Source organism: Bradyrhizobium sp. cf659 (genome assembly GCF_900113725.1).
Taxonomy (GTDB): domain Bacteria; phylum Pseudomonadota; class Alphaproteobacteria; order Rhizobiales; family Xanthobacteraceae; genus Bradyrhizobium.
In genome coordinates this window covers 563,540-619,704 of the sequence record NZ_FOQJ01000002.1, presented here as the reverse complement: position 1 = coordinate 619,704, position 56,165 = coordinate 563,540, and the positions used below count along the sequence as shown (strand labels likewise).

55 protein-coding genes, 1 other RNA gene and 1 pseudogene (2 of these 57 running past the window's edge) are annotated in these 56,165 nt (G+C 64.8%); 16 read left to right on the top strand and 41 right to left on the bottom strand.

From position 1 onward, the window contains the following. Nucleotides 1–1,941, bottom strand: the 5' portion of a protein-coding gene (locus BM118_RS12055; protein WP_092186148.1) for a mechanosensitive ion channel domain-containing protein. The gene continues 399 nt to the left of window position 1, outside the view; only the first 1,941 of its 2,340 coding nucleotides appear in the window; the start codon lies at nt 1,939–1,941; its stop codon lies off the left edge, out of view. A gap of 739 nt (nt 1,942–2,680) precedes the next feature. On the opposite strand from BM118_RS12055, the gene BM118_RS42270 reads away from it, so the two are divergent. Beyond that, nucleotides 2,681–2,872, top strand: coding sequence for a hypothetical protein (locus BM118_RS42270; RefSeq protein WP_244550132.1), 192 nt, complete (start codon nt 2,681–2,683; stop codon nt 2,870–2,872). Continuing rightward, nucleotides 2,873–3,565 carry an MBL fold metallo-hydrolase gene (locus tag BM118_RS12050; RefSeq protein ID WP_244550131.1) on the top strand — a complete coding sequence of 231 codons (693 nt, stop codon included), beginning with the start codon at nt 2,873–2,875 and terminating at the stop codon, nt 3,563–3,565. Between the two features lie 257 nt (nt 3,566–3,822). Here the strand turns inward: BM118_RS12050 and BM118_RS12045 are convergent, their stop codons facing one another. The 9 genes from BM118_RS12045 to BM118_RS12005 form a co-directional block, all read right to left on the bottom strand. Continuing rightward, nucleotides 3,823–4,860 (bottom strand): patatin-like phospholipase family protein, encoded by a 1,038-nt coding sequence (locus BM118_RS12045; RefSeq protein ID WP_092185455.1) that lies wholly within the window; start codon nt 4,858–4,860, stop codon nt 3,823–3,825. Beyond that, a complete protein-coding gene (locus tag BM118_RS12040) occupies nt 4,857–5,786 on the bottom strand; it encodes a polyphosphate kinase 2 family protein (protein ID WP_092185453.1) in 930 nt (309 codons plus the stop codon). Before BM118_RS12040 ends, BM118_RS12045 begins: the two co-directional genes overlap by 4 nt. Then, nucleotides 5,746–6,765, bottom strand: coding sequence for a branched-chain amino acid ABC transporter permease (locus tag BM118_RS12035; protein WP_092185451.1), 1,020 nt, complete (start codon nt 6,763–6,765; stop codon nt 5,746–5,748). Before BM118_RS12035 ends, BM118_RS12040 begins: the two co-directional genes overlap by 41 nt. After that, a complete protein-coding gene (locus tag BM118_RS12030; protein ID WP_092185449.1) occupies nt 6,762–7,643 on the bottom strand; it encodes a branched-chain amino acid ABC transporter permease in 882 nt (293 codons plus the stop codon). Before BM118_RS12030 ends, BM118_RS12035 begins: the two co-directional genes overlap by 4 nt. 14 nt (nt 7,644–7,657) lie before the next feature. Continuing rightward, nucleotides 7,658–8,362, bottom strand: coding sequence for an ABC transporter ATP-binding protein (locus BM118_RS12025; RefSeq protein WP_092185447.1), 705 nt, complete (start codon nt 8,360–8,362; stop codon nt 7,658–7,660). Nucleotides 8,363–8,365: 3 nt separating this feature from the next. Further along, nucleotides 8,366–9,133 (bottom strand): ABC transporter ATP-binding protein, encoded by a 768-nt coding sequence (locus BM118_RS12020; RefSeq protein ID WP_027547896.1) that lies wholly within the window; start codon nt 9,131–9,133, stop codon nt 8,366–8,368. A gap of 29 nt (nt 9,134–9,162) precedes the next feature. Next, complete coding sequence (locus BM118_RS12015) at nt 9,163–10,473, bottom strand: ABC transporter substrate-binding protein (RefSeq protein ID WP_092185442.1); 1,311 nt, start codon at nt 10,471–10,473, stop codon at nt 9,163–9,165. A 92-nt stretch (nt 10,474–10,565) separates the two neighbouring features. Beyond that, on the bottom strand, nt 10,566–11,270 hold the full coding sequence (locus BM118_RS12010) for a hypothetical protein (RefSeq protein WP_092185440.1): 705 nt from the start codon (nt 11,268–11,270) through the stop codon (nt 10,566–10,568). A gap of 30 nt (nt 11,271–11,300) precedes the next feature. After that, nucleotides 11,301–12,326, bottom strand: coding sequence for an ABC transporter substrate-binding protein (locus tag BM118_RS12005; RefSeq protein ID WP_177234222.1), 1,026 nt, complete (start codon nt 12,324–12,326; stop codon nt 11,301–11,303). A 139-nt stretch (nt 12,327–12,465) separates the two neighbouring features. Here BM118_RS12005 and BM118_RS12000 point away from each other — a divergent pair, with 139 nt between their 5' ends. Beyond that, on the top strand, nt 12,466–12,915 hold the full coding sequence (locus BM118_RS12000; RefSeq protein ID WP_092185436.1) for a cupin domain-containing protein: 450 nt from the start codon (nt 12,466–12,468) through the stop codon (nt 12,913–12,915). 56 nt (nt 12,916–12,971) lie between these two features. On the opposite strand, the gene BM118_RS11995 is transcribed toward BM118_RS12000, so the two are convergent. The 6 genes from BM118_RS11995 to BM118_RS11970 form a co-directional block, all read right to left on the bottom strand. Then, a complete protein-coding gene (locus BM118_RS11995) occupies nt 12,972–13,745 on the bottom strand; it encodes an anti-sigma factor family protein (RefSeq protein WP_092185434.1) in 774 nt (257 codons plus the stop codon). Continuing rightward, the gene (locus BM118_RS11990; RefSeq protein ID WP_011089224.1) at nt 13,742–14,260 is read right to left on the bottom strand and encodes a sigma-70 family RNA polymerase sigma factor; all 519 of its coding nucleotides are present in this window, start codon (nt 14,258–14,260) and stop codon (nt 13,742–13,744) included. The genes BM118_RS11995 and BM118_RS11990 overlap by 4 nt, the downstream gene beginning before the upstream one ends. A 40-nt stretch (nt 14,261–14,300) precedes the next feature. Next, nucleotides 14,301–15,770 carry a YncE family protein gene (locus BM118_RS11985; protein WP_092185432.1) on the bottom strand — a complete coding sequence of 490 codons (1,470 nt, stop codon included), beginning with the start codon at nt 15,768–15,770 and terminating at the stop codon, nt 14,301–14,303. Between the two features lie 9 nt (nt 15,771–15,779). Continuing rightward, a complete protein-coding gene (locus tag BM118_RS11980) occupies nt 15,780–16,316 on the bottom strand; it encodes a DUF305 domain-containing protein (RefSeq protein ID WP_038966481.1) in 537 nt (178 codons plus the stop codon). A 101-nt stretch (nt 16,317–16,417) separates the two neighbouring features. After that, entirely contained in the window at nt 16,418–17,206 is a 789-nt protein-coding gene (locus tag BM118_RS11975; RefSeq protein ID WP_092185430.1) for an ABC transporter permease, read from the bottom strand. Then, on the bottom strand, nt 17,206–18,024 hold the full coding sequence (locus BM118_RS11970; RefSeq protein ID WP_092185428.1) for an ABC transporter ATP-binding protein: 819 nt from the start codon (nt 18,022–18,024) through the stop codon (nt 17,206–17,208). Before BM118_RS11970 ends, BM118_RS11975 begins: the two co-directional genes overlap by 1 nt. 276 nt (nt 18,025–18,300) lie before the next feature. Between BM118_RS11970 and BM118_RS11965 the strand changes: the two genes are divergently transcribed. Beyond that, entirely contained in the window at nt 18,301–19,083 is a 783-nt protein-coding gene (locus BM118_RS11965) for an ATP-binding cassette domain-containing protein (RefSeq protein WP_092185426.1), read from the top strand. Further along, on the top strand, nt 19,080–20,639 hold the full coding sequence (locus BM118_RS11960) for a glycine betaine ABC transporter substrate-binding protein (protein WP_092185424.1): 1,560 nt from the start codon (nt 19,080–19,082) through the stop codon (nt 20,637–20,639). Before BM118_RS11965 ends, BM118_RS11960 begins: the two co-directional genes overlap by 4 nt. Nucleotides 20,640–20,829: 190 nt before the next feature. On the opposite strand, the gene BM118_RS11955 is transcribed toward BM118_RS11960, so the two are convergent. Continuing rightward, nucleotides 20,830–22,542 carry a sulfatase-like hydrolase/transferase gene (locus tag BM118_RS11955; RefSeq protein ID WP_092185422.1) on the bottom strand — a complete coding sequence of 571 codons (1,713 nt, stop codon included), beginning with the start codon at nt 22,540–22,542 and terminating at the stop codon, nt 20,830–20,832. A gap of 197 nt (nt 22,543–22,739) precedes the next feature. After that, a complete protein-coding gene (locus BM118_RS11950) occupies nt 22,740–23,393 on the bottom strand; it encodes a TetR/AcrR family transcriptional regulator (protein WP_244550130.1) in 654 nt (217 codons plus the stop codon). 106 nt (nt 23,394–23,499) lie between these two features. Here BM118_RS11950 and BM118_RS11945 point away from each other — a divergent pair. Continuing rightward, nucleotides 23,500–24,110: pseudogene (locus BM118_RS11945) on the top strand (hypothetical protein). Between the two features lie 39 nt (nt 24,111–24,149). On the opposite strand, the gene BM118_RS11940 reads toward BM118_RS11945, so the two are convergent. The 10 genes from BM118_RS11940 to miaA all read right to left on the bottom strand — a co-directional run bounded on the left by BM118_RS11940 (nt 24,150) and on the right by miaA (nt 37,156). Then, complete coding sequence (locus tag BM118_RS11940; protein WP_092185418.1) at nt 24,150–25,250, bottom strand: DUF2336 domain-containing protein; 1,101 nt, start codon at nt 25,248–25,250, stop codon at nt 24,150–24,152. Between the two features lie 51 nt (nt 25,251–25,301). Then, complete coding sequence (locus tag BM118_RS11935) at nt 25,302–28,646, bottom strand: bifunctional diguanylate cyclase/phosphodiesterase (RefSeq protein WP_244550129.1); 3,345 nt, start codon at nt 28,644–28,646, stop codon at nt 25,302–25,304. A 411-nt stretch (nt 28,647–29,057) separates the two neighbouring features. After that, nucleotides 29,058–30,077: a ketol-acid reductoisomerase gene (gene ilvC, locus BM118_RS11930; protein ID WP_027544763.1), complete on the bottom strand. Its 1,020-nt coding sequence runs from the start codon at nt 30,075–30,077 to the stop codon at nt 29,058–29,060. A gap of 132 nt (nt 30,078–30,209) precedes the next feature. Further along, nucleotides 30,210–30,812 (bottom strand): LysE family translocator, encoded by a 603-nt coding sequence (locus BM118_RS11925; RefSeq protein WP_177234221.1) that lies wholly within the window; start codon nt 30,810–30,812, stop codon nt 30,210–30,212. A 7-nt stretch (nt 30,813–30,819) separates the two neighbouring features. Then, nucleotides 30,820–31,695: an EamA family transporter gene (locus BM118_RS11920; protein WP_092185412.1), complete on the bottom strand. Its 876-nt coding sequence runs from the start codon at nt 31,693–31,695 to the stop codon at nt 30,820–30,822. A gap of 49 nt (nt 31,696–31,744) precedes the next feature. Next, nucleotides 31,745–32,440 (bottom strand): class I SAM-dependent methyltransferase, encoded by a 696-nt coding sequence (locus BM118_RS11915; protein ID WP_092185410.1) that lies wholly within the window; start codon nt 32,438–32,440, stop codon nt 31,745–31,747. Nucleotides 32,441–32,443: 3 nt separating this feature from the next. Further along, on the bottom strand, nt 32,444–32,986 hold the full coding sequence (gene ilvN, locus BM118_RS11910; RefSeq protein ID WP_011089241.1) for an acetolactate synthase small subunit: 543 nt from the start codon (nt 32,984–32,986) through the stop codon (nt 32,444–32,446). Between the two features lie 151 nt (nt 32,987–33,137). Next, nucleotides 33,138–34,091 carry a threonine dehydratase gene (locus tag BM118_RS11905; RefSeq protein ID WP_092185408.1) on the bottom strand — a complete coding sequence of 318 codons (954 nt, stop codon included), beginning with the start codon at nt 34,089–34,091 and terminating at the stop codon, nt 33,138–33,140. Nucleotides 34,092–34,095: 4 nt separating this feature from the next. After that, nucleotides 34,096–35,871, bottom strand: coding sequence for an acetolactate synthase 3 large subunit (locus tag BM118_RS11900; RefSeq protein WP_092185406.1), 1,776 nt, complete (start codon nt 35,869–35,871; stop codon nt 34,096–34,098). Nucleotides 35,872–36,199: 328 nt separating this feature from the next. Continuing rightward, nucleotides 36,200–37,156 carry a tRNA (adenosine(37)-N6)-dimethylallyltransferase MiaA gene (gene miaA, locus BM118_RS11895; protein WP_092185404.1) on the bottom strand — a complete coding sequence of 319 codons (957 nt, stop codon included), beginning with the start codon at nt 37,154–37,156 and terminating at the stop codon, nt 36,200–36,202. Nucleotides 37,157–37,167: 11 nt separating this feature from the next. Here miaA and serB point away from each other — a divergent pair, with 11 nt between their 5' ends. Next, entirely contained in the window at nt 37,168–38,073 is a 906-nt protein-coding gene (gene serB / locus BM118_RS11890; protein ID WP_092185402.1) for a phosphoserine phosphatase SerB, read from the top strand. A gap of 140 nt (nt 38,074–38,213) precedes the next feature. On the opposite strand, the gene BM118_RS11885 is transcribed toward serB, so the two are convergent. The 12 genes from BM118_RS11885 to BM118_RS11830 form a co-directional block, all read right to left on the bottom strand. Next, nucleotides 38,214–39,734, bottom strand: a complete 1,521-nt coding sequence (locus tag BM118_RS11885; protein WP_092185400.1) for a Do family serine endopeptidase — start codon at nt 39,732–39,734, stop codon at nt 38,214–38,216. A gap of 143 nt (nt 39,735–39,877) precedes the next feature. Beyond that, entirely contained in the window at nt 39,878–40,084 is a 207-nt protein-coding gene (locus BM118_RS11880) for a DUF2065 domain-containing protein (RefSeq protein ID WP_092185398.1), read from the bottom strand. A 69-nt stretch (nt 40,085–40,153) separates the two neighbouring features. Next, the gene (gene hflC, locus BM118_RS11875) at nt 40,154–41,050 is read right to left on the bottom strand and encodes a protease modulator HflC (RefSeq protein ID WP_092185396.1); all 897 of its coding nucleotides are present in this window, start codon (nt 41,048–41,050) and stop codon (nt 40,154–40,156) included. Further along, on the bottom strand, nt 41,047–42,189 hold the full coding sequence (gene hflK, locus BM118_RS11870) for an FtsH protease activity modulator HflK (RefSeq protein ID WP_092185394.1): 1,143 nt from the start codon (nt 42,187–42,189) through the stop codon (nt 41,047–41,049). Before hflK ends, hflC begins: the two co-directional genes overlap by 4 nt. Before the next feature lie 153 nt (nt 42,190–42,342). Then, nucleotides 42,343–42,852, bottom strand: a complete 510-nt coding sequence (locus tag BM118_RS11865; RefSeq protein WP_092185392.1) for a dihydrofolate reductase — start codon at nt 42,850–42,852, stop codon at nt 42,343–42,345. Then, on the bottom strand, nt 42,852–43,337 hold the full coding sequence (locus BM118_RS11860) for a GNAT family N-acetyltransferase (protein ID WP_092185390.1): 486 nt from the start codon (nt 43,335–43,337) through the stop codon (nt 42,852–42,854). Before BM118_RS11860 ends, BM118_RS11865 begins: the two co-directional genes overlap by 1 nt. A gap of 5 nt (nt 43,338–43,342) precedes the next feature. Further along, on the bottom strand, nt 43,343–44,137 hold the full coding sequence (locus BM118_RS11855; protein ID WP_011089252.1) for a thymidylate synthase: 795 nt from the start codon (nt 44,135–44,137) through the stop codon (nt 43,343–43,345). Between the two features lie 171 nt (nt 44,138–44,308). Beyond that, the gene (locus tag BM118_RS11850) at nt 44,309–45,289 is read right to left on the bottom strand and encodes a tripartite tricarboxylate transporter substrate binding protein BugD (RefSeq protein WP_092185387.1); all 981 of its coding nucleotides are present in this window, start codon (nt 45,287–45,289) and stop codon (nt 44,309–44,311) included. A gap of 170 nt (nt 45,290–45,459) precedes the next feature. After that, nucleotides 45,460–46,974, bottom strand: a complete 1,515-nt coding sequence (locus BM118_RS11845; RefSeq protein WP_244550128.1) for a tripartite tricarboxylate transporter permease — start codon at nt 46,972–46,974, stop codon at nt 45,460–45,462. Nucleotides 46,975–46,981: 7 nt separating this feature from the next. Then, nucleotides 46,982–47,743: a tripartite tricarboxylate transporter TctB family protein gene (locus BM118_RS11840; RefSeq protein ID WP_092185383.1), complete on the bottom strand. Its 762-nt coding sequence runs from the start codon at nt 47,741–47,743 to the stop codon at nt 46,982–46,984. 94 nt (nt 47,744–47,837) lie between these two features. Continuing rightward, nucleotides 47,838–48,368 (bottom strand): chromate transporter, encoded by a 531-nt coding sequence (locus BM118_RS11835; RefSeq protein WP_092185381.1) that lies wholly within the window; start codon nt 48,366–48,368, stop codon nt 47,838–47,840. Next, nucleotides 48,365–48,970, bottom strand: a complete 606-nt coding sequence (locus BM118_RS11830; protein ID WP_092185379.1) for a chromate transporter — start codon at nt 48,968–48,970, stop codon at nt 48,365–48,367. Before BM118_RS11830 ends, BM118_RS11835 begins: the two co-directional genes overlap by 4 nt. A gap of 84 nt (nt 48,971–49,054) precedes the next feature. Here BM118_RS11830 and ssrA point away from each other — a divergent pair. From ssrA to feoB, 7 genes are all read left to right on the top strand, one after another. Continuing rightward, nucleotides 49,055–49,422, top strand: a transfer-messenger RNA (tmRNA) gene (gene ssrA, locus BM118_RS11825). A gap of 113 nt (nt 49,423–49,535) precedes the next feature. Further along, nucleotides 49,536–50,054 (top strand): SspB family protein, encoded by a 519-nt coding sequence (locus tag BM118_RS11820; RefSeq protein ID WP_092185377.1) that lies wholly within the window; start codon nt 49,536–49,538, stop codon nt 50,052–50,054. A gap of 89 nt (nt 50,055–50,143) precedes the next feature. Further along, the gene (gene fumC, locus BM118_RS11815) at nt 50,144–51,577 is read left to right on the top strand and encodes a class II fumarate hydratase (RefSeq protein ID WP_092186147.1); all 1,434 of its coding nucleotides are present in this window, start codon (nt 50,144–50,146) and stop codon (nt 51,575–51,577) included. 276 nt (nt 51,578–51,853) lie between these two features. Next, nucleotides 51,854–52,042 (top strand): DUF4169 family protein, encoded by a 189-nt coding sequence (locus BM118_RS11810; RefSeq protein ID WP_092185375.1) that lies wholly within the window; start codon nt 51,854–51,856, stop codon nt 52,040–52,042. Continuing rightward, nucleotides 52,039–52,293, top strand: a complete 255-nt coding sequence (locus BM118_RS11805) for a ribbon-helix-helix domain-containing protein (protein WP_014493044.1) — start codon at nt 52,039–52,041, stop codon at nt 52,291–52,293. Before BM118_RS11810 ends, BM118_RS11805 begins: the two co-directional genes overlap by 4 nt. A 115-nt stretch (nt 52,294–52,408) precedes the next feature. Beyond that, nucleotides 52,409–52,684: a FeoA family protein gene (locus tag BM118_RS11800; RefSeq protein ID WP_092185374.1), complete on the top strand. Its 276-nt coding sequence runs from the start codon at nt 52,409–52,411 to the stop codon at nt 52,682–52,684. Nucleotides 52,685–52,717: 33 nt separating this feature from the next. After that, on the top strand, nt 52,718–54,589 hold the full coding sequence (feoB, locus tag BM118_RS11795; protein WP_092185372.1) for a ferrous iron transporter B: 1,872 nt from the start codon (nt 52,718–52,720) through the stop codon (nt 54,587–54,589). Between the two features lie 209 nt (nt 54,590–54,798). Here the strand turns inward: feoB and BM118_RS11790 are convergent, their stop codons facing one another. Then, the gene (locus BM118_RS11790) at nt 54,799–55,179 is read right to left on the bottom strand and encodes a winged helix-turn-helix transcriptional regulator (protein ID WP_092185370.1); all 381 of its coding nucleotides are present in this window, start codon (nt 55,177–55,179) and stop codon (nt 54,799–54,801) included. A 154-nt stretch (nt 55,180–55,333) separates the two neighbouring features. On the opposite strand from BM118_RS11790, the gene BM118_RS11785 reads away from it, so the two are divergent. Then, nucleotides 55,334–55,723, top strand: coding sequence for a DoxX family protein (locus BM118_RS11785; RefSeq protein WP_092185368.1), 390 nt, complete (start codon nt 55,334–55,336; stop codon nt 55,721–55,723). 146 nt (nt 55,724–55,869) lie between these two features. Next, nucleotides 55,870–56,165, top strand: the 5' portion of a protein-coding gene (locus tag BM118_RS11780; RefSeq protein ID WP_177234220.1) for a GNAT family N-acetyltransferase. 202 nt of this gene lie beyond the right edge of the window; 296 of the gene's 498 nt are visible here — the first part of the coding sequence; it begins with the start codon at nt 55,870–55,872; its stop codon lies beyond the right edge, outside the window.

The following is a 56,165-nucleotide window of genomic DNA, read 5'->3' as shown; positions in this document are numbered from 1 at the left end:
GAACGGCACGATGTGCACGGCACCGTCGCCCGCGCGCAGGCGGATGGTGCGGATCGAGACGTTCTCGACGACGCCTGAGAGCCCCGACACGCTGACATTGTCGCCCACCTGCACCGTGTTCTCCAGCAGCAGGAACAAGCCGGTAATGAGATCCTGCACCAGTTTTTGCGATCCGAAACCGATGGCGATGCCGACGATGCCGGCGCCTGCGAGCAGCGGGGCGACATTGACGCCGATCTCACTGAGCGCCGTGAGGCCGACGACGGCGGCGATCACGCAGAGCAGCGCGGTGCGCAGCATCGGCTGGAAGGTCCGCAGGCGCGCGGCACGGGCGTAGTGCCCATCGCGGGACAGCGCATTGATCTGGCGATCCAGCAGCGCGTTGCTGATTTCCCAGATCGCCGCAGCGACGAATACGGCAACGCCGATCGTCGCCACGGCCGAGATCAGCCGGCTGCCGATCTGGCCGCCATAGAACCAGACGACGGCGTCCACGCCCCAGACTTCGAGCACGGCCACGAAGCCGATGAAGGCGATCACGCCGGATACGATCTTGCGCAACAGCGGCAGATAGCGGTTGGCCCGGATTTCCAGCCCCGGAAAGCGCTGGAGGATCTCCGGCTTGATGCGGAAGCCGCGGTCGATCAGGCCCAGCGTCAGCATGATGGCGACGCGCGTGATCAGCGCCACCACGATGGTGCCGACGAAATATTGCAGCAGCAGCGCATAGCCGTTGCGGATGTTGAGCGCCCACACGGCCCACAGCGCAAGATCGAGCGCGATCGCGAGATAATGCCAGCCACCGGCGATGCGGTTGCGCAGGCGCGCCGCGATCCCCGGCCGCTCGGCGGGCGCGCGAATGGCTTCGGCGACCTGGCGGCGGCATTGCAGGATGATGACGACGATGAAGAGATGCACCACCAGCATCACCATGCGCAGCAGCGCGGCGTAGCCGGCGCGGTGCAGACCGAGCAGCAGCGCCACGTTGGCGAAGGCGATGCCGGAGACGCCGACGCCGACGATGCGTCGTGCCCAGATCTCGATATAGGCTGCGGTCTCGGCCCGAACCGGAAGCAGGCCGAACGGCCCCACCAGCGCGCGGACCATGCAGATGAGCCCGCGCGAGAACGCATAGGCGTTGCCGACCGCCAGGATCACGAGACGGACGGTCGTGGGCTCGCCGATCTCCGTTCCGAGCAGCGCGGTGGCGATGCCCACGAAAACGAACACGGGAAGCAGTTCGAGCACCAGGCGCCCCAGCACGAAGGGCAGCCGCAGCAGGACTTGCCAGATCCGCATCAGACTGTGGCGACGCTTGTGCAGTTCGGGCGCCGGGGTGACATCGGCCACCGATGACGGCGGATCGGCGACGAGCGTCGCCTGCGCCGGCAGATGCGCAGTCTGGGGCACGCGTCCTTCCAGGAACGCGACCGGACGGCGGATCAGACGAAAGATCACCCATTCGGCGGAGAGGGCGCAGCCGAGCACCAGCGCGAGCTTCCAGGCGATCTCGATCAGGAGATTGTAGGCCGCGGGATCGTTCGCGGTTCGCACGATCCAGTAATAGAACGCCGGGAAGTGTGTGAGCGTCCGCGCCACGCTGGCGATCTCACCCGAGATCTCGCCGATCTGCTCCGATACCGTGAGCAGGAGCTGCGCACCGAGGCCGTCGGCCGAAAGCGGGATCGGCGATTTCTGTTCGGGCGCGGACGACGCAGGCTGCTGCTGACCGGACGCATTCGCAATCGCACGCAGCGTGTCGATCATCTGCGCGCGCTTCTGGTCGTCCTGCAGCGTCTCCAGCGCGCGCCTCGCCTCGTCCGGCGACAGCGTGGCCGCACCATTGGGCGCCGGCGCACGCTGCTCGGCGTGGGCGCCGGCGAGAGACGAGATGGCGAGGAAGAGCGCTGCGAGGAGCGCCGAGACAAGCTTATGCGACACGAGGATTCCTTGAAAAAAAATGAATGCGCCGGCGGCGACGGGGCCGTCACCGCCGAAGCACATGCGTCATGTCGGATCGTTGTTATTCGCCCCGGCGCTGTGTCGGAAGTTGGCCAAGGAGGCGACATTCTCTTGGCATTTGCCGCGATGCAGGAAACAGGAACCCCGTTTCCGACACAGCAAAATACCTGCTCGCGGGCGTGCGTCGATACAACACGATGCGCACGCCAAAACCTCTCCCGTCATTCCGGAAAGATTCCGGAACGACGGTGAGGAGGAGGAGGAGAAATGAAGCGTGATGCTGTTCGCTTCGCGCGACCTCGACAATGCGAGAACGTCCAAAGCACAGCGCCGGGCAGGTAGGGGCCTTGCCTCACTGATGGAGCCCGCTAAACCTTGACCCGGCGTGCCGTTCGCGGTTTCTGCCGCTATGCGATAGTCCGAACGAGCTCCATCGCACTTAACGCGGCTGGATCTGCGGAGGTGGTGTCATAGACCTCCCCTTGCTCATGATGTGGACGTTGCGCGTCGCGTATTCGCGACCGCCGTGATGCTCCTCCCGTGACATAGAACTGTCAAGCGGGGATCACGGACTTGGAAATCACATTTGAGGCAGAGTTCCAGGTTGTTCCCGCGACAGATTGGCCGCATGCGGCGGCGGAATAAATCCCTTACAGCAGCGTTTGTGTCGAAGAGAATATCCGCCTCTCCCCCTCATTCTTTTTTCAGAAAGCCAGAGATGAAAGCATTCACTTGCATCGCCATTCTCGCGGCCCTCGCGACCGGATCAGCGTTCGCGCAAACCCCGCCGCAGACCTCCACCAGGAAAGTGGACGGCACCGACAACGTCTACATCTTCCGCTATGGCGGCCATCATCCGATGTTCGTGGTGACGCCGAGGGGCGTGATCGCGACCGACCCGATCTCCTAGTTGCGACCCGCGAAGCCCTATATCGACGCGATCAAGGCGGTCACCGACAAGCCGATCAAATACGTCATCTACAGCCATCATCACTACGACCACATCGCCGGCGGCCAGCCATTCAAGGATCTCGGCGCCACCTTCATCGCCCACCGGCGGACCAAGGAGCGTCTGCTCGAGCTGAAGAAGCAGAATTCGCTGCTCGCCGACGTCGTGATGCCGGATCAGGTGGTGGACGACAAGAAAAGCATCACGCTCGGCGGCACCACGCTGGAGCTGAACTATGTCGGCCGCAACCATTCCGACAATTCGCTGGTGATGCGGCTGCCGAAGGAGAAGAGCGTCTTCGTGGTCGATTTCGCGCCGATCGAGTCCGTCCAGTTCCGCAACATCCCCGACAATGCCTCGCCGCTGGAATACATCGCCTCGCTGAAGAAGCTGGCCTCGCTCGACTGGGAGCGCATGATCCCCGGCCACCCCAATGCCGGCGGGCGGCTCGGCACCAAGAAGGACGTCGAGGACGACATCGCCTACATGGAGGACCTCTCCGCCGAGGTGAAGAAGGCGGCGGACGCCGGCAAATGCTTCGACACCGCGATGAAGGAGGTGAAGCTGCCGAAATACGAGAAGTGGGCGAATTACGAGACCGCCCTTCCCGCCAATGTCGAGCGCTTCTGCTACTGGTGGGGACGCGGGTACTAGGGGATGGCGTACACAGACGCGACGAGCTTCGCTCGCGCTGAGATCGCAGGGTGGGCAAGGCGCGTCAGCCTAGCTTTGCCCACCCGGCTCGGTCCACGGCGATGGTGGCATCATGCCCCTGTCTTGCCCGACGAGTCAAACGGGTTTCGCAAAATCCGCAAAGCGTGAGACCCATCGCCAAGCCATTGATTCCGCTGGCACCGGCTACTGTGCATGGGGTTGTTTTCGCACTTTTTGTCGATGGCCGGCTCAGCGGCCTAGAGAAACATGTCTGCCAGGTCGACCGTCGAGGACTTCCCGATCTGGTCGAAGTGTTGCGCCAGCCAGCTTCGCGCCGCCTCGCGGCCCTCGTCGCGCAGGCGACACAACAGGCTCCATTCGGGGTGGAACTGCGTGGCCGTGCCGAGCTGCGACATCAACTGGTCGTTGCCGATCCAATGCATGTACATGCGACTGTGCCTGTCGCTGTCGAGCTCGCCGTCGTCGATCAGCCGCGTGGCGAACGCGATCGCGCGCATCTCGCGCATCAAGGACGAGTTGAAGCTGATCTCGTTGATGCGGTGGAGGACATCGGCTGCACTGGTCGGCAGCTCGTCGCGCCGGATCGCCGTGACCTGCACGATGATGACGTCGTGGCTGCCCTTGCGGTAGATCAGCGGATAGATCGCGGGATTGCCGAGATAGCCGCCATCCCAATAATGCTCGCCGTCGATCTCGACGGCCTGGAAATAGGGCGGCAGGCAGGCCGAGGCGAGCACGGTTTCCGCCGTGAGAAGCGGGCTCTGGAACACCTTGATCTTGCCGGTGCGGACGTTGGTGGCGTTGAGAAACAGCTGCGGCGCCTCGGGCGAGGAATTGAGCCGGTCGAAATCGACCACGCGCTGCAGCAGCGAGCGGAGCGGATTGAAATGAAAGGGATTGAGCAGGCCCGGCGGCAGCGTGTGCGTCAGCGCGTGGATGAAGGCGTGGACCGGATGATATTCCGGCGGCAGCCTCAAGGCCTGGATCCACTGGTTCAGCGGCGACATCAAATCGTACGCCATGTCCATGCGCGACACTTCGTACCAGAATGCATGCAGGCTCTCCCGCGCGGCCTCCGCGCCTCCGTGCGCCATGCCGGAGGCCATCGCCACCGCATTCATGGCACCGGCACTGGTCGCGCTGATCGCCTCGATCGCGAGCCTGCCGTCTTCGAGCACCTGGTCGAGCACGCCCCAGACGAAGGCGCCGTGCGCGCCGCCGCCCTGGAGCGCGAAGTTGACGGTCTTGCGGTCTGCGGTCCGGTTGGCTGTCACTTTGTTTGCTTCTTGCCTCCCGTCCCCTCCTTCTCCAGCGCCTTGCGCACCTCCTTGAACTCTTCCAGCGAGGCCTTGTCGGCCCGGGGAAAGCGCAAGTCGAGCTTTTCGAGCGCAGCATTGATCACCGAGCCGATCACGACGCGGGCGAACCATTTGTGATCGGCGGGCACGACATACCACGGCGCATGAGACGTCGCCGTGTGGCGGACGATGTCCTGATAGACGGCCTGGTAGCGCGGCCACAGCGCGCGCTCCTTGATGTCGTCCATCGAGAATTTCCACTGCTTGGCGGGCTGCTCCAGCCGGTCGAGGAAGCGCTGACGCTGCTCGTCCTTGGACAGGTTGAGAAAGAACTTCAGCACCACGGTGCCGTTGCGGGCGAGGTAGCGCTCGAAGGCGGAAATGTCCTCGAACCGCTCCTTCCAGATGTTCTTGGTGACGAGCTTTTGCGGCAGCTTCTCCTTGGCGAGGATCTCCGGATGCACGCGCGTCACCAGGCACTCCTCGTAATGCGAGCGGTTGAAGATGCCGATATGGCCGCGCTCGGGCAGCGCGATGACGTGGCGCCAGAGGAAGTCGTGGTCGAGCTCCTTGCTGCTCGGCGCCTTGAAGGCGTGGACGTCGCAGCCCTGCGGATTGATGCCCTCGAAGATCGCCTTGATCGCGGAATCCTTGCCAGCCGCGTCCATGGCCTGGAACACGATCAACAGGGACCAGCGGTCCTGGGCGTAGAGTTTCTCCTGGAACTCGACCAGCTGCTTCTTGTTGGCGTCGAGAATTTCCTGCGCCTTCTCCTTGTCGAGATCGCCCTTCTCGTTGGTCTTGTGCGCCTTGAGGTGAAACTTGCCTGAGCCATCATAGCGGAATGGCGTGATGTAGCGGTCAAGCTCCTGGGCGAGCGATTTGGACGGCTTCTTGTTCATGAGCGCGGGGCACCTTGCGTTGCGGCTTCAGTCGGTCGAGCACGCTACCAAGGATGCCCTTGGGAAGGAATATGATGAAGAGCACCAGCAGCACGCCGTAGACGAGATTGTCCCAGCCGACCGCCTTGGTGCCGAAGCCGATGCGCAAGGTTTCCGCCAGCAGGATCGTGATGACGGCACCGAAGGTCGGACCGAGCGAGACGAACAGGCCACCGACGATGGCGGCAAAAACCATCTGGAGCGACACCGCGATGCCGCTGACCGTGTCGGGCGTGATGAACATCTGGTACTGGCAGTAGATGGCGCCCGCGAGCGCCGTCATCAGCGCGCTGAGCAGCGTGATCTTCAGCTTCTCCGCGGTGACGTCGACGCCGGCGGCGGCCGCGGCGTCCTCGTCCTCCGAGATCGCCTCCAGCGCGTAGCGGCTCATGCTGCGGTCGACCCAGTGCCAGACCACGATGCCGAAAAGCCAGACCCCGAGCGCGATCAGGTACCAGGTCGTCTTGTCGTCGAATTGCAGCGCCAGCAGCTTGTTGCCCGAGGCCCGGTTCGGCGTGTAGCCGAGCGAGCCGCCGGTATAGTCACGTGTCGCGGTGATGACCTGGAGCACGATGCCTGACAGCGCCAGCGTCACCAGCACGAAATAGTGGCCGGTGATGCGGAAGCGGAAGCAGGGATAGCCGACGATCAGCGCCAGCGCACCCGCCGCAGCCATGCTGATGGGAATGCCGATCCAGGGCGACCAGCCCAGATGATTCCACAGCAGCGCGGTGACATAGGCGCCGATGCCCATGAAGCCGCCATGGCCGAGCGAGACCAGGCCGAACCGCCCCATCATCGACCAGGACGTGTAGGCGAACGACCAGATCAGGATCAGCACCAGGATGTGCAGATGATAGGGATCGCGATAGACGAAGGGCAGCGCGACCAGCGCCGCCAGTCCCACCGCCCATGCCGCAAGCCGCCCCTGCCCCATCATCGGCGCCTCGCAAGCAGGCCCGCGGGCCGGATGAACATCATGACGATGAAGAAGGCGAAGGCGAGCACATAGCCCCATTCAAGGTCGGAGAACAGCCCGCCGAGCGAGATGATCTCGGCGAACACGAAGGCGGCAATGAAGCCGCCGATGAAATTGCCCAGGCCCCCGAGCACGCAGATCAGGAAGGTGATCGGCCCGAAGGACAGGCCGACGAAGGGATGCACGTCGTATTGCAGCACCAGCAGGCAGGCCGCGAGGCCTGCGAGCGCGCCGCCGAGCGCGGAGGTGATGAGATAGATCTTCTTCGTATCGACGCCCATCAGCGCCATGATCTGCCGGTCCTGCGAGATGGCGCGGATCGCGGTGCCCGTGAAGGTGCGGGTCATGAACAAATAGACGGCGACCATGCCGACCAGCGCAGCGAGAAACGACAGGAGTCGTGCGTAACTAAAGTTCATGTCGCCGAAGGCGAGCACCGGCAGGCGGATGCCGAGATTGCGGAAGTCGATGCCGAAGGCGACGGTGGCAAAGCTCTGAAGCACGAACAGCACACCGCCGGTCGCCAGCAGCTGGTTGATCGGCGGCGCGGTGAGCAGCGGCGCGATCACGAGGTAGTGCAGCGCGGCGCCGAGCAGCGCGACCAGAACAATGGTGAACGGCGCCGCGATGAAATAGCTGGCGCCGTAATACTGCACCATGAAATACATCGCGTACATGCCGATCATCACGAGCTCGGCATAGCAGATCCAGGTCACGTCGATGACGCCGAAGATCAGATTGAGCCCGAGGGCGAGCAGCGCCAGCACGCCGCCGAGCAGGATGCCGTTGATCACGGCCTCCAGCAGGTAGATGTCGAAAATATCCAGGATTGCCTGCATGCCCCTGCCGCCCCTCACACCCCGAGATACGCTTCCTTGACCGTGTCGCTCGCGAGCATCTCTGCCGAGGTGCCTGACGCCCGGATCGTGCCGGCCTCGATCAGATAGGCACGGTCGACCACCCGCAGCACCTGCTGCACGTTCTGCTCGACGATCAGCACCGTCAGCCCGCGGGCGCGGATCCGCTTCACCAGCTCGAACACCTGCTGCACCACGACCGGCGCAAGTCCCGCGGAGGGCTCATCGAGCAGCAGGAGCTTTGGATTGGACATCAGCGCGCGCCCGATCGCGCACATCTGCTGCTCGCCGCCGGACATGGTGCCGGCCATCTGGTGGCGGCGCTCCTTCAGGCGCGGAAACAGGTCGAACACCACCTCCAGCCGCTCGGCATAGTGGCCGCGCGCCTCCTTCATGAAGGCGCCCATCTTCAGATTGTCGTCGACCGTGAGCTGCGGAAACAGCCGCCGGTTCTCCGGCACATGGGCAATGCCGAGGCTGACGATCTTGTGCGGCGGTGTCGCCACGACGTCGACGGCTTCCATCCTGATCGACCCGCGCGAGGGACGGATCAGGCCGGAGATGACGCGCATCAGGGTGGTCTTGCCGGCGCCGTTGGGGCCGATGACGCCGACGGCCTCGCCGGCCTTCACGTCGAGATCGACGTCGAACAGCGCCTGGAACGTGCCGTAGCCGGCGTTGACGGACCGCAGCTCCAGCATCGGCTAGCCTCCCGCGCGGCGGCGCGCTTCGGCGGCCGCGGCCTGCGTGGTCTCGGCATCGGTGCCGAGATAGACCTCGATGACGCGGGGATCGCCTGCAACCGCGCTCGGCAGCCCTTCCGAGATCTTCTCGCCGTGGTCGAGCACCATGACGCGATCGACCACCCGCATCAGCACGCCCATGATGTGCTCGACCCAGATGATGGTGATGCCGAGCTCGTCGCGGATGTTGCGCAGCATGTCGGCGGCCTGGTCCATCTCGGTCTCGTCGAGCCCGCCGAGGCTTTCGTCGGCGAGCAACAGTTTTGGTGCTGTAGCGAGCGCCTTCGCCAGTTCGAGCTTCTTCAACCCGGCTGCGCCGAGGCCATCGACGCTGGCATGGCGGTCGGTCGGCAGGCCGACCATGGCCAGCGACCGCTCGGCCGCTTCCTCGGCCTTGATGCGGCTGTGGCGGCCCTGGCCGTAGAAGCCGGCGAGCGCGACGTTCTCGAACATGGACAGGCGGCGGAAGGGGCGCGGAATCTGGAAGGTGCGGCCGATGCCGCGGTTGATGATCCGGTGCGGCGCGAGGCCCGCGATCTCGTGCCCGGCGAACAGGATCGATCCGGAGGTCGGCGCCAGCGTGCCGGAGAGCATGTTGAAGATCGTGCTCTTGCCCGAGCCGTTGGGACCGATCAGGCCAAGGATCTCGCCCTGATCGACCTTGAACGACACGTTGTTCACGGCGGTGAAGCCGCCAAACCGCTTCACCAGCCCGCTGACTTCCAACACCAAAGTTCTCCGTTTCCTCGCGTGTTGCGCTACTGGTTGCTGTAGGTGGTGCCCTTCGGCAGTGGCAGCACGGCCTCGCGCTGCGCCTGGCTCTTCGGCCACACCACAGAGGACTTGTCGTCGATATACTGGATCACGACGGGGAACGAGCGCTCGTTCTGGCCAGACATGGGCGTGCCCTCGCCGTAGAACTTGACGCCGAAGCCGAGCATGGTGCCGCCTTCGGGGATGTCGGTGTCGAGCGCCGCCTTGCGCAGCGCGTCGGGATCGACCCCGCCATATTTTTTGATCGCGCGCGGCAGCACGTCGCTCATGAACACGTAGGTGTTGGATGCACCGATGCCGACATGGGCGGAGCGGATGGCGACGCCGGGCTTGATCTTGTCGAACTCCTCCCCGACCATCTTGATCACGGACGGAAGCTTCGGATCCATGGTCTTCTGGTTGGCGAGCCAGATCGAAATCGGGTCGGCGTTGAAGATGTAGGTGGCGTCCGCGCCCATGCCCTCCTTCAGCTTCTCATAGACGCCGTAGCCGGCGCCATGCCCCATCAGCGCGCCGAACTTCAGCCCCTGCTCGCGGGCCTGCCGCAGCAACAGCGTGATGTCGGGGTTGTAGCCGGTGTGGAAGATCACGTCCGGCTTGGCGCGCTTCAGCTTGGTCACCAGCGCGGAGAGATCCGGCGCGGTCGCCGAATAGCCTTCCTTCATCACGACGTTGAAGCCGGCCTTCTTCGCACCCGCATCGTTACCCCTGGAAACGTCGACGCCATAGGCGCCGTCCTCGTGGATGATGGCGACGCGCAGATCCTTCGGCTCCTTGTCGAACTTCGCCTTGGCGTTCTGGGCGATGAAATCCATCGTCATCATGCCGAACTGGTCGCCGCTCGCCTGCGGACGGAACACGTATTTGTAGCCCTTCTCGTTGAACACGGCCGACGAGATGCAGGTCGTCATCCACATGAACTTCTTGAGCTGCTCGACACGCGCGGCCACGGGCACGCATTGCGCCGATGAGAAGAAGCCGAGCACCATGTCGACCTTCTCCTGCTCGAGCAGGCGGACGGATTCGTTGATGGCGATGTCGGGCTTGCTCTGCGCGTCGGCGTAGACCGCTTCGATCTTGTAGCCTTCGACGCCGGTCTTGGCGAAATGGTCGAGGACGATCTTTGCGCCGACATAGTTGAGCTCGGAGCCGCCGCCCGCAAGGGGCCCGGTCAGGTCGAAAACGACGCCGATCTTGATCTTCTTCTCCTGAGCCTGGGCGGAGACCGCCAAGCCCGTCGCTGATATCGCGACCAACAGCCCCCGTACCAAGCGGGCAGCCATGCGCAGGCGCATCAAAACCTCCCTGGACTATTGTGCATCGCATTCTTGCTTTTGCTTTTTTGCCCATCACATGGGCTGCGCGCAGCGATGTCAAGCCTCGCGCGTCAGCGCAAGGCGAACTGCTGCGCGACGAAGGCCGTGACAAATCGCGGCATGGTCGGCGTGAGGTCATCCATCCCGCGCACGAGATGAATGGCCGACAATTCAGGTTCACTCTCGCGCGCGAGATTGGCTTCGATCCGGGCACGGATCGCCTCGCCCGGCATATCCAGATTGAGAACCCGAATCATTGCAATCGAATGCCCGCTGACCACGCAGTGCCAGTCCGTTTCGGCGGCGTAGTCGGCCGCGGTCAGGCCGGTCTCCTCGGCGAGCTCGCGGACGACGCTGCCGGGAATGTCGAGCACACCGTCCCTGACATCGTCGAGGTCGGGCGTGCCGGAGGGGAAATAAATGCGGCCGGCATTGGCGGTATGCTGCGCCATCTCGCCCATCACGAAGGCACCGTCGGAGGCGCGCAGCGCGCCCATGCCGAAGCCGTTGAACACGGCGGTGTCAGGGAAGCCCCAGTCGCGCCAGGCGAGGAAGCTCGCGAAATCGGTCTCGAAATAGGTCGCGGCGAGATGACCGTCCGTGAACACGGCGTCGCGTCCGAGCAGGACGCGGCCGTTCCAGATCTTCGGCCGCTCGCGCTGCTTCTCGGCAAAGTGCGCCGCGATCTCGGCGCGCCGTTCCTCGGCGAACGGCCAGATAATCGGCAGCACGGCGAGATCGAGCGTCGTGACGCGATGAATGACCGGGGATGTCATGACGGGTTGGTTACCACGCCTTCGCGTCAGTTATTTGGCGCTCCCCGTGGTCTTCTTGGCCTGCTCGACGTACTTGTTGGTAAAGGTCTTGCTGACGTCGATCTTGGCGTTGGCGACCTCCGGCGAGCCGACGCTGAACACGGCGAGCACGGCGTCCGCGCCCTTCGGGTCCATCTTGCCGGTCTCGGAGAACATCGGGATCGTGTTCTTCAGCGCGGCGAGATAGAGGTCCTTGTTCTTGCCGACCGTCTCTTCCGGCATCTTCGCCATGATTTCCTCAGGCGAGTGCGAGTGAATCCAGGCCAGCGTGGCGAGGATCGCATTGGTGAGCGCCTGCGTCTCCTTCTGGTGGCCGTTGACCCAGGCCGCGGTCGAATACAGCGCGCCGCCCGGATATTCGCCGCCGAATGTCTCGAGCGTGTCCTTCTGGGTGCGGGTGTCGCTGAGGATGCGCAGATCCTTGTGGCTGCCCTGGAGCACGGTGACGGAGGGATCGAGCATCACCGCCGCATCGATCTGCCCCTGCTCCATCGCGGCGACGGCGGTCGCGCCGAGGCCGACGCCGATCACGGCGGTGCCGGCGGGATCGAGGCCATTCTTCTTGAGCATGTATTTGAGGAAGAAGTCGGTGGAGGAACCGGGTGCGCTGACACCGACCTTCTTGCCGGCGAGATCCTTGATCGACTTGATTTCGTTCGTGTGCGCGGGCGAAACCACCAGCACGAGGCCGGGATAGCGGTCATAGACCACGAAGGCCTGGAGCTCCTGCTTCTTGGCCGCCAGGTTGACGCAATGGTCGAAATAGCCGGAGACGACGTCGGCGCTGCCGCCGAGCACGGCCTTGAGCGCGTCCGAACCGCCCTTGAGATCGACCAGCTCGACATTGAGGCCGGCCTTGTCGTATTCGCCGAGCTGCTTGGCCAGCACCGTCGGCAGATAGCACAGGCAGGAGCCGCCGCCGACCGCGATGGTCACCTTGCTTTGCGCCGCGGCAAGACCGGTGGTGAGCGTCAGCGCGAGCAGCGCGCCGGCGAGCCTGGCAATCGTGTTCTTCATTGGTTTCCTCCGTTCGGCTGGCGGCACCATAGAGCAGCGGGACTGGCTTGAGAAGCACTGCCTAAGTGCGACTCGCCATCCGCCTTTCGGCCCAATAGCATGCCCAGACAAGAACAATTCCTGATGGGGAGGATCATCCATGAATCGCCTTGCTGCCGGACTGTCGATCGCCGCCGCCTTTGCCGCCGGATGCGGCGCGAACCAGTTGCTCCGGCCGGCGCTGGCCGCCGAGAACGTCACGGCGCAGATCATCCACACCGGCGAGATGGAAGGCGACGCGCTCGGGCCCGCCAACAATGTCGGCTATCGCTCCAAGATGTTCGCAAGCGCCGACGGCGCCACGATCTCGATCCAGGTCGGCAATGTTCCCAAGCACATGCATCCCAACACCAACGAGATCCAGTACATCCTGGACGGGACCGGGACGATCTGGCTCGGCGACAAGGAGGTCACGGTGAAGCCGGGCGACCTCGTCATCATCCCCAAGGGCACCCCGCATGGCGGCACCAAGCCGATCAGCGGCCAGGTCAAGGCGATCGCGATCAAGACGCCGCCGCAGGCGCCCGACGATACCAAGCTGCTGGATTGAGCATTCGCGCTGCCGGGGCTCGCGCGACGCGCGGGCCCGTCCACTGAATGTCCCGGCTAGATCGGGCGCGCCTGCTTCCTGATCTCGTTCGCGATCGGCTTGAGCGTGTCCGTCGGAATCTCGCCGACGAGCGTATAGCCCATGCCGCCGTCCGCCCAGGCGAAACCCGCGACATCACCGGTCGATTGCGGCAGCATCGGCGTATCCTGTCCACCGCGGCTCATCGGGCGCGTCAGCACGACAAGGCGATCGCCGCGATCGTCGTCGTACATGAACATCGCGGCCGGACCGTGCGAGGTCGCAACGAGACGCCCTCCCATCAGCCGATAGCCGGACACGGAAAGATCCGGCACCTTGACCGGCTGCTTCAGCCGGTTGGAGACCCATTGCGTGAGCTCGGCACTGTCGGACGCACGTATCTCGACCGGCCGCACGCGATCCGGTGCATAGACGCCGTAAGAGTAGGCCGCCTCCTGCGCCAATGCGGACAGTCCGTTCGAGCCATCCTGCAACAGGCTGCGCATGGTCCAGCCGCCGAGACCGCCGATGCTCAGGAGCAGCAGCGCCGCAATTGCCCACCATGCGTGCAGAGGGCGCCGCTTCCGGCTCTCGATAATGTGCGACAGGTTCAACTCGGCCGGCAATGGTTCATCGGCGATTGACGCCAGCGCGCTGCGCAACTGCTCGCGCTGGGCGGCAAAGGCCGCGACGCGCCCGGCGACATCCGGGTGATCGTCCAGATAGGATCCGACCTCCGCACGACGCTCAGGCTCGAGCGCGTGGTCCACAAAGGCGTGGAGATCATCTTCCGTGATCGGCCGTTGGCTCATTTCATGCTCCGCAATGCCACGACGTTCCCCGGTGCAACGCCGTCCATCTCCTGCAGCAGCCGCTCCCGCGCACGCGACAGGCGCGACATCACTGTCCCGACCGGGACGTTCAACACGTCCGCGGCGGCGGCGTAGGAAAGATCCTCGACGGCAACAAGCAACAACACAGCCCGCTGCTCCTGCGGCAGTCTCGCAAGCTTGTTCAGGACATCCTGATAGATCAGCCTGTGCTCCTGCGCTGCCGCACTGACAAGCTCGCGCTCGCCGGCATCGTCGATCGGCATATGCCTGCCCCGCGCTGTTGTCTGGCGAAATTGAGTGACCGCCAGATTGTGGAGGATCGTGAACAGCCAGGCGCGCACGCTGCCGTCGCGCCGCTGATGCCAGCGGCCGACGGCCCGCTCCAGGCAATCCTGAACCAGATCGTCGGCGGCCGCGCGATCGCGCACGAGGGCGCGCGCATAGCGGCGGAGCGCGGGGATCAGTGGCTCGACCTGAACCAGCATGTCCTTCATGAGGCGCTCCGCCTGCTCTTCATTGCCGCCCGACGGCGCGTCATTGCGTCTCGATCTGGACCGCCTCGCCGGGCCCGGCCGCGTCTCCGGAGGCGATCACCAGATATCGCTTTCCAGCCACGGCGGACTGATCGACGATCTGCCGGATCGGGCCGGCCGCGTTGACGATGGCCGATCCGGCCGTATTGGTCATGAACGCCGCCAATGGCTGTAGCGGGCCGCTTCCGTCACTGCGTTCCGCCAGCGCCAGCACATATTTCTGCCTGGGCTCAAGTCCCGTCACCGAAGCCTGCAAGATCTGGATCAGGCCCTGATCGAACAGCGAGACGCTGGTCGGCGCCTTTCCGTCCTTCGAACCGTCCCTGGATGCAAGCGCGAGATGAGCGACCTGGCCGGCAACGCCGAGGGCCTGCAAGTTCTGGCGGTCATCCGGATTGGGAGCCGCGCCTGGAACGTAGGCAATGGCCTGCGGCGCCTGGCCGATCGGGACATTCGCCACCACGCTGTTGGTTGCGGTGTCGATCGCCGCGAGCGCGTCGGCGTTCTCAAGCCCGACATAGATGCGCGTGCCGTCGCCAGACGGCCAGACGCCGTGCGGCAGATTGCCGACCGGGATCGTCGCGACTTGCGAGAAATCGTCGGTGCGGAACACCTTCACCTGGTTCAGGCCACCGATGGTGACGTAGGCAAATGTCCCCCTGGCAGTGTGCGCGAAATTGACGTGGTTGGTGATCGGACCGGTATCGATCGTCTTGATCGGGTTGAACGGCGGCCTGGCGTTGAACACCTGCGTCCTGCCCGTATCCTTCAGCGTGAACCACACCTGGTTTCCATCCGGCGTCACCGCGATGTTCGGGCAGAACGGGCTTTCCTGCTTCACCTTGGCGATGATCTTGTGCTCGGCGACCGCGACGACGTCGGTCTCGGGATTGAAGGACGAGCAGATGTAGGCGTATTTGCCGTCCGGTGAAAACATCTGCATGCCCGGCCCGCTGGGGGTGGTGATGCGGCTTTTTTCCTCAAAGCTGTGCGGGTCGATCACGGAGATGTAGTTTTCGCCACGAACGGTGACCCACACCTCCTTGCCGTCCGGCGTGAAGAACGCCTCGTGCGGCGACCGCCCGATATAGGTCGTGTGCTTGACCGCATTGGTCGCGGTGTCGATGAAGGTGACCGAGTTTGAGCCGATCGACACCACGGCAAGCGTCTTGTGATCGGGCGAAAAGCCCATGCCATGCACGAGAACCTGGCCCTTGTAGAGCGGGCTGAAATTGCCGGGCTGCGGGTCGCCGAGCCGGATCACCCCAAGCAGCTTGTTGTCGACCGGGTCGGTCACCGAGACCGTGTTCGAGAACTGCTCCGCGGCATAGACGCGGTCGTGATGGCTGATCGGAATATCGGGTGAGGACAGCGCGCCCGGCGCCTGCCCTGCCCATGCGGCTGAACCGGTTGCAAGCATGGTGGCCGCCAGGAAGATGCTCTTCCCGATGCTGCTTCTCGACGTCTTCATGTGGCGCTCCTACTTCTTCATTCCGGCGGACATGTCCATCTGCATGCCCGGGTGATGATGGACGCTTGCAACGGGACCAGACGGCGGCTGGGTCGGGGCGGGCGTCGTATCGGTTGCCGGTTCGCCGATCGCGAGCTTCATGGCCGCGATCTCCTGCATCTGGTCGACGATGATTTCCTGGGCGATGCGCCGCAACTGCTCGTTCTTGCCGTAGCGCAATTCGATGACCGCCATGTCGATCGCACCCTGATGATGCGGATTCATCATCGCGACGAAGTCGCGATCGACGTCGCCGGTCGGCTTGGCCGCCATGTCGTTCATCATCTTGGCCATGGCGGATTCGTTTTCTTCCAGGAACGCACGCTCCTCCGCGCTCAGCGCAGCCGGCGGGTTGGCCGGATGGGCTTCATGCGCGAATACGAGCGGAGGAATTGCGAAGGCGACGAGAATGCGTGCGCCGATGAGTGCCATGCCGAGGCCGGGCCTTGGCCATCGGCATCTGCCTGCGAGCGCCGCAACGAGGCGATGAAACTGTGACCGGTGCATCCTGAACTCCCATGCAGGTGGTTGCATGGGGGTATGACGCGTGGGCGCGCGTTCTATTCCGGCCGGTCAATCACATAAATGTCAGCAGGACAACGCGGCGGCTAGCCGCGTCCATCCAACGCTGTCGGCCGCCACACCAGCAAGCGCCGCTCGACCAGCGTGACCCCGAAGTCGATCAGGATGACGAAGGCCGACAGCACGAACATGCCGGCGAACACGCCGGCGACGTCGAACACGCCTTCGGCCTGCTGGATCAGATAGCCGAGGCCGGCCGCCGATCCCAGATATTCGCCGACGACGGCGCCGACCACGGCGAAGCCGACCGAGGTGTGCAGCGAGGAGAACATCCAGGACAGCGCCGACGGCCAATAGACGTGCTGCATCAATTGCCGCTCGCTCATGCCGAGCATGCGGCCATTGTCGAGCACGGTGCGGCTGACCTCCTTGACGCCCTGATAGACGTTGAAGAACACGATGAAGAACACCAGCGTCACGCCGAGCGCGACCTTGGACCAGATGCCGAGGCCGAGCCACAGCGCGAAGATCGGCGCCAGCACCACGCGCGGCAGTGCGTTGACCATTTTCACGTAAGGGTCGAACACCGCGGCGACCAGCGGCTGGCGCGCGAACCAGAAGCCGATCAGCACCCCACCGAGCGATCCGATCACGAAGGCGAGGATCGATTCCACGAGCGTGATGCCGAGGTGCTTCCAGATCACGCCGGAGGCAAACCACTTCACGATCTGGCTGAACACGTCGAACGGGTTGGAGAAGAAGAACGGCGGCAGCAGGATCCTGCCGAACACGGGGACGGTCGACAGTACCTGCCACAGCACAATGCAGACGACTGCGACCAGGACTTGCAGCGCAAGCAGCGTCGGGCGCGACATCAGACCGCCTCCGCCGCTTGGGTGGATTGCGCGTAGCCCTTCATCACCTCGTCCTTGAGCACGCTCCAGATCTCGCGGTGGAGCGCATGGAACTCCTTGTCCAGCCGCACCTCGAAGATGTCGCGCGGGCGCTGCAAGCTGACGCGCCAGTCGCCGATGATGCGCGAGGACGGCCCCGCCGACATGATCACGACGCGGTCGGCGAGCGCGATCGCCTCTTCCAGGTCATGGGTCACGAACAGCACGGCCTTGCGGTCGGCGTTCCAGAGATCGAGCAGCAGATTGCCCATCACCTGGCGGGTCTGGGCATCGAGCGGCCCGAACGGCTCGTCCATCAGCAGGATCTTGGGATCGCGGATCAGGACCTGCGCCAGCGCCACGCGCTTGCGCTGGCCGCCCGAGAGCATGTGCGGATAACGATTGGCGAAGGCGCCGAGGCCGACCGAAGTCAGCCATTTCTGCGCCCGCGGCAGCGCCTCGGCCCGCGGCGTGCCCTTGATCTCGAGCCCGATCGCGACGTTGTCGAGCGCGGTCTTCCAGGGGAACAGCGCATCGGCCTGGAACAGATAGCCGGCATCCCGGTTCAGCCCCGCGAGCGGCCGGTCGAAGATCTTGACGCTTCCGGCGGCAGGCCTCAGCAGGCCGGCCGCGACGTTGAGCAGCGTCGATTTCCCGCAGCCGGTCGGGCCGACGATGGCGACGAACTCGCCCTGCGCGACCGCAAGATGCGCCTTCTCCACCGCCGTATAGACCCGTCCGTCCCCCAGCCGGAACGCGACCTTGGCATCTTCCAGCGCCACCGCCGTGGGCGTTGTCATGTGTTCCCTCCGAATTTGGTCCGATGCCTTAACCGCTCGCGCGGCCAAGTTCAATCAACCCGCCAAGCGTGCTACGCATGGGTCACGCCGTACCCTTACCCTCCCTGGAGGGGAGGGTCGGTGCGCATGAAGCGAAGCGAAATGTGAGACGGGACAGGGTGGCGGGTCTCTCCACGTCCCTCACCGCCCGTGTTGAGAGATCACCCCACCCCGCCCGCGCGTTGCGCGAGCGACCCTCCCCCTCCAGGGAGGGTAAGGAAGAGTGAGCCGCGTCCAATGGCTACCAAGCCGGCGATCAGCTACCAAAAGGTCACCAAGAGCTTCGGCTCCCTCAGGGCCGTGGACGATGTGTTGCTCGACATCGCCGAGGGCGAGTTTGTGGCCATCGTCGGCGGCTCGGGCTCGGGCAAGACCACGCTGCTGCGGCTCGCCAACCGGCTGATCGAGGCGGATGGCGGCACCATCACGGTCGAGGGCGAGGACGTGCAAAACGTCGATCCGGTCGCGCTGCGACGCCGGATCGGCTACGTCTTCCAGAGCGGCGGGCTGTTCCCGCACTTGAGTGTCGCCGACAATATCGGGATCACGCCAAAGCTGCTGGGCGAGCCGGGAGCGGCAATCGCAGCACGCGTCGACGAGCTGCTGGAGCTCGTGCAGCTCGACCGCGCCGCGCATCGCGACCGGTTGCCCGAGGCGCTCTCCGGCGGCCAGCGCCAGCGCGTCGGCGTGGCGCGGGCGCTTGCGGCAAAACCCCGCATCGTGCTGATGGACGAGCCGTTCGGCGCGCTCGATCCCCTCACCCGCGATGCGCTCGGCGACGACTATCGTTCGCTGCATCGCAAGCTCGGCCTGACCACGGTCATGATCACGCATGACATGACGGAAGCGATTTTGCTCGCCGACCGCATCGCGGTGATGCACAGCGGCAAGCTGCTCGCGCAGGGCACGCCCGCGGAGCTCTCGAACAGCACCGACGCCTATGTGCTGGAGCTGCTGCGCACGCCGCGGCGCCAGGTCGAACGGCTGAACGCGCTGCTGCCACAGAGCGGTGCGGCATGAGCCTCTTCACCGATCCGCGCTGGAGCGATGCGCTGTCGCATCTTCCCGACTATCTCGGCAACCACGTGCGGGTGAGCCTGGCCGCGCTGGCGCTCGGCCTCGCCGTCAGCCTGCCGCTGGCGATCCTGACACGCAACCGCCCGGCGCCGCGCGGCATCCTGCTCGCGCTCGCCAGCATAGTGCAGACCGTGCCCGGACTGGCGCTGCTCGCGCTGTTCTATCCGTTGTTGCTGGCGGCGGCGGCCCTGACGCTCGCCTGGTTCGGAATCTCCTTCTCGGCGTTCGGCTTCCTGCCGGCGATGCTGGCGCTGGCGCTGTATTCGATGCTGCCGGTGCTGCGCAACGGCATCACCGGGCTGAACGGCATCGATCCGGCGCTGATCGAAGCCGCTGAGGGCGTCGGCATGACCGCGCGGCAGTCGCTGGTCCTGGTCGAGCTGCCGCTGGCGCTGCCGGTGATGATGGCCGGCATCCGCACCGCCGCGGTGTGGGTGATCGGCACCGCAACGCTCTCGACCCCGATCGGGCAGACCAGCCTCGGCAACTACATCTTTGCCGGGCTCCAGACCCAGAACTGGGTGTTCGTGCTGTTCGGCTGCCTTGCCTCCGCCCTGCTGGCGCTCGCTGTCGATCAGCTGCTCGGCCTGATCGAGGGCGGCCTGCGGCGCCGCAGCCGCCTGCGCACCGGGCTCGGCGCAGTCGGGATCGCGGCACTGGTCGCCGCAACGCTGGTGCCGACGATGGGCCGCTCGTCGCAGGGCTATGTCGTCGGCGCCAAGACCTTCGCCGAGCAATATGTGCTGTCGGCCCTGCTCAGGGATCGCCTCCAGGCGGCCGGCCTGTCGGCCACGGCGCGCTCGGGCCTCGGCTCGAGCGTGATCTTCGGGGCGCTGAAGGCCGGCGACATCGATCTCTACATCGACTATTCCGGCACGCTCTGGGCCAACCAGCTGCATCGCACCGACATCAAGCCGCGCGCCGAGCTGATCGCGGAGCTGAAGACAGCACTCGCGAAGGAGAACATCACCCTGCTCGGCGAGCTCGGCTTCGAGAATGCCTATGCGCTGGTGATCCCGAAAAAGCGCGCCGAAGCGCTTGGCATCCGCACCATCACCGATCTCGCCGCGCACGCATCGACGCTGTCGATTGCCGGCGACTACGAGTTCTTCTCGCGGCCCGAATGGGCGGCGTTGCAAAAGGCCTACGGCCTTCAATTCCGCGCCCAGCGCCAGATGCAGCCGGACTTCATGTATGCAGCGGTCGCCAGCGGCGAGGTCGACGTCATCGCCGGCTACACCAGTGACGGGCTGATCGCGAAATACGACCTCGTTGTGCTCGACGATCCCAAGCACGCAATCCCGCCCTACGATGCGATCCTGCTGCTCGCCCCCAAGCGCGCCGGTGACGAGCGGCTGAAGACGGCGCTGAACCCGCTGCTCGGCAAGATCGACATCGCCACGATGCGGGAAGCGAATTTGCGCGCCGCCGGCAACGACGCGACCTCGTCGCCGGATGTGGTGGCGAAGTGGCTGTGGGAGAAGGTCGGCAGGCAGTAGGTCCCGCCATTTACTCGGTGTCGTCCTGGCGAAAGCCAGGACCCATTACCACAGCAGGCGATATGTGGGCGGTACTGGCCCCGCGCTTGAATTGATGGATCACGCGGTATGGGTCCTGGCCTTCGCCAGGACGACACTGGGGGAGGCATCGACGCGCCAAAGGACCGTCCTCGCAAAACGCGTCAGAGGCCTACAGCCCCCGGATCATCCCCGCATTGATCAGCAGCCGGTTCAGGCGCCGCGCTTCGGCACCGTCCTTGCAGCCGTAGAAGATGCCCTTGCAGCGGAGCATGATGTCTTTCTGCTCGGCGAAGGACGGGTCGAGCGGGATGCCGGCGGCTTCCTGGATCACCAGCGGCAGATAGGCGCCGTCGATCGTGTCCATCACGGCCTCGCTCTTCACCGGCTCGAAATTGACGGCGTCGATCGCGTAGTAGGTCGCGTAGAGGCGCGGATCGTAGGCGTCGAGCTTCTTGCCGAGAGCGCCCTCGTCGAGCCCGGGCTCGAGCAGGTTCGGCGCGAACTCGGGCTGATGATCGCCATAGCGCACGATCAGGAAGGGCTCGCCGGGAAAGGTCTTCTTGAGGCCGGCGACGAAAGCCTTGTACTGCTCGGCGCTCATCGCCTGCCGGCGCAGATATTCGTCGATGGAAGCCACATTGCCCGGCGCGCGCCAGTTCGGCAGCAAATCGGGACGGAAGCGCGTCTCCCAGGGGAAATGATTGGCGCCGAGATAGATGAAGGTGAACAGCGGCTTGTTCGGCGTCCGCTCGCCCATCAGCCGGAGCGCCTTGTCGTAGAAGAACGAATCCGGCTCGACGTCCTTGGCGCCGAGATCCTTCGAATCGAGGAAGCGTTCGACGCCGGTCGTCATCTGGAAGCTGCGCGCGCCCATGAAGCCGCCATAGGCGGGATAGAGCGACAGGGTATCGTAGCCGCAGCGGCGCAGCGCCAGCGGCAGGCCGCGCTCGACGCGGCCCGTTGCGATGCGCGTCACGAAATACGCGAAGCGCCCGAACGAGCGCGAGGAGAGGCCGGCGAGCACGTTGTATTCGGTGAACCAGCTCGGCCCGCCATTGCTCTCGGCCATAAACGTGCGCTGCTTGCCGTCCCACGACTTGAAGTGGTTGCCATAGCCCTGTGGCACCTTGATGCCCTGGGCGGCGCGGATGTCGAAGCTCGATTCATCATGGATCATGATGATGTTCGGCCGGCGGCCCGCGGGATGGCAGGCGTCAACCAGCGGCATGTTGAGCCGCTCATTGGTCGAGGCGGCCGATTCCATGAAGCCGTACTGCGCGAAGTCGGACACCGCGCTGACGCCGGAGCGGAAGAACTTCGAGAGATAGCCGTCGTCGTAATAGCCGCGCCAGGCCTCATCCGGATGATAGAGCGAATAGCCGACCAGCGCGGCAAGACAAGCGAGCTTGCAGGCGAGCGCCGGCAGGCGGCGGATGCGGAACGGATCGAGCCACCACAGCGCATACATCAGCGGCAGCGTGACGAGGCCGGCCAGGATCACCGACCAGCGCAAATTCGGGAAGATCGTGAACAGGAACGCGACGGTGTCGCGGTCGATCATCATCAGGTCGATGAAGTTCACCGTCATCTGCACGACGTCGTGCTTCAGCCGCGACAGCAGCACCAGCACGACGACCATGGTCAGCGACAGCGCGCCCGACAGCGCCGGCCGGCGCAGCAGCGTGATCCAGAAGAAATTGAGGATGCCCCAGGCGAGCGCGAAGGAGAGGCGCGAGCCGAAATCGGTCTCGGTCTCGTACATCAGCGCGAGCGCCGCGAGATGCGGCGCGGCGACCGCGAGCAGCCGCCAGATGCCGAGCGCGGCGACGCTCGCCAGCACGGCGGTCGTGGCAGAAGGACCTGGATTGGGCGCGGACGCCATCGACACACGCAACTGCTGGTCCGGCGCGATGATCCTAGCCGTCTGGCCGGCCCGAAGGCGGCTAGGGCATCCGGCGCAGCCGGAAGCCTGCACCGTGTCATAAAACTGTAACGGAACAGTCAAGGACAGGCAACGCGCGCCGCCATCCAACCTTCTTAATCTTGGCGGCGGGCGAATGTGCCGCGCGGCAAGCAACGCTAGGGCTTGGCGATCCCGGCAATGAACAGGTCGATGACCCCTTCCGCCATCCGCTCGATCTCACCCTCCTCCACGCCCCAGCGCGGAAAGTGGCCATCGAGGTTCATCCGGGCAAAGCCGTAGACCAGGGCGCGGCCGGCGATCTGGATGCGCTTGAGGTCGGCCGGCCGCAGCAGGCCCTGCTCCGCCGCCTCTGCCAGTATTCGCTCCGTCAGGGCGATCAGCTCGGCATTGTCGCGCGTCAGCTCCGCGGAGCTGCCATGGGCGAAATAGCGCCCCGTCGAGATGATCTCGAAATGCGCGGGATTGCGCCTCGCCCAGCGCAGATAGGCGAGGCCAAAGGCCCGGAAGCGGCCGAGCGGATCGGCGACCGGAGCCTCGCCCATCGCCGCCTCGATCTCGGCACGAAAGCGCCGCTGCGCCTCCGCGGCCACCGCCGCCATCAGGGCATCGCGGTTGGGGAAGTGCCGGAACGGCGCCCCCGGCGATACCGCGGCCCGGCGCGCCGCCTCGCGCACGGAGACCTCGGCGCCCTCCTCCGCCAGTTGCAGCGCAGCATCGATCAGCACGCGGCGAAGGTCGCCGTGGTGGTACGGCCGGGCCTGGGGTGTTTGGCGGCGGGCGCGCGGCTTGGAGGTCTGACGGGCGGGCATCGGGCCTTCTAGCATCACCCGAACGTGAATGTAAGCAGCGATTACACCATTGACGGACACGCTCAGCCCAAATGTAATCAATGATTACATAATGGAGGAGGCCGCCATGTCACAACGTCAAAGCTGGCTCGAAGGCTGGCGGCTGCTGGCCGCCCTCACCCTCAGCCTGATCGTCCTCAGCCTGTGGATCGCCTCGATGCGGCAATTCGAGGCCGAGGGCGTGCGGATGGTGATCCGCTTCACGGCGCGCAGCTCGCTCACGCTGTTCTGCCTCGCCTTCAGCGCCACGGCTCTCGCCCGGCTGTGGCCCAATGCCTGGACGCGCTGGCAGCGTCGCAACCGCCGCTATCTGGGCTTGAGCTTCGCGGCCTCCCACGCGATCCACGCGGTCGCGATCGTCGCGTTCGCCAACATGGATCCGGCCGGCTTTGCGGAGGCGACCTCGGCCGCCTCCTACATCTTCGGCAGCATCGGCTATGCCTTCATCATCGCGCTGAGCGCGACCTCGTTCGACCGCACCGCCGCGCTGATCGGGCCGCGCGCCTGGCGCGCCCTGCACCTTACAGGTGGCTATTACCTCTGGTTCCAGTTCATGGTGTCGTTCGGCAAGCGCGTGCCGGCGATGCCGCGTTCCTCGTCCCCCTGCTCGCCGTGATGGCGCTGCGGCTGATCGCGATGGCCGTCCATCCGCGCGGCCGGACCGTCGCGGCGCGCTGAACGGCGCGAGACCGGGAATGTGGTTTAGGTTCGCCTCCGCTAGTGGACAGGACCCTGGCCGGCCCGCTCGCGGAGCCGGTAGAATTGGAGCGCAGCCTTCGCGGTACCTGGCTTCAACCGGAGGAAGCTCGCAAAGCACTGGTCCAATCGTTCCTTCGCCTCGTGGGCCGAACCGGGCTGAAACGTCAAGATCGCCTTCGTCGTGTCCCAGGACAGACCGATGGCCTTCGCGAGAATGAGAATCTGCTCGGGCTCGGAGCGAACCAGCGCGCGCTCGATCGCTCCGATCGGCAGATCGCTCATGAGCGACAGCGCGACGGCGGTCTTGTCGAAGCTTCGCTCGCCGATGAAGCCGAGCACGCGTGCCTCGTCGAGTTGCCCGCTCGAATGCAGGGAGCTCACCTCGGCCAACGCCCGGGCATGCTCGCTCGAGCCTGCCCGCGCCATCGTCTGAAGCTCATCGGAGCTCTCCGCAATGGCACTCCGGATCAGCGCCGCCTGGCGCGGATCGGCCGCCTCCAGCTTGCGCCTCACCATCTCGGACGCATGGACGAACAATTTCAGCAAGCTCTCGCGCGGGATATCGGGGCGAGCCCAGATGCACATGGCGAGCGCGCCATTGTCCCGGGCCCGGCTGGTGAGCCTGGACATTCCCTGGACCGAGAACCTGGCCCCACCGTTACCGGCTGTCCGCACCGCAACGTCGCTGTTGCCGCGCTCGACCAGGACGTCGGTGACGGGTTCCGTCAACCGGCTACGGCCGGCGATGGCCAGCAGGTGATCCTGGCTCTTGGTCCGCGCATTCTCCTCCAAGCTCGCCTCGTCGAGCTGTGGCGAGTGCTCCAGGACCGGCGCCGCCACCTCTGGCGCGTCGTCAAACGCCAGCAGGCGGATCGTCCGGCGCGGCGCGTCAGGCAATCCGGAAAGCCGGCTCCCGAAGGCCGCCCGGGCGGCGCATTCGATATTCTTGAGGAGCGTGCTCATCACCTCGTCGAACAGATCGATCTGCTCGTCGGTGAACTTGCCCGAGCCGAGCACGAAGAGATCGGCGACCTGGTGCAGGAGTTCGGCGCGCTTCGACAGCTCCGGGCTCGCCAGAGCGATCTCGAGTTGATCGATCAGGCCCTTCTCCAAATTCATCTCTCGTGACCTGGGGATCGAGTTGCCTGTGTTCCGACGGAGGTCATGAGATCACGCGACGTTTTGTGCCGGCAACGGCAAATCGAAACTGACTTCAGGGTTCGGCACGGGTCGCCCGAACAGATATCCCTGGACGAAGTCCACTCCCGCCGCTTGAAGGGCCTCGAATTGCGCAGGGGTCTCGACCCCCTTGGCGACCGTGGCGACACCGAGACCGCGGGCCAATGCGACGGCGGAGGCGACGACCGCGGCGCAATCCCTTCGCGTCGTGCAGTCCTTCACGATCGCGCGGTCGATCTTGAACTTGTCGAATGGGAAGCTCTGGAGGTAGCTCGCAGCGGAATAGCCCACACCGCAATTGTCGAGGACGACGCCGACACCGAGGTTCTTCAGTTGCCGGACCGTCAGCAGGTGGGCCGCAAGATTCCCATCTAGGAGTGCAGCGTCCGGTATTTCGAGTTCGAGGCGCTTGGGCGCCAATCCCGACTCGACCAGCGCGCACAGGACGACGTCGAGCACGTTGCTCCTGTGGAACTGGGCGGCGCTCATGTTGACGGCGACCTTGATGTGCGCCGGCCAGGCAGCCGCGTCCAGGCAGGCCTGTCGCAATATCCATTCACCGAGCGGCACCATCAGTCCGGCCTGCTCGGCGACACCAAGGAACTGCACAGGCGCCAGCACGCCCTTCGACGGGTGATGCCAGCGCACGAAACATTCCAGGCCCGTCATCGTGCGCGTCCTGGCGTCGATCACCGGCTGGTAGTGCAGCTCGAACTCGTTGCGGGCCATCGCTTCCCGCAGTTCGCCTTCCATCGACTTCTGCGTGTCGGCAGCTTGCGTCATTTCGGGCTGGAAGATGCGGAAATCGTTTCGGCCCGCAGATTTCGTCACGTAGAGCGCGACATCCGCCTTCTGCAGCAACGTCTCGGCGTCGGTGCCATGCTCCGGCGCGAAGGCGATGCCGACGCTGGTGCCGACGCTGACGCGATGGCCGCCGAGATCGAAGGGTTGCTCGATCAGGCCGATGATCCTCAGAGCGAGAGCAATCGCGCACTCGCTCTGATCTTTTTCGTTCTCCTGGATGATCGCGAATTCGTCACCGCCGAGCCGCGCCAGCACATCGGTATCCCGCAACGATGAACTCAGCCGCCGCGCCACCTCAACCAGCAACTGGTCGCCCGCGGCGTGGCCGAGCGTATCGTTGACGGCCTTGAACCTGTCGAGATCCAGCATCAGCACGGTGAACGTCGTGCCATGACGCTGCGACCGCTTTGCGGCATCGCCGAGCTTTTCGGAGAACACGGCGCGGTTCGCAAGACCCGTGAGCAGATCGTGTTGCGCCAGATAGGCGATACGCTTCTCGTTTCTCGCTCGATCGGTAATATCCTCGTGGGTCGTCAGCCAGCCGCCATCCGGCATCATGTGCCGCGCAATCGCGACCACCCTGCCGTCGGCGAGTTCCCGGGTCTCGCTCAGCTGCTTCACGTTCTGGCTGAGATAGACGTCCGGCGCGACGTCGGCAAAATACGTGCCTTTTTCGCGGCGATATTCGAGAATCTGCGCCAGCGAAGTACCTGGCCCTATCTGATCGCCGCTCAGATGATAAATTTCGGCATAGCGCGCGTTCGAGACCACGATCCTCTGGTCCGCATCGAACATGCAGAGCCCCTGGGACATGTTGTTGAGCGCAGCATCGAAGCGCGTGTTGATCGCCTCCAGCTCCGCTGCCTTCTGGGCCAGCATCTGCTCGCCGCGCTTTTGCTCGGTGACGTCTTCGTGCGTCGCGACCCAGCCGCCGTCCGGCAGCGGCTTGCGCTGGATCAGGATCTGGCGGTGGTCTTTCAACACGTAATCCTGCTGCCGCAGGGTCGGCATGAGCCGGACATGCTGGTCGACCGTCAGGGAGCTCGTTTCGCCGCGATCCGCATAGTGTTGCAGTATCCGTTGCAGCGGCGTGCCTGGCCGCACCAGCTCGTCCGGCAGATCGTACATCTGCTGGTAGCGGCTGTTGGAGACGACCAGGTTCTTGTCGGCGTCAAACAGGCACAGCCCCTGATTCATGTTGTTGATCGCCACATCGAACCGCGTATTGATGAGCTTCAGCTCGGCGGCATTTTCCGCCAGCAGGGTCTCGTGACGCCGCTGGTCGGTGATGTCCTCATGGGTCGCGACCCAGCCGCCATCGGCCATGGGCGTGCGCAGGATCGAGATGATCCGGCCGTCGGCAAGCGTGAGGATCCGCGGCGCCCGGTGCTTTGCGCCATCGAGGAATTCCGCCACATCGAGTTCGGCTCCCGACGCCTTGTAGCTGCCGACGATGCTGCTGAGCGGCGTTCCAGATTGGACCTGCGACTCCGTGAGATCATACATCACGCGGTAACGGCTGTTGGCGACCAATAGCCTCTCGTCGGCATCAAACATGCTGAGCCCATGCGGCATGTTGCTCAAGGCGGCATTGAACCGGGCACTCGACGCCGCAAGCGCATTGGTTTGCCGCCGCAGCAGGAATGTGCCGATCAGAATGATGATGACGATCGCGGCAGCCAGCGGGCCGAAGGTGTAGAGATGCCGGTACAGCGGCTGCAACACGTGACTGCGGGAGTAAGTCACCGCCAAAACCAGCGGCAGGCCGGACACGGCCTTGTAGCCTGCAATGCGCGCGACGCCGTCGACGGGGCTCGTGAGTTCGTACGAGTCCGCCTCGGAGACCGGCAGATACTTGGTAAACAGGGGGCCGCCGGCGACCGACATGCCCACAGCATCCTTCTGTTCCGGTACGCGCGCAAGGATCCGTCCGCCGCGATGGAACAGAACCACCGAGCCGTCAGGGCCCAGGTCGATCTTGCGATAGATCTTCAGCAGAAAGGATTGATCCAGCGGCGCAGTAACCACGCCGGCAAAGCTCCCATCCGGATTGTTCAACCGGCGTGACGCCGCAGTGAACCATTTGTCGCCACCTGCCGAGCGAAAGGGTGGCGCAACGAACAATCCGGTGCCGGTGCCGGCGCCGTCGCGCTGCGCGATGAAGTGCGGCATATCGGAGATGTTGCTACGCGGCAGCGCGTGATCGTAGGAATGCGCGACGACCGCTCCGGATGCATCGGTCCAGCCGACGGCGACCAGAATCGACGAGCTCTTGACCAACTGACGCAGCGCGAGATTGGCCGCACCAGGATCGGCGTATCTTCCGGACAAGGAGTCCTTGCGGATCGCCTGCGCCTCCAGCAGCACACGATCGATGTCTTCGAACGTCACCGCGGCATGCTCGGCCAGAATGGCCGAGAGATTGAGAGTGTCGGTCTTCGCAGATGCGACTGCTTCTCGATAGCGGATGGCCAGGTCGAAGAGAAACCAGGCGACGACAACGAGCGAAAACAGCAAGCCCAGGATCGTCACGGACGATCCCGGCGATCCGGCCAGCTTTCGCCAAGCTCTCAGCATTGCGGCTCTGTGGTTCGGGCAATCGGTTTTTACCGTCGCTCGGTCGCGCTAAGATTTGGTTGATCTGCCCATCACAATTTAACTCCGTAATCGTACGGAACTGCGACCGCAACGGTGTCCTAGCACTCGGAAAATATTGGGAAAACGCCGCCCGCGGCCTGCAAAACCGAAGCCGGTTTCGCCAGGAGCTTCGCGGCGCGCGAGTGAGCCGCGCGCAGGATCGGCGAGATTGCGGGGAGCAAGTCGGACATCGCCTCCCCGCGTCATTCCCAGGGCTTGCGTCCGTGCAAACCCGGGAAACTCATGAGCATGGATCGAGGTCCGGGGGCGCGAGGTCGTCACGCCCCCGGAACGACGGCGTTGCCGTCAGTTCTTGCTCTTGTCGACCAGCGCGCCCTTCTTGATCCAGGGCATCATGTCGCGGAGTTTCGCGCCGACTTCCTCGATCGGGTGCTGGGCGAGCTTGGCGCGGGTCGCCTTGAACGAGGTCTGGTTGACCTTGTTCTCGAGCATCCAGTCGCGGGCGAACTTGCCGCCCTGGATGTCGGCGAGAACGCGCTTCATCTCGGCTTTGGTCTCGGCGGTGACGATGCGCGGACCGGTGACGTACTCGCCGTACTCGGCGGTGTTGGAGATCGAGTAGTTCATGTTGGCGATGCCGCCTTCATAGATCAGGTCGACGATCAGCTTCACTTCGTGCAGGCACTCGAAATAGGCCATCTCCGGGGCGTAGCCGGCTTCGACCAGGGTCTCGTAGCCGCCCTTGATCAGCTCGACCAGGCCGCCGCAGAGCACGACCTGCTCGCCGAACAGGTCGGTCTCGCACTCTTCCTTGAAGGTGGTCTCGATGATGCCGGCGCGGCCGCCACCGATGGCGGAGGCGTAGGACAGGCCGAGGTCATGGGCGTTGCCCGAGACGTCCTTGGCGATCGCGATCAGGCAGGGCACGCCGCCGCCGCGCTGATACTCCGAGCGCACGGTGTGGCCGGGGCCCTTCGGCGCGATCATCAGCACGTCGAGGTCGGCGCGCGGGTCGAGCAGGTTGAAGTGGACGTTGAGGCCGTGCGCGAAGACGAGGGCGGCGCCCTTCTTCATGTTGTCGTGCAGGTGCTCGCGGTAGATGTCGCCCTGGAGCTCGTCCGGGGTCAGCATCATGACGAGGTCGGCCCATTTGGCGGCTTCGGCGACTTCCATCACCTTGAAGCCGGCGGCTTCCGCCTTCTTGGCCGAGGCCGAGCCCTTGCGCAGCGCAATGGCGACTTCCTTGACGCCGGAATCCTTCAGGTTCAGCGCGTGGGCGTGGCCCTGGCTGCCATAGCCGACGATGACGACCTTCTTGCCCTTGATCAGGTTCAGGTCGGCGTCGCGATCGTAATAAACACGCATAGTCGTTTCCTCATTCAGGGCCAGAATCGGCCAAAGCTCAGTGTCCGAAGGGTGAAATTTGCGGATTTCGGGGGCTGTCTAGAGCATTTTCAGCCCCTAGGGAAACCCGTTTCTGCATGGAAATCCGCGACATCATGCATCCATGAAAACGGGGTAGAGGGAGGCGAGCAGCAGGATTGCCATCACGATGTTGAAGGCCCGGACCAGCCGCTCGGAGGTCAGGACCGGCCGTAGCGCAGTGCCGAACAGGGCCCAGACCACGGTCGAGGCCGTGCCGACGAGCAGGCTGATCAGGGTCTGGATCGCGATGTTGACGGGAAACTGGGCAATCGCCGCATAGGCGGTGATGGTGCCGATCACGATCACCCAGCCCTTGGCGTTGATCCACTGGAACATGGCCGCGCCCCAGAAGGTCATCGGGCCGCGGCCGCTCTCGCCGTCCGGCGTGGTCGGGCCGGACATGGCGATCACGGCAGCAAGATAGATCAGGTAGACCGCACCGGCATATTTCAGGATGGTCTGGAGGATCGGATAGGCCAGGAACACGGTCCCTAGCCCGAGGCCCACCGCGGCGACCATGAAGGCAAAGCCGATGACGATGCCGGCGATGTGGGGGATGGTGCGACGGAAGCCATAGGTCAGGCCCGACGCCAGCAGCATGATGTTGTTCGGCCCGGGGGTGAAGTACATCACCACCATGAAGGCGAGGAAGGCATAGAAGAGCGAGTAAGCCATATTCACCTCACGCGATCTTCGGCAGGACTTGCGGGCGCTTCGCCAGCACCATCACCGCGATACCGCCGATCACGGTCAGCATGCCGGCGAGCCTCAGGGGTCCGAAGCGTTCGCCGAACACGATGCTGGAGGCGGCCGAGCCGACGAACGGCACCAGCAGGGCGAACGGCACCACTTGGGCAGCGGGATAATCACGCAGCAGCCGGCCCCACAGCCAATAGGCGATGCTGGTGGAGATAGCGCCGATCATCAGCAGGCAGACGAGACCGGTCACCGACATGTGGATCAGGGACTGCCAGGTCGGCACCGGCCCGTTGACGACGAGCGAGAGTGCGAACAACGGGACCGCAGTGGCAAGGCAAAGCCAGGCGAACAGGTCGAACATCGGCACGCCGCGCGCGCCACGCAGCAGAATGTTGCCGATGGCGAAGCTGACCGGCGCGATCATCAGCACCGCGAAGGCACCGACGCTGAAATCGTAGCCGACGGTGCCGCAGATCATCAGCAGGCCGGCTGCGGCGATCACGATGCCGAGGGTCTGCATCGGCGTCGGCCGCTCGCCGAAGGCGATCGCGGCAAAGCCGATCGTGAACAGCGCCTGGCTCTGCACGACGACGGAGGTCAAGCCCACCGGCACGCCATGGGCGATGCCATAGGCCTGGCTCAGGAACTGGCCGAGAAACAGCGTGAAGCTGATCGCGATCAGCAGCGACCAGGCGATCTTGGGCTTGCGGATGAACAGGCACGGCACCGCGGCAATGGTGAAGCGCATCGCCGTCATCAGCTCCGGCGAAAACTCGTCGAGCGCGATCCGGCTCGCCACGAAGGCAAGCCCCCAGATGATCGCCACCACGAGGGCGATGAGGATGTCGGCCGGCTTCATTGTTGTTCCCGGTTCTGCCCTGTCGTGCAGCCCTGTTTCTTGTTCTGGTCTAGCCTTGCTCGCCGGCTTTCGGTTTCCGCAGCAGATATGTGCCGTGCATCGGTGCGTGATAGTCGGCCGAGACCAGCGTGAAGCCGACGTCGGTCAGCATCCGCTCCATCACCCAGCCGAAGGTGGAATATTCGTCGCGCATATGCGTCACCACGCCCTCACGGGAGAAATCGTGGTTCTTGATCTGGAAGTCGGCCCACTGCTCGACGTCGCGCTCGACCGCGTCGGGCACCGAGACGTAGACGATGTCGCGCAGATAGAAGCTCGCTCCCGGCTTCAGCGCGCGAAAGATCCGGGACATCGCCACCACTTTCCAGAAATCCGGCAGATGATGCAGCGTGAACTCGCTGACGATCAGATCGTAGGATTCCGGCCGGTAGGCGAAGCTGAGCAGGCCGGCCGATTGCGTGCGCACGGGCGCCTTGCGGTCGCGCGCATAGATCTCGGCGAGCGCCAGCATCGCCGGCGAGATGTCGATGGCGTCGACCTCGGCGCCCATCAGCGCAGCTTCGGTGGCGAGCACGCCGTTGCCGCAGCCGATGTCGGCGATGCGCCAGCCGCGCTGGACACCGAGCATTTTCAGGGCGGCGCGCGCCCGCAGATCGGCATCGTCGTGGCTGTCGTAGATCGACGCCACCGCGGGCTCGATGCCCATCCGGTTCCGCTCGTTATAGTACCAGTCGCGCGCCAGCATGGCTCACATCCCTTCAGGCCCGCGGCCGATCGCGGCAACGCCCGTGCGCGACACCTCGACAAGGCCGAGCGGGCGCATCAGATCGATATATTGATTGATCTTGTCCGTATTGCCTGTGATCTCGAACACAAAGCTCTCGGTGGTGGCGTCGATCACGCGGGCGCGGAACGCATCCGCCAGCCTGAGCGCCTCGACCCGGTGCTCGCCCTGCCCGCGCACCTTCACCATCGCAAGCTCGCGCTCGATCGAGCGCTTGGTCTGGGTCATGTCGACGACGCGGTAGACCGGGATCATGCGGTCGAGCTGGTGCTTGATCTGCTCGATCACCATCGGCGTTCCGGTGGTGACGATGGTGATGCGCGACAGGTGCTTCTGCGCCTCGGTCTCCGAGACCGTGAGGCTCTCGATGTTGTAGCCGCGCCCGGAGAACAGGCCGATGACGCGCGCGAGCACGCCGGGCTCGTTCTGCACGAGCACCGAAAGCGTATGTGTCTCGTTGGGATCGTGGCGATCCTCGATGAAATAGGCGGATGCGGGCTGGTTCATTGTCGTCCCCTCTATTCTTTCTTGTCATGCCCCGCGAAGGCGGGGCATCCAGTCATCACCGGCATAGTGGGTCTCACATCTGCCGCGGCGTACTGGATCGTCCGGTCAAGCCGGACGATGACGGTGGTGCAATTGGCGAGCGCTCGCGCAATCATGCGACCACCCATCGCTTGAACAGATCGAAATCGATATTGCCGCCGGACAGCACGAGACCGACGCGCTTGCCCGACAGTTTTGTCTTTTCCTGAAGCGCCGCAGCGAGCGCGGCGGCACCGGCGCCTTCGGCGAGATTGTGCGTGTCGGTCCAGTAGGCGCGGATCGCCGCGGCGACCTCGTCGTCGGTCACCTGTACGATCCGCGAGGCGCCCTTGCGGATCAGCGCCAGCGCATCGGCGTCGGGAATGCGCGTCGCCATGCCGTCGGCAAGCGTGTTGCTGGTCTCGGTGGTCACGATCTTGCCGGCCGCGAACGACAGCGCATAGGACGGCGCTTCGGTCGACTGCACGCCGACGATCTCGGTCTTCAGGCCCAGGAGGTCGCGTGCCATGATGCAGCCGGAGATTCCAGAGCCCTGCCCGATCGGCACGTAGAGAACATCGAGATCTGGCGCCGTCCGGAACAGTTCGAGCGCATAGGTGGCGACGCCGAGCACGAGATCCGGATGGAACGACGGCACCATGTGCAGGCCGGTAAATTGGGCGCGCCGTTGGGCCTCTTCCGCGGCCGCCTGAAAGTCCTCGCCATGCTCGACCAGCTCGGCGCCAAAGGCCTTCATCGCGCGGTTCTTCTCGACCGAGTTGCCGCGGGGCACGTAGATCACGGCAGGCACGCCGTGACGGCTCGCCGCGAACGCGAGGCTCTGGCCGTGATTGCCGCGCGTCGCCGAGATGATGCCCGGCGTCTTCGGCCGCTCGCGCTTGAGCCGATCGAGATAGACGAGGCCGCCGCGCACCTTGAAGGCCCCGATCGGCGTGTGGTTTTCGTGCTTGACGACAACCCCGGTGCCGAGGCGTTCAGCGAGCAGCGGCCAGGCATGCGCCGGCGTGGCCGGCACCGCCTGCCCCACGATCTCGTGTGCGCGCTCGAGCTCCTTCAGGTCGAACATGACGTCACACCAGCGCCTTGCCGCCTGCGAACGCCTTGGCCGTCGCCTCGTCGTTCGCCTGCTCCGGCAACAGCATCTCGTTGTGCGCCTTGCCGGAGGGGATCATCGGGAAGCAGTTTTCGAGCGCCGCGACGCGGCAGTCGAACAGCACCGGACGCTTGACCGAGATCATCTCCTGGATGGCGCCGTCGAGATCGGAAGGCTTGTGCACCTGGATGCCGACGCCGCCATAGGCTTCCGCGAGCTTGACGAAATCCGGCAACGCCTCCGAGTAGGAATGCGACAGGCGGTTGCCGTGCAGCAGTTGCTGCCACTGCCGCACCATGCCCATGTACTGGTTGTTGAGGATGAAGATCTTGATCGGCAATTCGTACTGGACTGCCGTCGACATCTCCTGGATCGTCATCTGCACCGAGGCATCGCCTGCGATGTCGATGACGAGGCTGTCCGGGTGCGCCACCTGCACGCCGACCGCGGCGGGCAGGCCGTAGCCCATGGTGCCGAGCCCGCCTGATGTCATCCAGCGATGCGGCTCCTCGAAGCCGTAGAACTGCGCCGCCCACATCTGGTGCTGGCCGACCTCGGTCGTGATGTAGGTATCCTTGCCGCGCGTCGCCTCGAACAGGCTCTGGATCGCGTGCTGCGGCAGGATGACGTCGTTGCTCTTCCTGTAATAGAGCGAGTTGCGGGCGCGCCACTGCGCGATCTGCTGCCACCACGCCTTGGTGTCGGGCTTCTTCGCCTCCGCCTTGTACACCTGGAGGATGTCGCCGAGGATGTTGCCGCAATCGCCGATGATCGGCACGTCGACACGGATGTTCTTGTTGATCGAGGACGGATCGATGTCGATGTGGATCTTCTTCGAGCCCGGCGAGAACGCGTCGACGCGGCCGGTGATGCGGTCGTCGAAGCGCGCGCCGACGCACAGCATGACGTCGCAATCATGCATCGTCATGTTGGCCTCATAGGTGCCGTGCATGCCGAGCATGCCGAGCCAGTTTTTGCCCGACGCCGGGTACGCGCCGAGGCCCATCAGTGTGGAGGTGATCGGAAAACCGGTGACCTCGACCAGCTCGCGCAGCAGCTTGGTGGCTTCAGGACCGGAATTGATCACGCCGCCGCCGCTGTAGATCACGGGACGCTTGGCGTTCGCGAGCAGCGAGACGGCCTTGCGGATCTGCGTCGCATCACCCTTCACGCGCGGCGCGTAGGAGCGGTGCACGTCGGACTTGCGCGGCGGGTGATAGGTGCCGGTCGCGAACTGCACGTCCTTGGGCACGTCGACCAGCACCGGGCCCGGACGGCCCGTGGTCGCAACGTAGAACGCCTCGTGCAGGACCTTTGCGAGATCATTGACGTCGCGCACCAGCCAGTTGTGCTTGGTGCAGGGACGCGTGATGCCGACCGTGTCGCATTCCTGGAACGCGTCGTTGCCGATCAGATGCGTCGGCACCTGGCCGGAGATGCAGACCAGCGGGATCGAGTCCATCAGCGCGTCGGTCAGCGGCGTCACCATATTGGTGGCGCCGGGACCGGAGGTCACCAGCGCAACGCCCGGCTTGCCGGTCGAGCGCGCATAGCCCTCGGCGGCGTGGCCCGCGCCCTGCTCGTGCCGGACCAGGATGTGCTGGACCTCGCTCTGCTGGAAGATCTCGTCATAGATCGGAAGCACCGCGCCGCCGGGATAGCCGAAAATGTCGGTCACGCCGTGATCGATGAGCGCGCGGACGATCATCGCGGCGCCCGTCATCTGGTTCGGATCGTGGCTCTTGTCGGTCATTGGCTTGCTCCGGATGCGCTGTTGCCAGCGGCTTCGTTCGTGTCGGGTTCAGGAAATAAAAAAGGCCCCGAAGAGGGCCCATGCACACCGCCTGTCATGTGGATGGCAGCTAGCCATCCCCGGCGGTGTGCCTGGATACGACGGCGATAAGGAGTTTGGTAATAATGTTACGCATGGCAGGCGCCCGGCTTCCCAAAGGTTGCGCGAAACATAGCGGCCAAAGCCTGGATGTCAAGGCGATGCGGCCGTTCCCGCGCGATTTTGGCAGTGTAGCGGCGTTCCCGGGGTTCGGCGAGAGGTAAATTCGGGAACCCGGCACAAAAGCACGTCAGTCAGGGTCCTGCGCCGCGTTCACGATCGCCGCCAGCCAGCCCCTCGCCTCCTCCAGCTTCACCCATTCGAACTCCGGCAATTGGTGCCGGAACCAGGTGAACTGGCGCTTGGCGTAATGGCGGGTATCGGCACGGCCGATCGTGGCCGCCTCGTCCAGGCTGAGCTCACCGCGCAAATGCCGGATCAGGGCCGGCACGCCGTGGGCCTTCATCGCCGGCAGCAGCGGATCGAGCTTTCGGGCGGCGAGGCGCTCGATCTCCCTCAAGGCGCCGGCGCCGAGCATGGCGTCGAAGCGGGCATCGATGCGGGCATAGAGCTCGTCACGCCCGGGAGCGAGGAACACCGCGTGAAAACTGTCCCTGGGCAACAGCGGCGGCTGACCCTCCTGGTGCCAGTCGAGCAGCGAGCGCCCGGTCGCCTCGACCACTTCGAGCGCGCGCGCGATGCGGGTGCGGTCGCGCAAGTTCAATCGCCCGGCCGCACGCGGATCGCGGGCCGCGAGTTCCGCATGCAGCGCCTCGACGCCGCTCCGCTCCAGCCGCGCGCGCACGCCTTCGCGCACCTCGGCAGGGATCGGCGGCACCACGGAGAGGCCCGCGGTCAGCGCCTTGAAATAGAGCCCGGTGCCGCCGATGAAGATCGGCAGGCGGCCTTCGGCTCTCGCCCCTTCGAGCGCCGTCGCCGCATCGTTCACCCAGGCGCCGGCCGAGAAATTCACGGCGGCATCGACATGGCCATAGAGACGATGAGGCACGAGCGCCTCGTCCGCCCGTGTGGGGCGCGCCGTGATGATGCGCAGGTCGCGGTAGACCTGCATGGAATCGGCATTGATGACGACGCCGCCGGTGGCGAGCGCCAGCTCGAGCGCCAGCGCCGACTTGCCGCTGGCGGTCGGGCCTGCGATAAGCACGGCCTTGCCAACATGGCTTCCGCTGACTTGCCTCTCGCTCACGAAAACCTCAAATGTCCCTCGTCGCCACGCTGATCTGCAATCCCGATAGTCCCGCGCTCGACAGCACCATCGTCGACGGCGCCCGCGCCGTGCTGCCTCAGGCGGCGCCTGCGCACTGGCTGTTCGACGGGGTTGCGGTCGACATTCCCTTCGGCGCCGACAGTAACCTCGAAGGCGACCGCCACGCCATCGAACAGCGGTTGCGCGAGCTTCGCGGCGACCTGCCGATCGACATCGTCGTGCAGCCTGCCGGCGCCCGGCGCAAGAAGCTTTTTCTCGCCGACATGGATTCCACCATGATCGGCCAGGAATGCATCGACGAGCTCGCCGATCTCGTCGGGATGAAGGCCCATGTCGCCGCCATCACCGAACGCGCGATGCGCGGCGAGATCGAGTTCGAGCCGGCGCTGCGCGAGCGCGTCGCGCTCTTGAAGGACCTTCCCGCCGGTGTCGTCGACGAGGTGCTGGCCAAGCGCATCACGCTGACCCCGGGCGGCCGCGCACTGGTCGCGACCATGCGGGCGCACGGCGCCTATACCTGCCTCGTCTCCGGCGGCTTCACGCTGTTCACGAGCGCGGTCGCCGCCCGGATCGGCTTCCAGGAGAACCGCGCCAACGAACTGATCGTGCGCGACGGCAAGTTCACCGGCGAGGTCAAGGAGCCGATTTTGGGCCGCGCGGCCAAGCTCGCCACGCTGGTGGATCTGATGGAATCGTTCGATCTCGACGACATCGACTCGGTCGTGGTCGGCGACGGTGCCAATGATCTGGCGATGATCCAGGCGGCGGGACTGGGCGTGGCCTATCACGCCAAGCCGGCCGTGGCGGCCGCCGCGGCGGCGCGGATCGACCACGGCGATCTCACCGCCCTGCTGTATGCGCAGGGGTATCGGCGCGAGGAGTTTGTGGAGGCGTAGCCTCCCCTCCGCCGTCATCACCCGCGAAGGCGGGTGATCCAGTATTCCAGAGACAGCGACGTATACGGAGAAGCCGCGGCGTACTGGATGCCCCGCTTTCGCGGGGCATGACAGTTGAGTGCGCGGTCGAGAACGTGCTCTTACTGCACGCTCAGCGCAACAAACCGCAGCTCGCCGTCGGCGTTGGAGACCAGCAGCAGCACCGACTTCTTGCCGTCCTTCTTGAGCTGGTCGACCCGCTTCTGGATGTCGGCGCCGCTGGAGACGGCCTCCTGCGCCACCTCGACGATGACGTCGCCGGCGGACAGGCGCTTCTCGGCAGCGTCCGAATTGGCCTCGACATTGGTGACGACCACGCCCTTGACGCTGTCCTTGATCTTGTAGCGCGTGCGCAAGTCCTTGCTCAGCGCGGCGAGATCGAGGCCGAGCGCCTTCTGCGTCACCAGCTTCTCGGGCGCGGGCTCGTCGGTCTTCACCGCGGCCTGCACCTTGTCGGGATCCTGGAGGCGTCCGAGCGTGACCTTCTTGGTCTCCTCCTGGCCCTTGCGGATGATGATGACGTCGACCTCCTTGCCGACCGCCGTGTCGGCGACGACACGGGAGAGATCCTTCGGATCCTTGACGTCCTTGCCGTCGAACTTGACGACGACGTCGCCGGGCTCGATGCCGGCGGGCTTGGCCGGCCCCTTGTCGTCGACGCCTGCAACCAGCGCACCGCGCGGCGGCTTGATGTTGAGGCTCTCAGCGATCTCGTCGGTGACGCTCTGGATGCGCACCCCCAGCCAGCCGCGGCGCAGCTCGCCGAACTGGCGGAGCTGGTCGACGACGCCCACGACCGTCTTCGACGGCACGGCGAAGCCGATGCCGATCGAGCCGCCGGAGGGCGAGATGATCAGCGTGTTGACGCCGATGACGTCGCCATCGAGATTGAACAGCGGACCACCGGAATTACCGCGGTTGATGGCCGCGTCGGTCTGGATGTAGCTGTCATAGGGACCCGAGGAGATGTCGCGGTTCTTGGCCGAGACGATGCCGGCCGTCACCGTGCCCCCCAAGCTGAACGGGTTGCCGATCGCGACCACCCAGTCGCCGAGGCGCAGCTTGTCGGAGTCGCCGAACTTCACCGCGACCAGCGGCTTCGTCGGCTTGAACTTCAACACGGCGAGGTCGGTCTTCTTGTCGACGCCGACCAGCTCGGCCTTGATCTTGGTACCGTCGTTGAGGATGACGTTGATCTCGTCGGCGTCCGCAATGACGTGGTTGTTGGTGACGACGACACCCGACGTGTCGATGATGAAGCCGGAGCCGAGCGAGTTGGTCTTGCGGGGCGGGCTGTTGTCGCCGCCCTTGCCGCCGGGGCCACCGGGGCCGCGGCGGTTCTTGAAGAAGTCGTCGAAGAACTCCTCGAAGGGCGAGCCGGGTGGCAGTTGCGGCATGGTGTTGCTGCCGCCGCCCTTGGCTTCGACGGTCTGCGAGGTCGAGATATTGACGACCGCGTCGATCACCTTCTCGGCGACGTCGGCGATGCCCTCCGGCCCGCGCGCATGAGCCGGCGTGCCGAAAGCGCCGAAAGCACTGACGGCGAGCGCGGCCAGCCCAATTCTCACGCCAAGTCGCGCACGATGGCGCAAGCGGGACGGGGCAATGATGGCAGCGGTCATAGTGATCTCCAGAGAAAGGGATTCGGCGTCAAGACTGCGCTCGAACGGGGGCACGGCGCAAGCGCGGAGCTTCACGGGCCTCAAGACCCGCATAATACGGCGAAAACCGGTCCCTCGCCTTCACTTTGGCGTTGGCGCGAGGTCTAAATCGGACGCCGCATCACCCAGATCAGGATCAGGCCGGCCACGGCCGAACCGATCCCGACCACCCGCAGGACATTGTCCGGCGTGGCCATGGCGCTCTTCATGGCCTTGCGCATCCAGTTCGGACTAGCCGCGAACATCAAGCCTTCCAGCACGAACAGAATGCCCAAGCCGATGAGGAAGTCGGCGAACGCAATGGACCTCATCGGATTGGAACCTCCCGTTATGCTGTTCTTCTGGACAAAGGGCGGCCAGATCTGCCGCCCTCGTCCGGCTTACGGCTTTGCCGGCGTCGCGGTCGCCGCCTTGCCGGACGGGTTACCAAAGAACCGGAAGAAATCCGAGTCCGGCCGCAGCAGGAAGCGGGTGTCGTTCGCGCGCAACCCGTTCTCGTAGGCCGTCATCGACCGGTAGAAGGCGAAGAAGTCGGCATCCTTGCCGTAGGCTTCCGCGAACAGGCGGTTGCGCTCGGCATCGCCGACGCCGCGGGTCTGCTCGGCCAGCGACCTGGCTTCCGCCTCGATCACGGTCGCCTCGCGATCGGCCTTGGAGCGGATCTCCTGTGCCTTCTGGCCGCCCTGCGCCCGGAACTCGGCGGCTTCCCGCTCGCGTTCCGTCTTCATGCGCTGGTAGACCGCCTGGCTGTTCTGCTCCGGCAGGTCGGCGCGCCGGATCCGGACGTCGACGACCTGGATACCGTAACCGTCGGCCTCGCGATCGAGCTGGTCGCGGATACGCAGCATCAGCTTCTCGCGGTCGTCGCGCACCACGTTGATGAAGGTGACCTCGCCGAGCACGCGGCGCAGCGCCGCATTCAGGAGCGTGGTGAGCTGGATGTTGGCGGCCTGGATCGAACCGACGCTCTGATAGAAGCGCAACGCATCTTTGATGCGGTAGCGCGCGAAGGCGTCGACCACGAGCCGCTTCTGGTCGGATGCGATCGCTTCCTGCGACGGGTTCTCCAGATCGAGGATCCGCTTGTCGATGTTGATCACCGAATTCCACGGCGCCTTGAAGTGCAGGCCGGGAGCGGTGACGACGTCGACGGGCTTGCCGAACTGAAGCACGATGGTCTGCTCGGTCTGCTGCACCGTGAACAGCGACATGTAGCCGACGATCACGACGAGCAGGAACCCGAGGAGGGTGACGATACCTGTGACCGGAGACCTCATCGGCTGCCTCCGCCCGACTGCTGACCGGCGGCGGGAGGCCGCTTCGTCGTCAATTCACCCAGCGGCAGATAGGGCACGACGCCCTGGCCCGAGGGGCCGCCGTCATAGACGAGCTTGTCCGCGCCGCCGAGCACGCGCTCCATCGTCTCCAGGTAGATCCGTTCACGCGTCACTTCGGGCGCCTTCTTGTATTCCTCGTAAACCTTCAGGAAGCGCGAGCTCTGGCCCTTGGCCTCGGCAACCGCCTGCTCCTTGTAGCCTTCGGCGGCCTGCATGATCTGCGCCGCACGTCCGCGCGCCTGCGGCACCACCTGGTTGGCGTAGGTCTGTGCTTCGTTCTGCAGCTGCTCGAGATTGGCGCGTGCCGCCTGCACGTCGCGGAAGGCGTCGATCACCTGCGCCGGCGGATCGACCTTCTGCATCTGCACCTGGCTGATCTGAATGCCGGCGCCGTAGCTGTCCAGAGTCCTCTGGATCAGTTCCTGGACGCCCTGTTCGGTGACGTTGCGCGCACCGGTGAGGATCGGCTGGATCTGCGAGCGGCCGATCACCTCGCGCATCGCGCTCTCGGCGACCGCCTTCACGGTGCCCTCGGGGTTCTGGATGTTGAAGAGAAAGTCGCCGACGCCGGCGGTGTCGGGCTTGATGCGCCACAGCACGGTGAAGTCGACGTCGACGATGTTCTCGTCACCGGTGAGCATCAGGCTCTCTTCCGGCACGTCGCGAATGGAGCGGCCGCGCCGCGCCGGATCGTCGATCAGCGTCATGCCGATGGAGATGGTCGAGACGCGCAGCGCCTTGGGCAGCAGCACTGTCTCGATCGGATAGGGCAGATGATAATTCAGGCCCGGATCCACGGTGCGGACATGCTTGCCGAAGCGCAGCACGACGCCGCGTTCTTCGGACTGCACGCGGAAGAAGCCCGACAGCAGCCAGAACGCGATGATGATCAGGATGATCAGCGTGATGCCGACGCCGGAGAAATAGCCACCCGGCATGATCTGCTGGAGGCGGTCCTGGCCGCGCCGCAGAAGGTCTTCCAGATCCGGCGGCCTCGGCCCGACCGGTTGCGGGCCTGAGCCCCATGGTCCCTTAGGACCCGAGCCCCATGGGCCACCGCCCTGATTCTTCCACGGCATTCGACGCTCTCCTCGGCAGGGTAAAATTGCCCCCGCCCGCTTTGTCCGGTCCGGCTTTATAGGGGACAGGCAGGTCCCTTACAACGCAGCCCGGGCTGCCTTTGCAGCTAAGCCCGGGGGCAGAAAAGTCAATGTTAACATTGGCGAATGCGGTTAATGGCGCGGCCGCCGACGATATGTCACATAGGAGAAATCGGCGCTGTCGTCCGGTCCGGCAGGATGACGGATGCGCGCCGTCTCCTCCCATTCTGCCGTGTCGATGCCGAAATGCGTGTCGCCTTCGGGGCGCGCATGCACTTCGGTGATTTCGAGGCGATCGGCACGATCCAGCCATTGCCGAAAGATCTCGGCGCCGCCGATCACCGCGATCTCGGTGACCGAACGCCGCAGGGCATCGCCGCGCGCAATCGCCTCCGCATCCACGGCCGATGTCGTGACGACGGCACCGGCGGCGCGATAGGCCGCATCGCGCGTGATCACGATGTTGGTGCGGCCCGGAAGCGGCCGGCGCAGGGATTCGAAGGTCTTGCGGCCCATGATCACGGGCTTGCCGATCGTCAGAGCCTTGAAGCGCGCCATGTCGGACTTCTGCCGCCACGGAATCGCGTTACCTGCGCCGATGACGCCATTCTCGGCGATCGCCACGACGAAGACGATTTCCATCAGGTCTCGCTCCCCGCAAGCCGCGTCAGCGCAGGGCCGGTGACGCGGCACAGCGTCCAGTCGTCCATCATGACGGCGCCGAGCGACTTGTAGAACGCGATCGACGGCGCGTTCCAGTCGAGCACCGCCCATTGCAGGCGCGACCAGCCGTTCTCGACGCACTCCTTCGCGAGATAGACCAGCAGGGCCTTGCCGAGGCCTTTGCCCCGATGCGACGGCCGCACATACAGATCTTCGAGATAGATGCCGTGACGGCCGCTGAAGGTGGAGAAGTTGGCGAACCACACCGCAAAGCCGACCGCCTCGCCGTTCCATTCGGCGATCGCGCAATAGAGCTGCGGTCTCTCGCCGAACAGCGCGTCCGCGATGTCAGCCTCGGTCGCCTCGACCTCGTGCGAGAGCTTCTCGTATTCGGCGAGCTCGCGGATGAAGGCAAGAACCAGCCCGGCTTCACCAGGACGCACGCGGCGGATATTGAGCGACATCTGCGCTAGACCGCGACTTCCGCCTTGATGTGTGGATGCGGATCGTAACCGACGAGCTCGAAATCCTCAAAGCGGAAGGAGAAGATGTCCTTCACATCGGGGTTGATCCGCATCACCGGCAGCGCCCGCGGCGCGCGCGTGAGCTGGAGCTTCGCCTGCTCCAGATGGTTGGAATAGAGATGGGTGTCGCCGAACGAATGCACGAAGTCGCCGGGCTTCAGGCCGGTGACCTGCGCCACCATCATGGTCAGCAGCGCATAGGAGGCGATGTTGAAGGGCACGCCCAGGAACACGTCGGCCGAGCGCTGATAGAGCTGGCACGACAGCTTGCCGTTGGCGACATAGAACTGGAACAGGCAATGGCACGGCGGCAGCGCCATCTTGTCGACCTCGGCCGGATTCCAGGCCGAGACGATCAGGCGCCGTGAATCGGGATTGCGCTTGATCATGTCGACGACGTTGGCGATCTGGTCGATGCTGCGTCCGTCCGGCGCGGGCCACGAGCGCCACTGATGACCGTAGACCGGGCCGAGATCGCCATTGGCATCGGCCCACTCGTCCCAGATGGTGACGCCGTTGTCGCGCAGATATTTGATGTTGGTGTCGCCCTTCAGGAACCACAACAGCTCGTGCACGATCGCCTTCAGCGGCAGCCGCTTGGTGGTCAGCATCGGGAAGCCGGCCGACAGATTGAAGCGCATCTGATGGCCAAACACCGAGAGCGTGCCGGTGCCGGTCCGGTCGGTCTTCTCGGCGCCGTCTGAAAGAATCCGCTCGAGCAGGTCCTGATACTGGTGCATGTGCCATAGAGCCTTTGGGGAGGCGGCGAACTTAGCGGCCACCCCCGCGCTGCGACAGCGGCGATTCGCTGCCTCCACCGATTATACCCGGAAAAAGTGAGCGTTTCCGGTGCAAACGGCAAGGGGCGGAACTCGCGTCCCGCCCCTCCTCTATCGGCTTGATTGTGCTGGTTAACTGGCCGGCTTGAGCACAGGGGTCCACTTTGCGATCTCGTTCTTGACGAGGGTCGCCAGCGCCTGCGGCGTCCGGTCCGCCGGACCGGGGATGACGCTGCCGAGCTCGAGCAGCCGCTTGCGCACGGTCCCGTCGTCGAGCGCCTTGACGGCGGCGGCGTTCAGGCTCGCCACGATCGCCGGCGAAGTTCCCTTCGGGGCGAATATCGCGTTCCAGGCCTGGGCCTGGAACGCAGGCAGGCCGGCTTCCGTCGTCGTCGGTACGTTCGGCAGCGACGGATTGCGCTCGGCCGTTGCGATCGCATAGGCCTTGATGGTGCCGGCGTTGATCTGCGGCACGGCGTTGACGATCTGGTCGCACATGTAGTCGACCTGCCCCGCCACCAGGGCGTTCATCGCGGGGCCGGTGCCGTTGAAGGGCACGCCGACCGGCTTGATGTCGAGGATGGAGTGCAGGAGCTCGCAGGACACGTGCGAGACCGAGCCGACGCCGGCATGCGCCGCGTTCACCTTCTCGGCATTGGCCTTCACGTAGGTGACGAACTCCTTCAGGTCCTTCGGCGGAAAGTCCTTGCGCGCAAGGATCAGGATCGGCGTCCCCGCGAGCAGCGCGATCGGCTCGAAGTCTCTCTCCGGATGATAGGCGAGCTTCGGATAGAGCGGCACGGATGCGGCATGGGTGCCCATATGTCCCGTGATCAGCGTATAGCCGTCATTGGCCGCGCGCGCGGCCCGCGCGGTCGCGGTGGTGCCGCCGGCGCCGACCACGTTCTCGATGATGATGCTCTGCCCGAGCGTCTGCGCCATGTGCGCGGTGACGATGCGCGCGACGACGTCGGTCGGGCCGCCGGCCGCAAACGGCACGATCATGGTGATGCCGCGCGTCGGATAGGTCTGCGCCTGAGACGGCGCGACAACAGCGCACAGCGATGCGGCCGCCGCGGCACATGCGCCCGCGAGCACGCGGATAAAGGTCATGTCGATCCCCTTGTCGGTCCCTTGTCGATCTCTTGTCGGATCCCTTGGGACACAAACAAAAATGCCGGCCACGAGGGCCGGCATTTTCATGTCACGAAGACATCACACAAGTCGATTCGACTTCCGAATGCGGCGCGCGGACGCAGGGCGCCGCGACGACGCAGGCGTGATCAGTTCTCGGATTCGGTGAACACCTCGTCGCGCTTGGCGCGCAGCGCGGGCAGCACCGTGAGGATCAACAGGCTCGCCGCGACCGCCAGCAGCACTGCCGACAGCGGACGCGTCAGGAACACGCTCCAGTCGCCGCGCGAGATCAGCAGTGCGCGGCGCAGGTTCTCTTCCATCAGCGGTCCGAGCACCATGCCGAGCAGCAGCGGCGCCGGCTCGAAATCGTGCTTGATCAGCCAGTAGCCGACGAGACCGAACACGCCGGCGAGGATGACGTCGACCGGTGCGTTGTTCACCGAGTAGATGCCGATCGCGCAGAAGATCACGATCGAGGGGAACATCAGCCGGTAAGGCACGCGCAGCAGGCGGACCCAGATTCCGACCAGCGGCAGGTTGATGATGATCAGCATCAGATTGCCGATCCACATCGAGGCGATCATGCCCCAGACGAGGTCCGGCTGCTTCTGCATCACCTGCGGACCCGGCACGATGCCATGGATGGTCATCGCACCCACCATCAGCGCCATCACCGCATTCGGCGGGATGCCGAGGGTGAGCAGCGGGATGAAGGAGGTCTGCGCCGCCGCGTTGTTGGCGCTCTCCGGCGCCGCCACGCCCTCGATCGCGCCACGGCCGAACCGCGACGGGTTCTTGGCGATCTTCTTCTCGAGCGTATAGGCCGCAAAGGACGCGATCACGGCGCCGCCGCCCGGCAGGATGCCGAGGATCGAGCCGAGCACGGTGCCGCGCAGGATCGCGGGTGCGGAGTCGCGCAGATCCTTCCTGGTCGGCATCAGGCCGGTGATCTTCTGCTGCACGAGGTCGCGGTTCATCTCGGCGCCGGCATCGAGGTTGCGGATGATCTCGGCAAAGCCGAACACGCCCATCGCCACCGTCGCAAAGCCGAGACCGTCGGCGAGCTCCGGAATGTTGAAGGCCATGCGCGAGGCGCCGGTCTCGATGTCCGAGCCGACCATCGACATGAGCAGGCCGAGCACGATCATCGCGATCGCCTTCAGCACCGAGCCCTTGGCCAGCACGACCGCGAAGATCAGGCCGAGCACCATCAGCGAGAAATACTCGGCCGGGCCGAAGGCCAGCGCGAGCTTGGTCAGCGGCGCGCCGAGCACGGCGATGAGCACGGTCGCGACGCAGCCGGCGAAGAACGAGCCGATCGCGGCGATCGCCAGCGCCGGGCCGGCACGGCCCTGCTTGGCCATCTGGTGACCGTCGATGGCGGTGACGACCGATGTCGCCTCGCCGGGTATGTTGACCAGGATCGACGTGGTCGAGCCGCCATATTGCGCGCCGTAATAGATGCCGGCGAGCATGATCAGTGCGCCGACCGGCGGCAGTCCGAAGGTGATCGGCAGCAGCATCGCGACCGTGGCGATGGTACCGATACCCGGGAGGACGCCGACCAGCGTGCCGACGAGGGCGCCGATCAGGCACATCAGGAGGTTGATCGGAGAAAGCGCGACGGCGAAGCCGTGGGCGAGGTTGGCAAAAATATCCATCACGCCCTCACTGGATCAGGAAACGCGGAAACATCGGCATCGGTAGCCCGAGCACGTAGGGGAACAGCAGCGCGCAGCCGAGCGTCAAGCAGGCGCCGACGATGGCGGCCTCGAGCCAGCGCGTCTCATGCGAGCCCATCGCCGCGATCATGAAGCTGACGAAGGCCGAGACCACGAGGCCGAGCGGCCGGATCGCGAGGGCGAAAAACACGATCGAGGCCATCACGAACAGCGGCCCGCGCCAGGAATAATGGGCCATCGCCGGCCCATCGGTCAGAAGGCCGGTCAAGGCGATGCCGGCGGACAAGGCGACAAGCAGTCCGCCGAACATGCGCGGCGCGGTGCCCGCACCGAAGGAGAAGCCGCGCATGCCCTGCAAATCGCTCGAGGCCCACAGCGCGAACAGCGCGAGCGCCATCAGAATGACGCCGCCGACATAATCCTGGGCCGACCGGATCGTCATGAACAGCGTGAGGATCGCCACCACAAAGATCGGATAGGAATAGATCAGCGCCAGCAGCACGTCGGATGACGCCTTCTTGGTCTCACCGCCGACCGATCCGATCAGTGCCGCGGGAGCGCCCGCGACCAGCGCGGTGGCGTGGCTGATCAGGACGGTGGCCGGGCCGCGTCCCGCGCCCCAGCCAAAAATCGTCCCGATCGACCAGATGAATTCGAAGATCTGCGGCGCAATGGCCAGCAGACAAAAGCCGAGCGCCACCGAGGTGTTTCGGGTGGCTGTCGCTGAGTGGCCCATCGTATCGGCCATGCATGTCTCCTCCGCGACCCGTAAGTCACGCGCAGTGTTGTTCTAATCGGCTGGAAACGGATCCCTCGCCCGGATCACTGCCTAGCGATTTTCATTACACAATGCCAGCAAAACCCAACAAGCCCCCGGCGAGCAGAAGCCATAGTGGATTGATGCGCGAGACCGCTGCGAGCACCGCAACCATCGCGGTCAGAAGCAGCGCAGCAATCGTGCGATCGGTCGCCTGGGCCAGGATCAGGGCACTCGCCGCCATCAATCCGATCGAGAGCGGAACCAATGCAGCCTGGATCAGGCCGGGCCAGCGCGATTGGCTCGGCCGGTTCAAGAGCCGGCTGACATAATAGGCAACCAGCGCGGTCGGCAGGCACATCGCCAGCGTCGCCGCCAGCGCGCCGGGGATGCCGGCGACCGCATAGCCGATTAACGTCACGATAAGCACGTTCGGACCTGGCGAGAGCTGCGCGATCGCATAGGCATCAGTGAACTGCTTGTCGGTCATCCAGTGATGCACGTCGACCGCGATGCGGTGCATCTCGGGCACCGCCGCCGCGGCGCCGCCGACCGCGAACAGCGACATCAGAGCGAAGGTGGAGATCAGCGCCCAGATCGGGTTCTCGGCGTTCACGCTGCTACCTTCCGCCGCAGGAGGAAGGTGGCGCCGACACTCACGGGGATCGCGACCAGCAGCACCGCCTGGAGCGGCAGGCGAAGCACGCCGATGGCGAGGAACACGCCGAGCATCAGGATGAGCGCAACCGCGTCCATCCGCTTGAACAGCGGCGTCATCATGCGGAAGACCACCGCGATCAGGAGGCCGACCGCCGCGCAGGAGATGCCCGCGAGGATGCGGCGCAACACCTCCACATCGCCGAACCGGGCGTAGATGATCGCAAGCACGGTCATGATCAGTGTCGGCGGCAGCAGCAGCCCGGCAAAGGCGGCAACGCCGCCTGCAATCCCGCGCAGCCGCGCGCCGAAGACCATCGACAGATTGACGATGTTGGGCCCGGGGAGGAAATGGCAGAGCGCGAAGGTTTCGTTGAACTCGTTCTCCGTCATCCAGCGGTGCTGCTCGACGATCGCCCGCCGGGCAAACACCAGGACCCCGCCGAAACCGGCCAGGGACATCCGGGCGAAGGCCACGAACAGCGCGGCCAGGCTGGGCGGAGGGCCGCTGATTGGGACACGATCCGGCTCTTGGGCGGCCGGTGCTGAATCCGGGGACATGTCAGGAGCTTAGAACGAGGGCCGCCGCGAGGCCAAGGCTGTCCGGAACCTATCCAAAGGGAACCGCGCCGTGCCGGCGCCAAACCCCTGTCTTTCTAAACCTTTGCCCCCTATATTGGGGGTGCCGGTTCGCCGGCTATGGAAATAAACGGTCGTCGTAATAAACCATTCGGACCCGGGGGCGGTACCCGGCGCCTCCACCAAAGCCCACCGACGGGCTAGCCCTAGAAGCGGGTTTTGGCGGGGGCGAAATAGGATCGACGAGGGCGTAAAGGGCGTGCTTTTTCCCGGTATTGTTCCGCCGTTATCGGGCTACTGCAATAGTTGCCAACGACAACTTTGCTCCGGTTGCTCAGGCTGCGTAACGCAGTTTGAAAGACCATCTTAAAGTCCTAACGGGTTAAGCTCCGTTAGGCGGGGTTCGGAGGCACCTGGCAACAGAAGCCTCCACTTACCTTTGATTTCCTCCCGGCGGGGACTCCTGCTGACCCGTCAGGCGCGGTACTATTGCGGCTTGGCGAGTCGGGCCGGCAGGGCCCAACTCCTGGAATGCAACAGGACCACCATGGCGACCGATCATATCCGATACGATGTGCTGGCCCGCGACGCGCTGCGCGGCGTGCTGCGGAAGGTGCTGACCGACGCCGCGTCCCATGGACTGCCGGGCGAGCATCATTTCTTCATCACCTTCGTGTCGAAGGCCGAGGGCGTGAAGCTGTCGTCGCGCTTGTTGGCGCAATATCCGGAAGAGATGACGATCATCCTCCAGCACCAGTTCTGGGATTTGACCGTGCTCGAGGACCGCTTCGAGGTCGGCCTGTCGTTCGGCGGCATTCCGGAGCGGCTGGTGGTGCCGTTCAGCGCCATCAAGAGCTTCCTCGATCCGTCCGTGAAATTCGGCCTCCAGTTCGACACCTCCGATGTCGCCGAGGTCGCGCCGGAGACGTTGCCCGCGGCCCCTGCCCCTTCGGCCGTGTCGGTGCCCACGCCCGCCATGGAAAAGGCGGAGACCGCTGAAGAGCCGACCCCGCCGAGCCAGGGCGGCGCCGAAGTCGTGCGGCTCGATCGTTTCCGCAAGAAATGATCTAGGCTGCCGCGCGAGACCTCGCGCCCGGCCCGACTGCCTATATAGAAGAGCACATGAAGAGGCCGCGCGGCATTTCGCGCGGCGGAATGGATGTGCTCATGGCCAAAACTGCCCGCTCGAAGACCGCCCGCCCCACGACCCGCATCGAGACCGACAGTTTCGGTCCCATCGAGGTCCCCTCCGATCGCTATTGGGGGGCGCAGACCGAGCGCTCGCGGCAGAATTTCCGCATCGGCACGGATCGCATGCCGATCTCGCTCGCGCATGCGCTCGGCATCGTCAAGCTCGCCGCGGCGCAGTCCAACCGCGAACTCGGCCTGCTCGACCAGCGCCGGGCCAATGCCATCATCCGCGCTGCACGCGAGGTGATCGACGGCAGCCTCGACGATCATTTTCCACTCGTCGTGTGGCAGACCGGCTCGGGCACGCAGACCAACATGAACCTCAACGAGGTGATCGCCAACCGCGCCAATGAGCTGCTCGGCGGCGAGCTCGGCGCCAAGAAGCCGGTGCATCCCAACGATCACGTCAACATGAGCCAGTCGTCGAACGACTCGTTCCCGACCGCGATGCATATCGCGGCCGCAAGCCGCATCACCGCCGATCTCGTTCCTGCCCTTGGCGAGCTGCTCCGCGCGCTGCGCAAGAAGGAGAAGGAGTTTTCCAAGATCGTCAAGATCGGCCGCACCCACACCCAGGACGCGACGCCCCTGACGCTCGGCCAGGAGTTTTCCGGCTATGCCGCGCAGGTCGAAAGCGGCATCGCCCGGCTCAAGGTCGCGGTGAAGGAGCTCTATCCGCTGGCGCAGGGCGGCACCGCCGTCGGCACTGGCCTCAACTCGAAGCCGCGCTTTGCAAGACTGTTCGCAAGGCACGTCGCCGGGATCACCAAACTGCCCTTCACCAGCGCCGCCAACAAATTCGAGGCGCTGGCCTCCAATGACGCCTATGTGCTGGCGCACGGCGCCATCAATTCGGTCGCGACAGGGCTGTTCAAGATCGCCAACGACATCCGCCTGCTCGGATCGGGCCCGCGCTCGGGCCTCGGCGAGCTGATCCTGCCGGAGAACGAGCCCGGCTCCTCGATCATGCCGGGCAAGGTCAATCCGACGCAATGCGAGGCGATGACCATGGTGTGCTGCCAGGTGTTCGGCAATCACACCGCGATCACGGTCGCCGGCAGCCAGGGCCATTTCGAGCTCAACGTCTACAAGCCCGTGCTGGCCTACAACATGCTGCACTCGATCCGCCTGATGGCCGACGCCGCGCGCTCCTTCACCGAACATTGCGTCAGCGGCATCCGCGCCGACGAAAAGCGCATAAGTGAGCTGATGCAGCGCTCGCTGATGCTGGTGACCGCGCTTGCCCCGAAGATCGGCTACGACAATGCCGCCAAGGTGGCGAAGACGGCGCATGCCAACGGCACCACGCTGAAAGAGGAGGCGCTGCGGCTCGGCTTCGTCACAGCGGACGAGTTCGACCGTTTGGTGCAGCCGGAGAAGATGACGAAACCGGGGTAATTCCGAATTCCGATAGTCATCCGTAATGATACGGAGCCAAAAAGCTCATAATTGTAAGGCTTAAAGGACAGGATTTGATTACCGTCAATGTTTCGGAAGGACGGCGTGTTACGCAGCCATTCTGCCCTTGGCGGGGCGAAATTCATCGTTTGATGGCCCGAGGGGCCGATTGACGAGGACGAGCAAATGACAATCAAGTCTTGTGGGGCGCGACGCGGCGCCTCGTTTCGGAATGTTTCATCCTGCCTGAAGAGGATCGGATGATGGAGACGCGGCATGGGGAACGTCATCAACCTGAATCGTTTCCGGAAGCGCGCCGAGCGGGAAGCCTCGGCGAAGCAGGCGGACGCCAATCGGGCGAAGTTCGGCCGCACGAAGGCGGAGCGGTCGGCGGAGGAGACGCGCGCGGACAGGGCGAAGGAGCACCTGGACCAGCATCAGATCGATCGCGAGGAGCAGCCATGAAATCGCCCGTCGTGAAACGGTCGATCGTCGTCGCCGGTCACAAGACCAGCGTCAGCCTGGAAGAGGCGTTCTGGAACGGCATGAAGGAGATTTCGGGCCTGCGCAACATGACGCTGTCCGAGCTCGTCGGCGAGATCGACGGCAATCGCCAGCAGGGCAATCTGTCCTCGGCGATCCGCCTGTTCGTGCTGGACTACTTCAAGAGCCGCGCCATGGCCGCCATCCAGCCGGAAAAGGTCCCGGCTCAGTAACCGCCGAGGCGACTTTCCGACGCGCACCGGGATCTGCACTTTAAAATCACTCTAAGGTGCAGTTTCGGCGGGCAAGCGCGCTTGACCTCAATGCCCTGCGTTGAAAATACAGGGCATGACCGACACCAATGATACGCGCCCTCACCTGCCGCTGGGTCTGGCCCTGCGCGGCTACACCGGCGTCATCCAGCACCTGTCCGCCAGGGACACCGGCTCGGCGCTCTCGGACATCGAGCTCGAGAGCCGGCTGATCGAGCTCGGCTTCGTCGAGGGGGCCCGGGTCGAGGTCCTGCACGAGGGGTTGGTCGGGCGCGACCCCATCGCCGTGCGGGTCGACAGCATCACGATCGCGGTCCGCCGGCGCGAAGCCATGGCCATCATCGTCGCCTAGCGACCGGACGCCGCATCCCGGACCAGTGATCCCATGGAATTACCTCTGCTGCATCTCGCCCTGGTCGGCACGCCAAACAGCGGCAAGACCTCGCTGTTCAATGCCCTGACCGGCAGCCGGCAGAAGGTCGCGAACTATCCGGGCGTCACCGTCGAGCGCAAGGAAGGCTTCTTCGTCACGCCCCAGGGACGCCAGGTCTCGGTGGTCGACCTGCCCGGCACCTATTCGCTGCGCGGCCGCAGCCCGGACGAGGAGATCACCCGCGACTTCGTGCTCGGCAAGGCCACCGGCGAGATCGTGCCCGACCTCGTGCTGTGCGTGGCCGATTCCACCAATCTGCGCCTGACCATCCGCCTGCTGCTGGAGCTCAAGCGCACCGGCCGGCCGATGATCCTCGTGCTCAACATGTTCGACATCGCCACGCGCCGCGGCATCACTGTCGACGTCGAGCGGCTCGCCAAGGAGCTCGGCGTGCCCGTGGTCACCTCGATCGCGGTGCGCAAGGGCGGCACGGCCGACCTCCTGACGCTGACCGACGAGATCTCGGCCAGGCTCGCCGCCGAGCCGCAGGAAAACAGCTGGCGCGCACTCAGCGTCGCCGAATTGCGCTCCACCCAGCGCGAGGCCGACCGCATCATCGCCGATTGCGTCAGCCTGCCGAGCCGGCCCGACACCTGGACCGCGCGGATCGACGCGGTGGTGCTGCATCCCGTCGGCGGGCTGATCGTGCTGGCGCTGATCCTGTTCGTGATGTTCCAGGCGGTGTTCGCCTGGGCGCAGCCGCTGATGGACCTGCTCAAATCAGGCTTCGACGTGCTCGGCGAACTCGTACACGACACCCTGCCCGCCGGCCTGCTGCAGAGTTTTCTGCAGAACGGCGTAATCTCCGGCGTCGGCAGCGTCATCGTGTTCCTGCCGCAGATCATCCTCATCTTCCTGTTCATCCTGCTGCTGGAAGATTTCGGCTACATGGCGCGCGCCGCCTTCCTGATGGACCGCATCATGGGCGGTGCCGGCCTGCACGGCCGCGCCTTCATTCCGCTGCTGTCGAGCTTCGCCTGCGCCATTCCCGGCATCATGGCGACGCGCGTGATCGACAACAAGCGCGACCGGCTGACCACGATCCTGATCGCGCCGCTGATGACCTGCTCGGCGCGCATCCCGGTCTACACGCTGATCATCTCCGCCTTCATTCCGGCCAGGGACGTCTGGGGCTTCATCAACCTCCAGGGCCTCGTGATGTTCGGCCTCTACGTCGCCGGCATCACCAGCGCGCTTGCCGTCTCGTTCCTGATCAAGTTCTTCATGCTGCGCGACTACGCGCCGGCGCCGTTCATGCTGGAGCTGCCGGACTACAAGATGCCGCGCCTGAAATCGATCGCGATCGGTGTCTACACGCGCGCGAAGATGTTTTTGCACCGCGCCGGCACCACGATCTTCTCGATGATGGTGCTGATCTGGTTCCTGGCCTCGTTCCCGCAGCCGCCTGCAGGCGCTACCGAACCCGCCATCAACTTCAGCCTGGCGGCGATCATCGGCAAGGCGCTCGAGCCGCTGCTCGCCCCGGTCGGCTTCAACTGGCAGATCGCGGTCGCGCTGATCCCGGGCATGGCGGCGCGCGAGGTCGCGGTCGCAGCGCTCGGCACCGTCTATGCGATCGAGGGCGGCAAGGAAGCGGCCGAGCAGATCGGCCAGGTGCTGGCGACGAAATGGTCGCTCGCGACCGCGCTGTCGATGCTGGCCTGGTACATCTTCGCCCCGCAATGCGCCTCGACGCTGGCCGTGATCCGGCGCGAGACCGGAAGCTGGCGATGGATGGCGGTGACCTTCACCTACATGCTGGTGCTGGCCTATGCCGCGAGCCTCGTGACCTACAACGTCGCGGTGGCGCTGGGAGCGGGATAGCCGCCTCGAAACTAAAAACTGCGAAAACAACCCCATGCACAGTAGACGGGGGTCGTGAAATCAATGGCTTACGTGTGCGCGAGAATCATCCGACCGTAGCCCCGATGGAGCGCAGCAAATCCGGGCTGCGGACTGCCTCGGTTGCACCGTCGGGCAAAACACTGGCATGATGGCATCATCGGCCCGTGTCGGCGCCTCCGCGCAAAAATTTAACCGCGCTTGGCCTTGCGGGCGCGCGCGCTCGCTTTCGCCGGCACGCTCTTTCCATACTTGGTCCACCAGACCGTCAGCGCCTCCATGGTCGGACCCAGCCCACGCGCCTTTTCGGTGATCTCGTATTCGACCCGCAGCGGCACTTCCGCGAACACGGTGCGCGATACCAGGCCGTCCGCTTCGAGTTCGCGGAGCTGTGCCGTCAACATGTGCTGCGTGATGCCGGGGATCGCCTTGCGCAGCTCCCCGAAGCGGTAGATCCGCTGGTTGAGCAACCACATGATCTCCAGCTTCCACTTGCCTGAGAGCAGTGCGAACGCGCGCCGCATCTCCTCATGCATGTTGATCGCCTGATCGGTCATAGTCTGCTTTTCCATACTTACCGCGAGTTATTCATCCTACTTGTGAAGATCGATCTTGCTTAGCATTTTCGACACACGATGCCGGCGCGCCGATGAAGGTTGCGCATCCACGCGAACCAACCAGACGAAGGAGGGATCACCGCTTTTCGGCGGCGATCGATGAGACCTCATGGCTGCAATTTACACCTACTGGATCAGCACGACGCTGTTGTGCCTGCTGTATCTGACCTCTGCTTACATGTACCTCACCAAGGGAGACTGGGTCCGGCAGGTCCTCGGCGAACTCGGTTACCCGGCCTACCTCGTGCCGTTCATGGTTGCCGTGAAAATATTGGGCCCAGCCGCGATCCTGTTACGCGTCAGCGTAACGTTGAGCGATCTCGCCTATGCCGGCATCTTCTATCACCTGCTGTTGTCCGGACTCGCGCATGTCGGAGTGCGGAAGCCCGGTGGGGCACTCCCCGCTGCGGTGGGCCTCGTCCTGTTGGCCTCCTCGTTCGTCACGCAGAACGCCGCTCGTGACGTCGCCTCACCTTGCGCGCAAGCGGTGATGTTCTGACGCCGGAGCCCGGATTGCGCTGCGCTCCATCCGGGCTACGGCCGCAAGCGGGTTGACCCGTCGGGCAAAACAGGAGCACGATAGCATTATCGGCGCGCATCGGCGCAGCGAGCGACGACCGACCCCGGAATCGGCTTTCTGGTTTGATGGAACACTTCACCACCGCCAGCCTCACCGCCGAGAGACTGCGCGAACATCACCACGCAGACCTCGTTGCCCTCCACCTCGATCCCGAGGTGTCGCGTTATCTCGGCGGCGTGCGCTCGGCCGAGACAACGAAGACTTATCTCGCCGTCAACATGGCCCATTGGGACCAGCACGGCTTCGGGCTCTGGGTGCTGCGAACGAGAGACGGGCAGTTCGCCGGACGGGCGGGCATCAGGCACATTCTCGTGGACGGCATCGACGAGATCGAGATTGCCTACACGTTCAAGCGCAGTCT

Excerpts from the sequence above, each read along its gene's own strand:
- BM118_RS42270 (WP_244550132.1), top strand. The coding sequence starts at position 2,681 with ATGAAAGCATTCACTTGCATCGCCATTCTCGCGGCCCTCGCGACCGGA.
- BM118_RS12040 (WP_092185453.1), bottom strand. The coding sequence starts at position 5,786 with ATGAACAAGAAGCCGTCCAAATCGCTCGCCCAGGAGCTTGACCGCTAC.
- BM118_RS12035 (WP_092185451.1), bottom strand. The coding sequence starts at position 6,765 with ATGATGGGGCAGGGGCGGCTTGCGGCATGGGCGGTGGGACTGGCGGCG.
- BM118_RS12030 (WP_092185449.1), bottom strand. The coding sequence starts at position 7,643 with ATGCAGGCAATCCTGGATATTTTCGACATCTACCTGCTGGAGGCCGTG.
- BM118_RS12025 (WP_092185447.1), bottom strand. The coding sequence starts at position 8,362 with ATGCTGGAGCTGCGGTCCGTCAACGCCGGCTACGGCACGTTCCAGGCG.
- BM118_RS12015 (WP_092185442.1), bottom strand. The coding sequence starts at position 10,473 with ATGCGCCTGCGCATGGCTGCCCGCTTGGTACGGGGGCTGTTGGTCGCG.
- BM118_RS12010 (WP_092185440.1), bottom strand. The coding sequence starts at position 11,270 with ATGACATCCCCGGTCATTCATCGCGTCACGACGCTCGATCTCGCCGTG.
- BM118_RS12005 (WP_177234222.1), bottom strand. The coding sequence starts at position 12,326 with ATGAAGAACACGATTGCCAGGCTCGCCGGCGCGCTGCTCGCGCTGACG.
- BM118_RS12000 (WP_092185436.1), top strand. The coding sequence starts at position 12,466 with ATGAATCGCCTTGCTGCCGGACTGTCGATCGCCGCCGCCTTTGCCGCC.
- BM118_RS11995 (WP_092185434.1), bottom strand. The coding sequence starts at position 13,745 with ATGAGCCAACGGCCGATCACGGAAGATGATCTCCACGCCTTTGTGGAC.
- BM118_RS11990 (WP_011089224.1), bottom strand. The coding sequence starts at position 14,260 with ATGAAGGACATGCTGGTTCAGGTCGAGCCACTGATCCCCGCGCTCCGC.
- BM118_RS11985 (WP_092185432.1), bottom strand. The coding sequence starts at position 15,770 with ATGAAGACGTCGAGAAGCAGCATCGGGAAGAGCATCTTCCTGGCGGCC.
- BM118_RS11980 (WP_038966481.1), bottom strand. The coding sequence starts at position 16,316 with ATGCACCGGTCACAGTTTCATCGCCTCGTTGCGGCGCTCGCAGGCAGA.
- BM118_RS11975 (WP_092185430.1), bottom strand. The coding sequence starts at position 17,206 with ATGTCGCGCCCGACGCTGCTTGCGCTGCAAGTCCTGGTCGCAGTCGTC.
- BM118_RS11970 (WP_092185428.1), bottom strand. The coding sequence starts at position 18,024 with ATGACAACGCCCACGGCGGTGGCGCTGGAAGATGCCAAGGTCGCGTTC.
- BM118_RS11965 (WP_092185426.1), top strand. The coding sequence starts at position 18,301 with ATGGCTACCAAGCCGGCGATCAGCTACCAAAAGGTCACCAAGAGCTTC.
- BM118_RS11960 (WP_092185424.1), top strand. The coding sequence starts at position 19,080 with ATGAGCCTCTTCACCGATCCGCGCTGGAGCGATGCGCTGTCGCATCTT.
- BM118_RS11955 (WP_092185422.1), bottom strand. The coding sequence starts at position 22,542 with ATGGCGTCCGCGCCCAATCCAGGTCCTTCTGCCACGACCGCCGTGCTG.
- BM118_RS11950 (WP_244550130.1), bottom strand. The coding sequence starts at position 23,393 with ATGCCCGCCCGTCAGACCTCCAAGCCGCGCGCCCGCCGCCAAACACCC.
- BM118_RS11940 (WP_092185418.1), bottom strand. The coding sequence starts at position 25,250 with ATGAATTTGGAGAAGGGCCTGATCGATCAACTCGAGATCGCTCTGGCG.
- ilvC (WP_027544763.1), bottom strand. The coding sequence starts at position 30,077 with ATGCGTGTTTATTACGATCGCGACGCCGACCTGAACCTGATCAAGGGC.
- BM118_RS11925 (WP_177234221.1), bottom strand. The coding sequence starts at position 30,812 with ATGGCTTACTCGCTCTTCTATGCCTTCCTCGCCTTCATGGTGGTGATG.
- BM118_RS11920 (WP_092185412.1), bottom strand. The coding sequence starts at position 31,695 with ATGAAGCCGGCCGACATCCTCATCGCCCTCGTGGTGGCGATCATCTGG.
- BM118_RS11915 (WP_092185410.1), bottom strand. The coding sequence starts at position 32,440 with ATGCTGGCGCGCGACTGGTACTATAACGAGCGGAACCGGATGGGCATC.
- ilvN (WP_011089241.1), bottom strand. The coding sequence starts at position 32,986 with ATGAACCAGCCCGCATCCGCCTATTTCATCGAGGATCGCCACGATCCC.
- BM118_RS11905 (WP_092185408.1), bottom strand. The coding sequence starts at position 34,091 with ATGTTCGACCTGAAGGAGCTCGAGCGCGCACACGAGATCGTGGGGCAG.
- BM118_RS11900 (WP_092185406.1), bottom strand. The coding sequence starts at position 35,871 with ATGACCGACAAGAGCCACGATCCGAACCAGATGACGGGCGCCGCGATG.
- serB (WP_092185402.1), top strand. The coding sequence starts at position 37,168 with ATGTCCCTCGTCGCCACGCTGATCTGCAATCCCGATAGTCCCGCGCTC.
- BM118_RS11885 (WP_092185400.1), bottom strand. The coding sequence starts at position 39,734 with ATGACCGCTGCCATCATTGCCCCGTCCCGCTTGCGCCATCGTGCGCGA.
- BM118_RS11880 (WP_092185398.1), bottom strand. The coding sequence starts at position 40,084 with ATGAGGTCCATTGCGTTCGCCGACTTCCTCATCGGCTTGGGCATTCTG.
- hflC (WP_092185396.1), bottom strand. The coding sequence starts at position 41,050 with ATGAGGTCTCCGGTCACAGGTATCGTCACCCTCCTCGGGTTCCTGCTC.
- hflK (WP_092185394.1), bottom strand. The coding sequence starts at position 42,189 with ATGCCGTGGAAGAATCAGGGCGGTGGCCCATGGGGCTCGGGTCCTAAG.
- BM118_RS11865 (WP_092185392.1), bottom strand. The coding sequence starts at position 42,852 with ATGGAAATCGTCTTCGTCGTGGCGATCGCCGAGAATGGCGTCATCGGC.
- BM118_RS11860 (WP_092185390.1), bottom strand. The coding sequence starts at position 43,337 with ATGTCGCTCAATATCCGCCGCGTGCGTCCTGGTGAAGCCGGGCTGGTT.
- BM118_RS11855 (WP_011089252.1), bottom strand. The coding sequence starts at position 44,137 with ATGCACCAGTATCAGGACCTGCTCGAGCGGATTCTTTCAGACGGCGCC.
- BM118_RS11850 (WP_092185387.1), bottom strand. The coding sequence starts at position 45,289 with ATGACCTTTATCCGCGTGCTCGCGGGCGCATGTGCCGCGGCGGCCGCA.
- BM118_RS11845 (WP_244550128.1), bottom strand. The coding sequence starts at position 46,974 with ATGGATATTTTTGCCAACCTCGCCCACGGCTTCGCCGTCGCGCTTTCT.
- BM118_RS11840 (WP_092185383.1), bottom strand. The coding sequence starts at position 47,743 with ATGGCCGATACGATGGGCCACTCAGCGACAGCCACCCGAAACACCTCG.
- BM118_RS11830 (WP_092185379.1), bottom strand. The coding sequence starts at position 48,970 with ATGTCCCCGGATTCAGCACCGGCCGCCCAAGAGCCGGATCGTGTCCCA.
- BM118_RS11820 (WP_092185377.1), top strand. The coding sequence starts at position 49,536 with ATGGCGACCGATCATATCCGATACGATGTGCTGGCCCGCGACGCGCTG.
- fumC (WP_092186147.1), top strand. The coding sequence starts at position 50,144 with ATGGATGTGCTCATGGCCAAAACTGCCCGCTCGAAGACCGCCCGCCCC.
- BM118_RS11810 (WP_092185375.1), top strand. The coding sequence starts at position 51,854 with ATGGGGAACGTCATCAACCTGAATCGTTTCCGGAAGCGCGCCGAGCGG.
- BM118_RS11805 (WP_014493044.1), top strand. The coding sequence starts at position 52,039 with ATGAAATCGCCCGTCGTGAAACGGTCGATCGTCGTCGCCGGTCACAAG.
- BM118_RS11800 (WP_092185374.1), top strand. The coding sequence starts at position 52,409 with ATGACCGACACCAATGATACGCGCCCTCACCTGCCGCTGGGTCTGGCC.
- feoB (WP_092185372.1), top strand. The coding sequence starts at position 52,718 with ATGGAATTACCTCTGCTGCATCTCGCCCTGGTCGGCACGCCAAACAGC.
- BM118_RS11790 (WP_092185370.1), bottom strand. The coding sequence starts at position 55,179 with ATGGAAAAGCAGACTATGACCGATCAGGCGATCAACATGCATGAGGAG.
- BM118_RS11785 (WP_092185368.1), top strand. The coding sequence starts at position 55,334 with ATGGCTGCAATTTACACCTACTGGATCAGCACGACGCTGTTGTGCCTG.